Annotated in this window: 57 protein-coding genes, 2 tRNA genes and 1 pseudogene (2 of these 60 running past the window's edge); 42 read left to right on the top strand and 18 right to left on the bottom strand. The window is 68.9% G+C overall.

Annotated features, from left to right (window positions below):
* The 10 genes from Q8X39_RS10110 to Q8X39_RS10065 form a co-directional block, all read left to right on the top strand.
* Positions 1-718 carry the 3' end of a GspE/PulE family protein gene (locus tag Q8X39_RS10110; protein WP_305749534.1) on the top strand. Its footprint begins 2,249 nt before the window's first position, so the window shows 718 of its 2,967 coding nt (coding positions 2,250-2,967); its start codon lies off the left edge, out of view; it ends in the stop codon at positions 716-718.
* 428 nt (positions 719-1,146) lie between these two features.
* Positions 1,147-1,587: a bactofilin family protein gene (locus tag Q8X39_RS10105; RefSeq protein WP_305749533.1), complete on the top strand. Its 441-nt coding sequence runs from the start codon at positions 1,147-1,149 to the stop codon at positions 1,585-1,587.
* Positions 1,584-2,282 (top strand): hypothetical protein, encoded by a 699-nt coding sequence (locus Q8X39_RS10100; protein ID WP_305749532.1) that lies wholly within the window; start codon positions 1,584-1,586, stop codon positions 2,280-2,282. The genes Q8X39_RS10105 and Q8X39_RS10100 overlap by 4 nt, the downstream gene beginning before the upstream one ends.
* Positions 2,283-2,340: 58 nt before the next feature.
* Positions 2,341-4,584, top strand: coding sequence for a hypothetical protein (locus Q8X39_RS10095; RefSeq protein WP_305749531.1), 2,244 nt, complete (start codon positions 2,341-2,343; stop codon positions 4,582-4,584).
* A gap of 65 nt (positions 4,585-4,649) precedes the next feature.
* On the top strand, positions 4,650-5,186 hold the full coding sequence (locus Q8X39_RS10090; protein WP_305749530.1) for a GTP-binding protein: 537 nt from the start codon (positions 4,650-4,652) through the stop codon (positions 5,184-5,186).
* Between the two features lie 77 nt (positions 5,187-5,263).
* The gene (locus Q8X39_RS10085) at positions 5,264-5,902 is read left to right on the top strand and encodes a hypothetical protein (protein ID WP_305749529.1); all 639 of its coding nucleotides are present in this window, start codon (positions 5,264-5,266) and stop codon (positions 5,900-5,902) included.
* 70 nt (positions 5,903-5,972) lie between these two features.
* On the top strand, positions 5,973-6,335 hold the full coding sequence (locus Q8X39_RS10080; protein ID WP_130480888.1) for a roadblock/LC7 domain-containing protein: 363 nt from the start codon (positions 5,973-5,975) through the stop codon (positions 6,333-6,335).
* A gap of 10 nt (positions 6,336-6,345) precedes the next feature.
* Positions 6,346-6,846 (top strand): PAS domain-containing protein, encoded by a 501-nt coding sequence (locus Q8X39_RS10075; RefSeq protein WP_305749528.1) that lies wholly within the window; start codon positions 6,346-6,348, stop codon positions 6,844-6,846.
* Positions 6,843-7,592, top strand: a complete 750-nt coding sequence (locus tag Q8X39_RS10070; protein WP_305749527.1) for a phosphate/phosphite/phosphonate ABC transporter substrate-binding protein — start codon at positions 6,843-6,845, stop codon at positions 7,590-7,592. Before Q8X39_RS10075 ends, Q8X39_RS10070 begins: the two co-directional genes overlap by 4 nt.
* Positions 7,593-7,667: 75 nt before the next feature.
* Positions 7,668-8,837, top strand: coding sequence for a FimV/HubP family polar landmark protein (locus Q8X39_RS10065; RefSeq protein ID WP_305749526.1), 1,170 nt, complete (start codon positions 7,668-7,670; stop codon positions 8,835-8,837).
* Between the two features lie 110 nt (positions 8,838-8,947).
* Here the strand turns inward: Q8X39_RS10065 and Q8X39_RS10060 are convergent, their stop codons facing one another.
* The 4 genes from Q8X39_RS10060 to cysM form a co-directional block, all read right to left on the bottom strand.
* Entirely contained in the window at positions 8,948-9,805 is an 858-nt protein-coding gene (locus tag Q8X39_RS10060; RefSeq protein WP_305749525.1) for a hypothetical protein, read from the bottom strand.
* Positions 9,795-11,033 (bottom strand): ammonium transporter, encoded by a 1,239-nt coding sequence (locus Q8X39_RS10055; protein WP_305749524.1) that lies wholly within the window; start codon positions 11,031-11,033, stop codon positions 9,795-9,797. Before Q8X39_RS10055 ends, Q8X39_RS10060 begins: the two co-directional genes overlap by 11 nt.
* Before the next feature lie 364 nt (positions 11,034-11,397).
* Positions 11,398-11,958: an NUDIX hydrolase gene (locus Q8X39_RS10050; RefSeq protein WP_305749523.1), complete on the bottom strand. Its 561-nt coding sequence runs from the start codon at positions 11,956-11,958 to the stop codon at positions 11,398-11,400.
* Positions 11,959-12,000: 42 nt separating this feature from the next.
* Complete coding sequence (cysM, locus tag Q8X39_RS10045; RefSeq protein ID WP_305749597.1) at positions 12,001-12,906, bottom strand: cysteine synthase CysM; 906 nt, start codon at positions 12,904-12,906, stop codon at positions 12,001-12,003.
* A 164-nt stretch (positions 12,907-13,070) separates the two neighbouring features.
* On the opposite strand from cysM, the gene Q8X39_RS10040 reads away from it, so the two are divergent.
* The 3 genes from Q8X39_RS10040 (at position 13,071) to Q8X39_RS10030 (ending at position 15,210) form a co-directional block, all read left to right on the top strand.
* Positions 13,071-13,155: transfer RNA gene (locus Q8X39_RS10040), tRNA-Leu, on the top strand.
* A 98-nt stretch (positions 13,156-13,253) separates the two neighbouring features.
* Positions 13,254-13,856 carry a rhomboid family intramembrane serine protease gene (locus Q8X39_RS10035; protein WP_305749522.1) on the top strand — a complete coding sequence of 201 codons (603 nt, stop codon included), beginning with the start codon at positions 13,254-13,256 and terminating at the stop codon, positions 13,854-13,856.
* Between the two features lie 145 nt (positions 13,857-14,001).
* Positions 14,002-15,210: a S1C family serine protease gene (locus tag Q8X39_RS10030; RefSeq protein ID WP_305749521.1), complete on the top strand. Its 1,209-nt coding sequence runs from the start codon at positions 14,002-14,004 to the stop codon at positions 15,208-15,210.
* A gap of 26 nt (positions 15,211-15,236) precedes the next feature.
* On the opposite strand, the gene Q8X39_RS10025 is transcribed toward Q8X39_RS10030, so the two are convergent.
* Positions 15,237-16,172 carry an SDR family oxidoreductase gene (locus Q8X39_RS10025; RefSeq protein ID WP_305749520.1) on the bottom strand — a complete coding sequence of 312 codons (936 nt, stop codon included), beginning with the start codon at positions 16,170-16,172 and terminating at the stop codon, positions 15,237-15,239.
* An 84-nt stretch (positions 16,173-16,256) separates the two neighbouring features.
* On the opposite strand from Q8X39_RS10025, the gene Q8X39_RS10020 reads away from it, so the two are divergent.
* A complete protein-coding gene (locus tag Q8X39_RS10020; protein WP_305749519.1) occupies positions 16,257-17,291 on the top strand; it encodes a CDP-6-deoxy-delta-3,4-glucoseen reductase in 1,035 nt (344 codons plus the stop codon).
* A gap of 97 nt (positions 17,292-17,388) precedes the next feature.
* Here Q8X39_RS10020 and rpsT read toward each other — a convergent pair whose 3' ends face one another.
* Positions 17,389-17,691: a 30S ribosomal protein S20 gene (gene rpsT / locus Q8X39_RS10015; RefSeq protein ID WP_130482991.1), complete on the bottom strand. Its 303-nt coding sequence runs from the start codon at positions 17,689-17,691 to the stop codon at positions 17,389-17,391.
* Positions 17,692-17,850: 159 nt separating this feature from the next.
* Between rpsT and murJ the strand changes: the two genes are divergently transcribed.
* From murJ to Q8X39_RS09970, 9 genes are all read left to right on the top strand, one after another.
* A complete protein-coding gene (murJ, locus tag Q8X39_RS10010) occupies positions 17,851-19,413 on the top strand; it encodes a murein biosynthesis integral membrane protein MurJ (protein ID WP_305749518.1) in 1,563 nt (520 codons plus the stop codon).
* Positions 19,414-19,507: 94 nt separating this feature from the next.
* Positions 19,508-20,389, top strand: a complete 882-nt coding sequence (locus Q8X39_RS10005) for a SirB1 family protein (protein WP_305749517.1) — start codon at positions 19,508-19,510, stop codon at positions 20,387-20,389.
* A 127-nt stretch (positions 20,390-20,516) separates the two neighbouring features.
* On the top strand, positions 20,517-21,578 hold the full coding sequence (locus Q8X39_RS10000; protein WP_305749516.1) for an AI-2E family transporter: 1,062 nt from the start codon (positions 20,517-20,519) through the stop codon (positions 21,576-21,578).
* 37 nt (positions 21,579-21,615) lie between these two features.
* Positions 21,616-22,320, top strand: coding sequence for an HdaA/DnaA family protein (locus tag Q8X39_RS09995; RefSeq protein ID WP_305749515.1), 705 nt, complete (start codon positions 21,616-21,618; stop codon positions 22,318-22,320).
* Positions 22,317-23,027 carry an HAD family hydrolase gene (locus Q8X39_RS09990; RefSeq protein ID WP_305749514.1) on the top strand — a complete coding sequence of 237 codons (711 nt, stop codon included), beginning with the start codon at positions 22,317-22,319 and terminating at the stop codon, positions 23,025-23,027. Before Q8X39_RS09995 ends, Q8X39_RS09990 begins: the two co-directional genes overlap by 4 nt.
* A complete protein-coding gene (pcnB, locus tag Q8X39_RS09985) occupies positions 23,024-24,574 on the top strand; it encodes a polynucleotide adenylyltransferase PcnB (RefSeq protein WP_305749513.1) in 1,551 nt (516 codons plus the stop codon). The genes Q8X39_RS09990 and pcnB overlap by 4 nt, the downstream gene beginning before the upstream one ends.
* Positions 24,575-24,591: 17 nt before the next feature.
* Positions 24,592-25,089 carry a 2-amino-4-hydroxy-6-hydroxymethyldihydropteridine diphosphokinase gene (gene folK, locus Q8X39_RS09980; protein WP_369538101.1) on the top strand — a complete coding sequence of 166 codons (498 nt, stop codon included), beginning with the start codon at positions 24,592-24,594 and terminating at the stop codon, positions 25,087-25,089.
* 261 nt (positions 25,090-25,350) lie between these two features.
* The gene (locus Q8X39_RS09975; RefSeq protein ID WP_305749511.1) at positions 25,351-25,998 is read left to right on the top strand and encodes a DUF47 domain-containing protein; all 648 of its coding nucleotides are present in this window, start codon (positions 25,351-25,353) and stop codon (positions 25,996-25,998) included.
* Between the two features lie 14 nt (positions 25,999-26,012).
* Positions 26,013-27,023 carry an inorganic phosphate transporter gene (locus Q8X39_RS09970; protein WP_305749510.1) on the top strand — a complete coding sequence of 337 codons (1,011 nt, stop codon included), beginning with the start codon at positions 26,013-26,015 and terminating at the stop codon, positions 27,021-27,023.
* Between the two features lie 58 nt (positions 27,024-27,081).
* Here Q8X39_RS09970 and Q8X39_RS09965 read toward each other — a convergent pair whose 3' ends face one another.
* The gene (locus tag Q8X39_RS09965; RefSeq protein ID WP_305749509.1) at positions 27,082-27,546 is read right to left on the bottom strand and encodes a hypothetical protein; all 465 of its coding nucleotides are present in this window, start codon (positions 27,544-27,546) and stop codon (positions 27,082-27,084) included.
* Positions 27,547-27,911: 365 nt separating this feature from the next.
* Here Q8X39_RS09965 and rpsP point away from each other — a divergent pair, with 365 nt between their 5' ends.
* From rpsP to Q8X39_RS09935, 6 genes are all read left to right on the top strand, one after another.
* A complete protein-coding gene (gene rpsP, locus Q8X39_RS09960) occupies positions 27,912-28,175 on the top strand; it encodes a 30S ribosomal protein S16 (RefSeq protein ID WP_305749508.1) in 264 nt (87 codons plus the stop codon).
* Positions 28,176-28,231: 56 nt separating this feature from the next.
* Positions 28,232-28,816 carry a ribosome maturation factor RimM gene (gene rimM, locus Q8X39_RS09955; protein WP_305749507.1) on the top strand — a complete coding sequence of 195 codons (585 nt, stop codon included), beginning with the start codon at positions 28,232-28,234 and terminating at the stop codon, positions 28,814-28,816.
* A 34-nt stretch (positions 28,817-28,850) separates the two neighbouring features.
* On the top strand, positions 28,851-29,600 hold the full coding sequence (gene trmD, locus Q8X39_RS09950; protein ID WP_305749506.1) for a tRNA (guanosine(37)-N1)-methyltransferase TrmD: 750 nt from the start codon (positions 28,851-28,853) through the stop codon (positions 29,598-29,600).
* 133 nt (positions 29,601-29,733) lie between these two features.
* Positions 29,734-30,087, top strand: coding sequence for a 50S ribosomal protein L19 (rplS, locus tag Q8X39_RS09945; protein ID WP_305749505.1), 354 nt, complete (start codon positions 29,734-29,736; stop codon positions 30,085-30,087).
* A 129-nt stretch (positions 30,088-30,216) separates the two neighbouring features.
* Positions 30,217-30,933, top strand: a complete 717-nt coding sequence (locus tag Q8X39_RS09940) for an NUDIX hydrolase (RefSeq protein ID WP_305749504.1) — start codon at positions 30,217-30,219, stop codon at positions 30,931-30,933.
* A gap of 67 nt (positions 30,934-31,000) precedes the next feature.
* Positions 31,001-31,993, top strand: a complete 993-nt coding sequence (locus tag Q8X39_RS09935) for a CobD/CbiB family protein (protein WP_305749503.1) — start codon at positions 31,001-31,003, stop codon at positions 31,991-31,993.
* Positions 31,994-32,006: 13 nt separating this feature from the next.
* Here the strand turns inward: Q8X39_RS09935 and Q8X39_RS09930 are convergent, their stop codons facing one another.
* Together Q8X39_RS09930 and Q8X39_RS09925 are read right to left on the bottom strand one after the other, a co-directional pair.
* Positions 32,007-32,729 carry a DUF599 domain-containing protein gene (locus Q8X39_RS09930; RefSeq protein ID WP_305749502.1) on the bottom strand — a complete coding sequence of 241 codons (723 nt, stop codon included), beginning with the start codon at positions 32,727-32,729 and terminating at the stop codon, positions 32,007-32,009.
* Positions 32,730-32,774: 45 nt separating this feature from the next.
* Entirely contained in the window at positions 32,775-33,491 is a 717-nt protein-coding gene (locus tag Q8X39_RS09925) for a pirin family protein (RefSeq protein WP_305749501.1), read from the bottom strand.
* A 217-nt stretch (positions 33,492-33,708) separates the two neighbouring features.
* Between Q8X39_RS09925 and Q8X39_RS09920 the strand changes: the two genes are divergently transcribed.
* The 8 genes from Q8X39_RS09920 (at position 33,709) to Q8X39_RS09885 (ending at position 44,182) form a co-directional block, all read left to right on the top strand.
* On the top strand, positions 33,709-34,683 hold the full coding sequence (locus Q8X39_RS09920) for a LysR family transcriptional regulator (RefSeq protein ID WP_407067997.1): 975 nt from the start codon (positions 33,709-33,711) through the stop codon (positions 34,681-34,683).
* Positions 34,680-35,591, top strand: a complete 912-nt coding sequence (gene gluQRS, locus Q8X39_RS09915; protein WP_305749499.1) for a tRNA glutamyl-Q(34) synthetase GluQRS — start codon at positions 34,680-34,682, stop codon at positions 35,589-35,591. Before Q8X39_RS09920 ends, gluQRS begins: the two co-directional genes overlap by 4 nt.
* 103 nt (positions 35,592-35,694) lie before the next feature.
* A complete protein-coding gene (locus Q8X39_RS09910) occupies positions 35,695-36,051 on the top strand; it encodes an FKBP-type peptidyl-prolyl cis-trans isomerase (RefSeq protein WP_305749498.1) in 357 nt (118 codons plus the stop codon).
* A 314-nt stretch (positions 36,052-36,365) separates the two neighbouring features.
* The gene (locus Q8X39_RS09905) at positions 36,366-37,577 is read left to right on the top strand and encodes a tyrosine-type recombinase/integrase (protein WP_305749497.1); all 1,212 of its coding nucleotides are present in this window, start codon (positions 36,366-36,368) and stop codon (positions 37,575-37,577) included.
* 430 nt (positions 37,578-38,007) lie between these two features.
* Positions 38,008-40,479, top strand: a complete 2,472-nt coding sequence (locus Q8X39_RS09900) for an RHS repeat domain-containing protein (protein WP_305749496.1) — start codon at positions 38,008-38,010, stop codon at positions 40,477-40,479.
* A complete protein-coding gene (locus tag Q8X39_RS09895) occupies positions 40,476-42,827 on the top strand; it encodes an RHS repeat-associated core domain-containing protein (protein ID WP_305749495.1) in 2,352 nt (783 codons plus the stop codon). Before Q8X39_RS09900 ends, Q8X39_RS09895 begins: the two co-directional genes overlap by 4 nt.
* Positions 42,824-43,072, top strand: a complete 249-nt coding sequence (locus Q8X39_RS09890; protein WP_305749494.1) for a hypothetical protein — start codon at positions 42,824-42,826, stop codon at positions 43,070-43,072. The genes Q8X39_RS09895 and Q8X39_RS09890 overlap by 4 nt, the downstream gene beginning before the upstream one ends.
* 39 nt (positions 43,073-43,111) lie before the next feature.
* On the top strand, positions 43,112-44,182 hold the full coding sequence (locus Q8X39_RS09885) for a gluzincin family metallopeptidase (protein ID WP_305749599.1): 1,071 nt from the start codon (positions 43,112-43,114) through the stop codon (positions 44,180-44,182).
* Between the two features lie 111 nt (positions 44,183-44,293).
* Here the strand turns inward: Q8X39_RS09885 and Q8X39_RS09880 are convergent.
* Positions 44,294-44,470 (bottom strand): annotated as a pseudogene (locus Q8X39_RS09880) (IS5/IS1182 family transposase); the annotation flags it as partial.
* Between the two features lie 241 nt (positions 44,471-44,711).
* On the opposite strand from Q8X39_RS09880, the gene Q8X39_RS09875 reads away from it, so the two are divergent.
* The 3 genes from Q8X39_RS09875 (at position 44,712) to Q8X39_RS09865 (ending at position 47,263) form a co-directional block, all read left to right on the top strand.
* Positions 44,712-45,641: a ParB/RepB/Spo0J family partition protein gene (locus tag Q8X39_RS09875; protein ID WP_305749493.1), complete on the top strand. Its 930-nt coding sequence runs from the start codon at positions 44,712-44,714 to the stop codon at positions 45,639-45,641.
* Positions 45,642-45,725: 84 nt separating this feature from the next.
* On the top strand, positions 45,726-46,250 hold the full coding sequence (locus tag Q8X39_RS09870; protein ID WP_305749492.1) for a hypothetical protein: 525 nt from the start codon (positions 45,726-45,728) through the stop codon (positions 46,248-46,250).
* A gap of 11 nt (positions 46,251-46,261) precedes the next feature.
* Entirely contained in the window at positions 46,262-47,263 is a 1,002-nt protein-coding gene (locus tag Q8X39_RS09865) for a relaxase/mobilization nuclease domain-containing protein (protein ID WP_305749491.1), read from the top strand.
* On the opposite strand, the gene Q8X39_RS09860 is transcribed toward Q8X39_RS09865, so the two are convergent.
* From Q8X39_RS09860 to Q8X39_RS09835, 6 genes are all read right to left on the bottom strand, one after another.
* Entirely contained in the window at positions 47,239-48,132 is an 894-nt protein-coding gene (locus Q8X39_RS09860; RefSeq protein ID WP_305749490.1) for a nucleotidyl transferase AbiEii/AbiGii toxin family protein, read from the bottom strand. The genes Q8X39_RS09865 and Q8X39_RS09860 overlap by 25 nt on opposite strands.
* Positions 48,125-48,757, bottom strand: coding sequence for a type IV toxin-antitoxin system AbiEi family antitoxin domain-containing protein (locus Q8X39_RS09855; RefSeq protein WP_305749489.1), 633 nt, complete (start codon positions 48,755-48,757; stop codon positions 48,125-48,127). The genes Q8X39_RS09860 and Q8X39_RS09855 overlap by 8 nt, the downstream gene beginning before the upstream one ends.
* Before the next feature lie 364 nt (positions 48,758-49,121).
* Positions 49,122-49,212, bottom strand: a tRNA-Ser gene (locus tag Q8X39_RS09850).
* Positions 49,213-49,332: 120 nt separating this feature from the next.
* Positions 49,333-50,628, bottom strand: a complete 1,296-nt coding sequence (serS, locus tag Q8X39_RS09845) for a serine--tRNA ligase (RefSeq protein WP_305749488.1) — start codon at positions 50,626-50,628, stop codon at positions 49,333-49,335.
* A 116-nt stretch (positions 50,629-50,744) separates the two neighbouring features.
* Positions 50,745-51,731, bottom strand: a complete 987-nt coding sequence (gene ispH / locus Q8X39_RS09840; RefSeq protein WP_305749487.1) for a 4-hydroxy-3-methylbut-2-enyl diphosphate reductase — start codon at positions 51,729-51,731, stop codon at positions 50,745-50,747.
* Complete coding sequence (locus tag Q8X39_RS09835; protein ID WP_305749486.1) at positions 51,731-52,183, bottom strand: FKBP-type peptidyl-prolyl cis-trans isomerase; 453 nt, start codon at positions 52,181-52,183, stop codon at positions 51,731-51,733. The genes ispH and Q8X39_RS09835 overlap by 1 nt, the downstream gene beginning before the upstream one ends.
* Before the next feature lie 74 nt (positions 52,184-52,257).
* On the opposite strand from Q8X39_RS09835, the gene radC reads away from it, so the two are divergent.
* Positions 52,258-52,926 (top strand): RadC family protein, encoded by a 669-nt coding sequence (gene radC, locus Q8X39_RS09830; protein WP_305749485.1) that lies wholly within the window; start codon positions 52,258-52,260, stop codon positions 52,924-52,926.
* 10 nt (positions 52,927-52,936) lie between these two features.
* Entirely contained in the window at positions 52,937-53,665 is a 729-nt protein-coding gene (locus Q8X39_RS09825; RefSeq protein WP_305749484.1) for a Smr/MutS family protein, read from the top strand.
* A gap of 11 nt (positions 53,666-53,676) precedes the next feature.
* Here the strand turns inward: Q8X39_RS09825 and Q8X39_RS09820 are convergent, their stop codons facing one another.
* Together Q8X39_RS09820 and Q8X39_RS09815 are read right to left on the bottom strand one after the other, a co-directional pair.
* Positions 53,677-54,132, bottom strand: coding sequence for a group II truncated hemoglobin (locus Q8X39_RS09820; RefSeq protein WP_305749483.1), 456 nt, complete (start codon positions 54,130-54,132; stop codon positions 53,677-53,679).
* Positions 54,133-54,144: 12 nt separating this feature from the next.
* Positions 54,145-54,751, bottom strand: partial view of a MinD/ParA family protein gene (locus Q8X39_RS09815; protein WP_305749482.1) — the 3' portion only. 230 nt of this gene lie beyond the right edge of the window; the window shows 607 of its 837 coding nt (coding positions 231-837); its start codon lies beyond the right edge, outside the window — the gene reads right to left on this strand; it ends in the stop codon at positions 54,145-54,147.

Genomic DNA, 54,751 nt, shown 5'->3' with positions numbered 1-54,751 from the left:
GGAGGAGCGCATCGAGCGCCTGCAGCCCGGCCTGCGCCAGATGGAGGTGCGCGCCGAGGAAGGCCAGAGCATGGAGGTGGCGCTGCGCTCGCTGATGAACACCGATGCCGACGTGATCATGGTCGGCCAGATCGGCGACGCGGCCACCGCCCGGCTGGCGGTCGATGCCGCCTTGCGTGGCCGGCTCGTCATCGCCGGCATGACCGCACGCAGCGCCGGTGACGCGGTGATGCGCCTGATCGACCAGGGCGTGCCGGCCTGGGATCTGGCCGACGCGCTGCTGGGTGTCCACAGCCAGCGCCTGTTGCGCCGCCTGTGCAACGCCTGCCGCATGAGCCGCACGGCCAAGGACAGCGAGGTCGACGACTGGGTCGACGGCTACTTCCACGGCGGTGCGGTCGAGGATGCCCAGGCCGACCGCGAGGCCCTGCTCAAGGGCTGGGTCGAGCGCCACGGCCGCGACGGGCGGCTGCGCCGCTACCAGAGCCAGGGCTGCGAGCGCTGCGGCCACACCGGCGTGCGTGGGCGCATCGCGGTGCACGAGCTGCTCACGCTCAGCCGCGACCTGCGCCGCCTGGTGCGGGCCGGTGCGCCGGGCTGGAACCTGCAGCGACAGGCCGCGCACGAGGGCCTGCACAGCCTGCGCCAGGACGCGCTGGACAAGATGGTCGCGGGCCAGATCTCGCTGGACGAGGTGCGCAGCCTGGTCGAGATCTGAGCCTGCTGGCGCGGCCCCGGCCGCTCCCCTCGACGCGTTCTCCTGCGTCCTCCCGCAACCCGCCGCTGGCGGGTTTCTTTTTGCCGGTTCGGGGGCCGCGGCGTGGTGCGGAAGACGCGCCCGGCTTGATCCGGAATGGCTCAGTCGATGAGCCTGCCCGGCTGGAAAGGATCGTTCGGTGAGCCTGGCCGCACGGCAGCCGTGACTTATTTCCGGCCGACCGGCTGGATCGCGGGAAGGCCGTCGCAATCGGCATTTTTTGGGGTGCGGGCTCACCCCCGTTCAAGGGGTTCGGGGCCTTCCTGCCACGGTTCGCAGGGGGGTGCGTGGCTACCATGATTTCCATTCCAGGACGCGATTGAACAGATCGGTCCGACCCCGCCAGATCCGCCTTTCAGGCCCCGTCCACATCCAGAACGGAACCCCGCATGAGCACCAATCGTCAGCCCGTCCCCGCACCCGCACAAGGTGTGCGTTCCATGCTGTTCGGCGGCAAGCAGAAGAAGGGCGATCCGCTGCAGGAGCGCATCGACTGCCTGATCGGCCCGGGCACCAGCATCGAGGGCGACCTCGTGTTCACCGGCGGCCTGCGCATCGACGGCGCGATCCGCGGTGACGTGACCGTCTCCGACGTCAAGGCCGGCACGCTGGTGATCGGCGACGGCGGTCGCATCGAGGGCGACGTGCGGGTCTCGCACGTGATCGTCTACGGCGAGATCGTCGGCACCATCTACGCGACCGGCCTGGTCGACCTGCGCGCCAACGCCCGCATCGCCGGCGACGTTCACTACGACGCGCTGGAAATGCAGGCCGGCGCCGAGATCACCGGTCACCTGGTGAAGAACAAGCAGGCCGGAGCCGCCGCGTGAGCCTCGACGCCGCACGCCAGGCCGCACCGGCCGCTGCCGTGGCCGCCCTCGACGGGCTGGTCCTGCACCCGGTCTTCTCGCGCCACCGTCCCGGCAGCCTCGATCCGCTGGACCAGGGCGACGCACGCGAGCAGTGGCGTCACCTGGGTGCGGCGATCGGGCGTGACCCGCTCGACCTCGAGTCCCATGTGCAGCGCGTGCGGCTGGCCTGTGCCGCGCCGCTGACGGACTTCGCCTTCGGCGCGCTGGTCGACCTGTTCATGGCGCTCGGCCCGCGTGGCCGCTCGCTGCGGGCCCGCTTGCTGGAGCAGGCCGAGGCCTGGCTGGCGCCGGAGGACGCGCACTTCCTGCATGCCCACCTCGACGCCGGCCTGAGCCGCGCGGTGGCGCTGCCGTCGGCACCGGGGGCGCTGTTCCACCCGGCCGTCGTCGGCGTCGCCCGCATGGTCGATCACCTGCGCGTCGCGGCGGCCCAGCTGTCGGCACGCGAACAGGCCATCTCGCTGCTGGAGCACGGCGACCTCGATGGTGCGCGTGACCTGCTCGAACAGGCCCTGCTCGACGAGCCCGGCGATGCCGACGTGCGCGACGAGCTGCTGGGCATCTACCGGCACAGCCGGGATGACGCGGCGAAGACCGCGATGGCCGAGCGCCTCCAGGCGCGCCACGGCCAGCTGCCGGCGGGTTGGGCCTGAGCGCCGCGGCGCCCGAGCCCTGTCGCCTTCTGATCACCCTTAGCCGAGTCCGGACCCCGTGGATCACCTCAAGCCGCCTTCCCGCCTGAACGTGGTGCTGCTGTCGCTGCCACCGCGGACCCAGGCGGTGCTGGACTACTTCTTCTCCAGCACCGGCCGCAGCAGTTTCGCGGTCACCGACCCCGAGCAGGCCCACGCCGCCATCTTCGACGTGGACACGCTGGCCTCGCGCCAGCACTGGGATGCCTACCACGCCGGCACCGGCCGGCCCGGCATCGCCATGTCGATCCAGCCGCAAGAACTGCCGGGCACGGTCTGGGTGCGCAAGCCGATCACGCCGGCCGCGCTGCTGCATGCGGCGGCCGAGCTGAGCGCGCAGCGCTGGCATCCGGTGCGGCCGCCGGCCGAGGCCGCAGCGCCGATGGTTCCGCCCGCAGCCGCGCCGGTGGCCCCGCCCGTGGCGGTCATCGTCGAAGCGCCCGCGCCGGCGCCGATCCCGGTGGTGGTGCCTGTCGTGCCGGTCTTGCCGGTCGAGCCCATCGTGCCCATCGTGCCCATCGTGCCCATCGTGCAGAGCGCAGCGGCCCTGGCGCCTGCTGCAGGACCCGTGCCGGTGGCCGTTGCGGCGTCCGCTGCGGTGCCGGCTACCGCGCCCGTCCTGATCCCGGTGCCCGCCCCGGCCGCCGTGCCGGAGCGGGTCGCCTTCGACACGCCGGCCGAAACGCTTCTCGAAGCATCAGCCGAATCGTCTGCCGCAGCGCTGGCCGAGGCACCGGCCCCGATGCCGCAGCCGATGCCGCAGCCGCGTGGCGAGTTTCGCGCCCCGCAGCGGGTGCCGCCGGAAACACGTCCGGCCGGCATCGGCGGCTTCCTCAAGCGCCTGTTCGGTGCCGCCCCGGCGCCGGTGGCGCAGCCGGCCCAGGCGGCGGCCCGTCCGGCCGTGGCTCGCACCACCTTCCCCGCCAGCCCGGCGGCTCGCCTCGCGCCGGTGTCGCCGCTGGGCAAGGCCGCGATGGCATCGACCACGGCCGCCGCGGCCGCCGCTGCGCCGGCCGAGGCCGCTTCCGCGCCGACGGCTGCTGTTTCGGCACCCGAGCCGGTCGTGCTGGGCGTGGCGCCGGTTGCAGCGGCCCGCCCGGTGGTCGTGCCGCTGAACAAGACCCACGTGCGCAAGCGCGGCCGCAAGGGCCCAACACGCTGGGTCGACCCGAACGGCGTGGTGGTCCACGGTCCGCGTGACGGCGCGGCACCGTCGGCGCAGGACGGTGGGGGCGCCCATGACGCCCATGACGCCCACGACGCGCAGGACGATGACCAGGACGGTGACGAGGGCGACGACGTCGACGCCAGTGAGGCCCCCGACACCGCCGAGTCCCCGGCCGAGACCACCGCGCGTGCCGCCACGCCGGCCGCCAACGACGCGGATGCGGCCAGCGGCCTGGACGCCGCCGACGTCATCACGCTCGAAGCCGAGCCGGTCGTGCGCATCGAGCCCTATGGCGGCGAGACCGGCACGCCGGCCGCCAATGCCGAGCCCGAGGCCGCAACGGCGTCCGATGGCGACGCCGCCAGCCGCCCGGCGGTGGTCTGGCGCGGCCTGTCCAGCCCGGCCGACCAGGCCGACGAGGCGCTCTACTGCGGCAGCCGCGCCGACGCGACGATCGAGCAGCTGCAGGCCGACCGCACGCTGCGCCACGACCCGTCGCACACGCTGGTCGCCGCGCTGACCGAGGCCTACCTGATCGGCCGCAAGTGGCAGGTGCCGACGCAGTTCGAATGCAGCGCCGGCCGCGTCATCGTGGACAGCCCGCGCAACCGCGTGCTGCTGGCCTTCGACGACCACCAGCTTCCGGAGATCCTGGCCCGCGGGCCGGACAAGCGCATCAAGACGCTGGCGCTGAACCGCCACGAACAGGCCGCGCTGCAACTGCGCGAGGGCGAGGCCTGGCAGCCGCTGGACCGTCTGCTCTGGCGCGCCGGCCTGCTGCAGGCACAGGGCCGGCTGCCGGTGGGCGTGGACCTCCATCGCCCGGTCTACCTCAAGCACTGGCCCAACCTGACGCGCATCCAGCGCACGCCGCATGCGATGCGGGTGGCGGCGCTGTGGACCTCGCGCGGCGCCGGTCTGGTCGAGACGGCCGAGCTGCTGAAGATCCCGCAGCGACACGTCTTCGCCTTCTACAGCGCCGCCGCGGCCGCCGACCTGGTGACCGACGACGGCAGCGCGGTCAAGCGCGCCCAGCGACGCGGTGCCCGCAACCGCGGCCTGCTGACCCGGTTGCTGGGCTGGCTGCAGGCCTGAGGCCGCAGCCGCCCCGACGCATTCATCCCGACATCGCCACGCAGGCGCGCAGGTTCCAGGACACCATGGCTCACAAAGACCACAAGATCATCTTCACCGGCCCGGTGGGCGCGGGCAAGACCACGGCGATCGCATCGATCAGCGACATCGAGCCGATCCGCACCGACGAGCAGGCCTCGGACATGACGACGCGGCGCAAGCCGGCGACGACCGTGGCGATGGACTACGGAATGATCCGGCTCGGCCCGACCGAGAAGGTCCACCTGTACGGCACGCCCGGCCAGGAGCGCTTCGACTTCATGTGGGAGATCCTGACGCAGGGCGGCATCGGCCTGGTCCTGCTGCTGGACAACACCCGCCCGACGCCGTTCGAGGACATGAAGTTCTACGTCAAGGCCTTCCATGACTTCATCTCCAGCACGCGTCTGGTCATCGGCATCACGCAGATGGACACGCGCTCCTCGCCGACGCTGGACGACTACGTCCGGCAGATGAAGGAGCTGGACATCGACGCGCCGATCTTCGAGGTCGACGCGCGCCGCCGCGAGGACGTGTCCTCGCTGATCCAGGCGATGCTGCTGTCGATCGATCCGGTCATCTGAACCGGATCGCCCGACCCAGCGTCCCACCCGCCAACCGCGCGCCGCCAGACGCGCACCCAGCGAGACCACGCGCCACCATGGATCACTACAACCTCACCGGCGAGTACTACCTGCATCCGACGCCAGCCGGCGCGTACTACGCCGCCAGCCGCCCGGACCGCGACCCGGCCCGCACCTTCCTGCAGCGCCTGCTGCGCGAGCCGGCCACGCCGCGCCTGAGCGCCGCGCTGATCGCGCAGTGGACCGGCCTGAACGAGCACGACGCGCTGGAGTTCATCTACCGCATGCAGTCCTCGGGCTTCATCCAGGGCCTGCCGGTGCAGGTCGAGGTGCCGCCCGAGCGCATCGAGGCGCTGCTGCCGCCGGTGCTGGCGCAGCTGTCCGACGAGGGCAAGGCCATCCTGGCCGAGAAGCGCGGCCTCTACCTGGGCACCGCCGGCTTCGCGCATGAACAGTCCGAGGAACTCGCCGCGCTGGGCGCCGACCTGGCCACGGTGCAGGAACGCCATGCCCAGCTGCTGCACGGGAACATGCGGCTGCGCGGCGACGGCTGGGGCTTCATGAATGCCGGCGGCTACAGCGAGCTGGGCTTCTGGCCGCTGTACTTCGGCGACGACTACTTCATCCTGGTGGTGGGCGGGCAGCCCCGCTTCAACCAGGAGGCCTACACCACGCTGATCTGGACCCTCGGCGTGCGCTACGGCGGCGCGGCCTGACCGGCCGGCGACGTCCTGATCCACCCGATCCCACCGATCCACACCACCCGATCCATCCATAGGAACTCCCATGCGCGCTGAACTGCTGAACTCCATCCTGAGCGAACTCAACGGCTCGACCGCCGACATCGAGGCCTCGGCCGTGCTCTCGACCGACGGCCTGATGATGGCCTCCATGCTGCCCGCCGGCATGGACGAGGACCGCGTCGGCGCGATGAGCGCGGCCATGCTGTCGCTCGGTGACCGGACCTCGCGCGAGCTGGCCCGTGGCGAGCTGGAGCAGGTGCTGGTCAAGGGCCATCGCGGCTACGTGCTGATGACCCATGCCGGCAACGACGCCGTGCTGACCGCGCTGTGCAAGCCCAATGCCCGTCTTGGCCTGATCTTCCTGGACGTCAAGCGCGCCGCCGACTCGATCAGCAAGGTCATCTGAGGCGTTTCACATGACCGATTTCCAAGAGGCCTGGCTCGTGCCCGGCGCGTCCGAGCGCCGCGAGCATCGGCTGCGCTACCACGACGGCTTCGAGCGCACGGTCTGTACCGTGGACCACGAGGTGCCCTTTCCGGACGGCAAGCTGATCGTCTCGCGCACCGACACCGCCGGCCACATCACGCATGCGAACCCCGCGTTCATCGAGCTGTCGGGCTACACGCGCGAGGAACTCATCGGCCAGCCGCACTGCATCCTGCGTCATCCCGACATGCCGGCCGCCGCCTACCGTGACCTGTGGGACACGGTGCAGCGCGGCCAGACCTGGCAAGGCCACGTGAAGAACCTCCGCAAGGACGGCGCCCATTACTGGGTGCTGGCCACCGTGATCCCCAACATCCGCGGCGGCGTGGTGGTGGGCTACACCTCCGTGCGACGCAAGCCGTCGCGCAGCCAGGTCGATGCCTGCACCGAGCAGTACGCGCGGATGCGAGCCGAGGAGCTCGCCACATGACCCTGCAGCTGACCGTCAGCCCCGACTTCTCGCCCGATCACATCGCCGGCTGGTACGTCTTCAACACCTGGCTGCAACGCCGGCTGGGCGAGCGCATCCACCTGGAGCTGTTCGAGAACTTCGACGCCCAGCGCGCCGCCATCGAGGCCGATCGCATCGACCTGATCTACGCCAATCCCTACGACGCCGCGATGCTGGTGCGCCAGAAGGGCTTCGTTGCCCTGGCCGCGCCGCGCAACCTGCCCGACGAGGTCGTCATTGCCGTGCCGGTGGACGCCAGCGCGCAGCAGGTCGAGGACCTGAAGCCCGGCACGCGCCTGGCCGTCACCAGCGACCCGGTGGTCAACCTGATCGGCATGATCACGCTGGCCAGCGCCGACCTGAACGCGTCCACCACGCTCACGCAGATGGTCGGCTCCTACGTGCTGGTGGCCAAGCTGCTGCTGCAGGGCAAGGCCGATGCCGGCTTCTTCCTGTCGCGGGCCTGGCACAGCCTCAGCCCGGTGGTGCGCCGCCAGCTGCGCCCGCTGGTCACCAGCGACATCGGCGACGTCCGGCACGTGCTGCTGGCCGGCCCGCGTGCGGCCCACCTGCTGGCGCCGCTGCGCGAGCTGCTGCCGACGATGGACGAGCCCGGCGCGGATGGCCGTGCGGTGCTCGAGGCGCTGGGCCTGGAAGGCTTCATGGCCCAGGACGCCGAGGCCACCGAGTTCATGATCGACCTGATGGACACGCTGAAGGTCTGAGCGACCGGCCCCGGCCGTCGCCCGATGACCCGACCTGTCCCCGATGCCCAACCTGCGAACCTGCGGAAGCCCACCATGACGTCTCCGACCCTCCGACCGCTGGCCGCGCTGCTGCTGGTGGCCTATGCCGGCTGGACCGCGGTGCCGCTGCCGGCGCTGGCGCAAGCCGCGAAGACGGCGAATGCCGCGAATGCCGCGAGTGCCACAACGGCCACGGCGGCCACGGCGGCCCCGGCCGGCACGCCCGTGGCCGATGCCGCTTCCTCCGCCGCCGGCAGCCGCATCACGGTGCAGAACGACACGCTGTGGGCCATCGCCGGCAACGTCGCGCCGGGTGCGGTGCCCAGCCGCCCGCAGGTCATGGTCGCGATCCTGCGCGCCAACCCGGACGCCTTCCAGGGCGGCAACATGCACCGGCTGCGCAAGGGCGTGACGCTGCAGATTCCCGGCCCCGACGCGCTGCGCGCCGAGCCGGCCGGCCGTGCTGCCGCGCTGGTCGACATCCACCTGGACGCGCTGGCCAGCGGCAAGGCGTTGCCGGGCCTGCCGGCGCTCGCTTCCGCCCCGGTTCCGGCACCCGTTCCTGCACCGGTCCCTGCACCGGTCCCTGCTCCGGCTCCAGTGGCCCCGTCGCCAGCGCCCGTTCCGGCACCCGTTCCGGCGCCGGTCCCCGCGTCCAGCCCGGCCCCGGTGGCCGAGCCGGCTTCGGCGGTCGAGCCGGTGGCCTCGGCGGCACCGGCCGTTCCCGCCAGCGCAGCCGCCCCGAAGCCCGCGCCGGTCGTGGCGACCGATGGTTTCTCGCGCTGGCTGCCCTACGGCATGGCCATCGCGCTGGTCGGCCTGGCCGCTGGCCTGTGGTGGGGCATGCGCCCGCGCCGCATCAACGAGGACGCGCTGCCGTCGACCTTTGTCGACGAGCAGGGCGTGACGCGCCGCCGCCGCCCGAAGGTGCTCGACATCTCGAACGCGGCGGCCGACCTGGCGCGCACCGTCGAGACGCTCGAACCCGCCGCCCGGCTGGTGCGCGGCAAGGACGGCGAGATCACCTCGGCCAGCGTGGCCGCCCCGGTCCCCGAAGGCGTGGCCCAGCTGCGTGACCAGGCCGCCCTGAAGCTGGACCTGGCCCGCGCGCTGATGGAGGTCGGCAAGCGTGACGCGGCCCGGCCCTGGCTGGCGGCCGTCGCCCGCGAAGGCAACCTCGAACAGCAGGCTGATGCGGTCGAGCTGGCGGCCCGCCTGGGCTGATCGACCCCAGCTGCGGCCCCCGGCTGCGACCCCCCAGCAACAAGCCCCCGACGGGTGACCGTCGGGGGCTTCTGCGTTTCAGTCCGCCGGCAGGCGCCGGCGGCGATCGTTCAGAGGAACTGGCGCGGCGAGTGGCGGCGCGCGGCGGGGATCTGCTCGGCCTCGCGCACCGCGCGGGTCAGGACCTGGTCGGCATCGACCGGGCCGATCGCCTCGCACAGCGCGACATAGAACAGGTGCACCAGCTCACCCAGCTCGACCGTGCCGAGCGGGAGGCGCCAGGCGCCGGGCTCGGCATGGCGCTGCCAGGCGGCGCGCACCTGGCCACGCGCCTGCGCGGCCAGGCGCGAGCCGTCCAGGCCGGCGACGGCGCTGTCACGCAGGTCGTGCAGATCGCCGGGATGGCGCTGGCGCACGTCCGACAGCGCGGCGGCGATCAGGGCCTCGAAGACCAGCACGGCCGGCGGCGCGTCGGGCAAGGCCGGAGCGGCCGGTGGTTCGGGCGGGGCGACCGGCGCGATCGGCTGGGGTGCCGGCATCGGTTGCGGCATCGCGGTCTGCATCTGGGCGGCCATCGCTGCGGCGGCCGGTGCCCAGGCCGTCGCACCGGCACCCGTCGCAGCCGGCCAGGCCGGTGCAGCGGGGGGCCATGACGGTGCCGGCGCACGCACCGGGGCCGCCGTGGCCGGGCGCAGCGACTGCATCACCGGCCAGGGGTCCAGCGGCAGCTCGTCGTCGGACAGGCTGAGGGCGCGGTAGAACTGTTCGTACAGGCGCTTGCAGGTTGGTGCGTCCAGGCCGTGGCGGGCGGCCACGCGGTCGACCGCCGAGATGATCTCGCGCGCGGTGTGACCGTGCAGGCTGTCCTGCAGCAGCCACAGCGCGGCCATCAGCGCGTCCTCGCCCAGCACGGGCGTGAAGGTGGCCAGCGCGGCGCGGCGGCGGTGGGCGGCGGGATCAAGCGACATCGCGGGCCTCCATGCGTGCGCCCATGCTCAGCTGGCCAGGCGAGTCCTGGAACTCGGGATAGGCGATCTCGTGGTGCTCGGTGTGGTCCAGGCCGCGCTGCTCGTTGAGCGTGGGCGCGCGCAGGCCGGCCAGGCGGTCGATCAGCTTGAAGGCCGCCCAGGCGGTCGGGAAGGCCCACAGGAAGGCCATGGCCGCGCCCAGCAGCTGCACCAGCACGCGTTGCGGGTTGAACAGGTCGCCCTCGAAGAACAGGCCGGCGGCGATCAGGCCCCAGACGCCACCGATGCCGTGCACCGCGATCGCGTCGACCGCGTCGTCGACCCGCCACTGGCGGATCTTCTCGGCGCCCCAGGTGCACAGCACGCCGCCGATGGCGGCCGCCGCGATGGCGGTGGCCGGATTCATCGTGCTGGCGCCGCCGGTGATCGACACCAGTCCGCACAGGCTGCCGTTGATCGAGGCGCTCATCAGCACCGGCTTGCCGCCGAGCTTCATGAAGGCCAGCGCGCCCAGGCCGCCGGCGCAGGCGCCCAGGTAGGTGTTGAGCAGGACCATGCCGAGGTTGGCGCTGTCCAGGCCGCTGATGCTGCCGCCGTTGAAGCCGAACCAGCCCAGCCACAGGATGAAGCCGCCGAGGGCGACCATCGGCAGGTTGTGGCCGGGGATGTCGCGCACCTCGCCCTGCTTGCTGTAGCGGCCCAGGCGCGGACCGACCACCATCAGGCCGGCCAGCGAGCACCAGGCGCCCACCGAATGCACCGCGCCGTCGCCCGCGAAGTCGACGAAGCCGAGCTGCTTGAGCCAGCCATCCGGGTTCCAGGCCCAGTGGGCATAGACCGGGTAGATGACCAGGGCCATCACGACCGCAAAGGCCAGGTAGGAGCCGTAGCGCATGCGCTCGGCGACCGCGCCCGAGACGATGGTCACGGCGGTGGTGCAGAACATCATCTGGTAGAGCAGGCTGACGGCGGGCAGGCTGTCGAGCTGCAGCGGCGCAAAGCCGCTGATGCCGTAGAAGCCGCCGGCGCTGGTGCCGAAGGCAAGGCCGTAGCCCAGCAGCCAGAAGCACAGGCCGATGAAGCAGGTGCCGAGGTAGATCTTCATGATCACGTTGATCGAGTTCTTGGCGCGCGCGAAGCCGCCCTCGACCAGCGCGAAGCCGGCTTGCATGAAGAACACCAAAGCGGTGCACAAGCCCACCCAGGCGAGGTTGATGAGGTCGTTCATGGTGTCGTTGACGTGTGGTGATCGGGTACCGCGCAGACAACCGGGGGGCGTCTGCCGGCGCTGCGACCACGGTAGGCAGCGCGGTCGATCGACGTCAACGCAGCGGCGCGCCGGTCCACCCCTCGATTGCAGGGGAGGGCGGCGCGGAAGTGGCTGCAGTTGCCACTTCCGTCGCGGTGCATCGGTGCGCCTGTCGCCTGCCCGCGTCAGGTGCGGGCTCAGTGCCTGAGCCAGTCCGGCTCTGCTGCGGGGCCGTGCGTGGCTTGTCCATGGTGGTGCATCAATGCGCACCGATGTCGTGCAACGGTGGGCGATGCTGGGCGATACGAGAGCAACAGGTGGCTCATCGACTGAGCCATCTGGCCTATTCCAGCCAGCGCGGCTCGATGCCCTGTCCGCGCAGCCACTGCGCCAGCGCCTGTCCGGTGCCGGCCGGCCAGCACAGCAGGTCGGCCGGTGCGACGAGCCGGTAGTCGACCAGCTCGGGCGACAGCCGCACCTCGCCATGGGCCAGCGCGTGGTAGGTGATCAGCACCTGGTTCATGCGCTGGAAGTCGTGCACGCCGACCAGCGTCAGGGCCTCGACCTGCAGCGAGGTCTCCTCCGCGATCTCGCGGCGGATGCCTTCCTCGGGCGACTCGCCGGCCTCCATGAAGCCGGTGATGAGGCCGTGGAAGGGCCGGGTCCAGGCCGCGTTGCGGGCCAGCAGGATGCGGCCTTCGCGGTCGGTGCACTGGACGATCGCGGCCAGCACGGGCGTCGGGTTGTTCCAGTGCGTGAAGTCGCAGGCGCTGCAACGCAAGCGGTGGGTCGGGCCGCCGTCCTCCAGCTCGGCGCGCCATTCGAGCGCATGGGCGCAGCGCGGGCAGTGGCGCCAGCCTTCGGGCCAGCCGCGTGGGCGCTCGTCGCTGGCGGTCTCGCTCATGGGGGCGTCACCTTGCCGGCGTCACCGTGCGGGCGGCACCGATCAGGCCGGGAACACGCCGGTCGACAGGTAGCGGTCGCCGCGGTCGCAGACGATGAACACGATGGTCGCGTTCTCGAGCCGCTCGGCCAGCTGCAGCGCGACCCAGCAGGCACCGGCCGCGGAGATGCCGCCGAACAGGCCTTCCTCGCGTGCCAGGCGGCGCGCCATGTCCTCGGCATCGGACTGGCCGACCAGCACCAGCTCGTCGACGCCGGCCGGGTCGTAGATGCGCGGCAGGTACTCGGTCGGCCACTTGCGGATGCCGGGGATGCGCGAGCCTTCGGCCGGCTGCGCGCCGACGATGCGCACCGCCGGGTTGCGCGCCTTCAGGTAGCGCGACACGCCGGTGATCGTGCCGGTGGTGCCCATCGCCGAGACGAAGTGGGTGACGCGGCCCTGGGTGTCGTCCCAGATCTCCGGACCGGTGGTCTCGTAGTGGATGCGCGGGTTGTCGGCATTGGCGAACTGGTCGAGCACGCGGCCCTTGCCTTCGCGGGCCATCTGGTCGGCCAGGTCACGGGCGTACTCCATGCCGCCGGACTTGGGCGTCAGCACCAGCTCGGCGCCGAACGCCTTCATGGTCTGGGCCCGTTCGATCGAGAGGTCCTCCGGCATGATCAGCACCATGCGGTAGCCCTTGATCGCCGCGGCCATCGCCAGCGCGATGCCGGTGTTGCCGGAGGTCGCCTCGATCAGCGTGTCGCCGGGCTTGATGTCGCCGCGCTCCTCAGCGCGCCGGATCATGCTGATGGCCGGGCGGTCCTTGACCGAGCCGGCCGGGTTGTTGCCCTCGAGCTTGCCGAGGATCACGTTGCCCCGGGCATCGTTGGCGGCACCGGGCACGCGCTGCAGGCGGACCAGCGGCGTGCGACCGATGACGTCCTCGATGGTCGGGTAGGCAGGAATCGGTCGAATCTGGCTCATGGCATCTCCTGGCGAAATTGTCGCAGCAGGTCGCCAGCGGCGGGCGTGGTCGATGCCATGGTCGGACGCCTTGCAGGCCGGCAGCCCCTGGTACGCAGGGGGGTGCATGCCATAATCCTCGTCGTTTTGACGCATCGATCGACGCAGCCGGAGTGGCGAAATCGGTAGACGCAGGGGACTCAAAATCCCCCGCCGCAAGGTGTGCCGGTTCGAGTCCGGCCTCCGGCACCAGCCTGCGGTCGATGCCGTCCGGGCCCTGCTGCAGGGCTTCGGCAGAACCACCCCCCGTGCCGCCTCGTGCGGCTTTGTTTTTCCAGCCACCCGTCGAGATGCCCCAGCTTCCACCCGTGACCAAGGCGCTGCTGCTCATCTGCACGGCCGTGTTCTGCGTCCAGTTGCTGATGGGGCCCTGGCTGGAAGGCTGGTTCGCGCTGTGGCCGGTGGCCAGCGGGCACTTCATGCCCTGGCAGCTGTTCACCTATGCCTTCCTGCATGGCGAGCCGCTGCACCTGTTCTTCAACATGTTCGGCCTGTACATGTTCGGCGCCGAGATCGAGATGATCTGGGGCCGTCGGCGCTACATGCAGTACCTCGCGGCCAGCTCGATCGCGGGTGGCCTGACGCAGCTGGTGTTCACCGCCGCGATCGGCCAGTTCGGCCCGACGCTGGGCGCCTCGGGTGCGCTGTTCGGCCTGCTGCTGGCCTTCGGGATGATGTTTCCGGAGCGCACCATCATGCCGCTGTTCCCGCCCATCCCGATGAAGGCCAAGATCTTCGTCGCGGTGTTCGGCGGCCTCGAACTGTTGTCGGGCGTCTTCAGTCCCTACGGCGGCGTGGCGCATTTCGCGCACCTCGGCGGCATGCTCGGCGGCTGGCTGCTGATCCGCTTCTGGCGCGGTCAGCCGCCGTTCCCGCCGCGTCGCCGGCGCTGATCACCTGCTGATCCGGCGTTGATCTGGCGGGTCGCGCCGCTCCCCGCGCCCCGTTCCACCCGATGAAAAGTCCCCTGATCAGCAGGGGGCTCGGGTCCGGTTCATGCTTGGGTATCCAGGCATCAGATCCTGGCAGGGGTGCACCATGAGGCTGGTTGTCTGCTCCGATCCGTTGAGCCGCTGGTGGCGTTCGCAGATGTCGCTGCAGGCCATTGCGCCGGTGGCGTGGCGCTGGGTCTGGTGGGCCACCGTCGCGCTGTCGCTCGGTTCCGCCCTGTGGACGCCGGCCGAGGCGGCGACGCCTGCCGGCACCCTTGCGGCGAATCCAGCCGTCGACACGCGCCCGGTCTCCGCCCTGTCCGAGGACGAGCGTCGCGCCATGGGGGCGGCACTCCAGCGCGCCAGCGACGCCTCGATCGGCGTGCTCGTCCGTGTGGTCGAGGGATCGACCTCGGCCGAGACGCTCGGGACGGTGCGCAAGGGCACCGGCGTGGTGATCGGCAACGACGGCGTGGTGCTCACCATCGGCTACCTGATCCTCGAGGCCGAGCAGGTCGACCTGGTGCTGGACGACGGTCGCGTCCTGCCAGCCCGGCCGCTGGCCTATGACGTCGCGACCGGCTTCGGGCTGGTGCAGTCGTTGCTGCCGCTGCCGCTGCAGCCGGTGCCGCTGGGCGACTCGTCGGCCATCGGTCCGGACGAGACCCTGATGTTCGTCAGCGGGGGCGCCGGTGGGGCGGTCAGCCCGGCCCGGTTGATGGCGCGCGGCCAGTTCGCCGGCTACTGGGAATACCTGATCGACGGCGCGCTCTTCACGGCGCCAGCCCGGCCGGACCACAGCGGCGCAGGGCTCTACAACCGGCACGGTGAGCTGGTCGGCATCGGCTCGCTGGTGCTCAGCGACGCCCGCGCCAACCTGCGCCAGCCCGGCGTCTGGATGCGCCGGGACAGCGCCGACGACGGCCCGTCGATCGGGCGCGTGCCGGGCAACCTGTTCGTGCCGATCAACCTGTTCAAGCCCATCGTCGACGAGTTGCGCCAGCGCGGCCGTTCACAGGCGAGCGAACGCGCCTGGCTGGGCCTGAGCTGCGCCGAGTCCGACGGCCGGCTGACGGTGCTGCGGGTCAGCCGCGGCAGCCCGGCCGAGCTGGCCGGCGTGCGCGAAGGGGACCGCATCCTGCGCATCGACGGTGCCGGCGTGGACGACCTGCCGGCCTTCTACCGGCGACTCTGGCAGGGTGGCGAACCGGAGCGCGATGTGCAGATCGAGGTCAACCGCGGCGGCGAGGTGGTGCGTCTGGTGCTGCACACGGTCGATCGGCAGATGACCCTCAAGCGCGCCACGGGCATCTGATCCGGCGCGGATCCCTGCCGTGCGCCTCAGGCGATCAGGCCGGTGCGCACGTGCGGGTGGCGCAGGACGAGCCGCAGTTCCGTCTTGAGCCGTCGGTTGTCGAGCTGGCGGGATTCGGACATGAAGCTCAGCAGCATCGGCGAGAGCTGCTCGCGCGCCTGCTCGCGGCTGATGCGTGGCGGGCGCGGCAGGCCGCACAGGTCGGCGGCGAGGTCGAAGTACGCCCCCATCTTCAGCGCCGAGTCGTCGCAGGCGTGGTAGATGCGCTGCGGTGCGCCACGCCAGAGCGCGGCCAGGCAGGCCCGCGCGAGGTCGTCGGCATGGATGTGGTTGGTGTGCACGTCGTCCTCGTCACGCAACACCGGCGTGCCGCGCAGCAGTCGCTCGCGCGGGTGGCCGCCGGGGCGGTCGAGCGCGTAGATGCCGGGAATGCGCAGCACCGAGGCGACCACGCCCTGGCGCAACGCCCAGGCGCGGATCGATCGTTCGGCCACGACCCGGCGCTGGCCGCGCGCGCTGGCCGGTGCGGTGGCGCGGGTCTCGTCGAAGCGGGCGCCGCCGGCGTCGCCGTAGACGCCGGTCGTGCTGGCGTAGACCAGGCGCTGGACGATCGTGCTGCGTGACAGCGCGCGCAGCAGCGCGAGCGTGCGTGGGTCGCCATCGCCCTGGCCGGGAGGCGGTGCGAGGTGCAGCACGCGCGGGGCCAACGCCGCGAGCCGGCGCAGGCTGGCGGGCTCGTCCAGGTTGCCGATCAGCGGCGTGATCCCAAGACCGCGCAGCTCGTCGCGGCGGGCGGCTTGCGAGGTCAGCGCATAGAGGCGCGGGCCGGCGTCGCCGTGGCGGCCGAGGCGCGCCACGCGCAGGCCGACATCGCCACAGCCGACGATCAGCAGCCGGCTGCGGCGCAGGCGGCGGGGCAGGGCGCCAAGCGGCGCGCGGGCAGGGGAGTTCGGACGGTTCATCGGCTCGGGGTCGTGGGAGGTCGGTCGAGGGGCGCGGGGCACAATTCCGCCTTTGTCGACGACCTGTCAGCCGAGGATAACGAGATGAATCTGACCGTGACCGTGCAGCCCGCCGGCCGCAGTTTCGAGGTGATGCGCGACGAGGCCATCCTGCCCGCCGCGATCCGCCAGGGCATCGGTCTGCCCTACGGCTGCAAGGACGGTGCCTGCGGTTCGTGCAAGAGCCGCCTGCTCGAAGGACGCGTCATCCACGGTGCCCACCAGCTCAAGGCGCTGAGCGTTGCCGAAGAGGAGGCCGGCTACGTCCTGACCTGCTGCGCGACGCCGCAGACCGACTGCGCGATCGAGCAGCGCCAGGTCACGGCGGTCGGCCAGTTCCCGATCATCAAGATGCCCGCGCGGGTGTCGACGCTGCAGCGCGTCGCGCCCGACGTGATGGTGGTGACGTTGCAGCTGCCCGCCAACCAGGTGTTCCGGTATCACGCCGGCCAGTACGTCGAGTTCATCCTGCGCGACGGCTCGCGGCGCAGCTACTCGATGGCCAATGCGCCGGACGACCTGCCCACATCGATGGAACTGCACATCCGCCACATGCCCGGCGGCAAGTTCACCGATCACGTCTTCGGTGCGATGAAGGAGAAGGAGATCCTGCGGCTCGAAGGCCCGTACGGCAGCTTCTTCCTGCGCGAGGACAGCGACCGCCCGATCGTCCTGCTGGCCTCGGGCACCGGCTTCGCACCGATCAAGGCGCTGATCGAGCACATGCGCGCCAAGGGCATCGACCACCGCCCGGCGACGCTCTACTGGGGCGCGCGTCGGCCAGCCGACCTCTACCTGCACGCCTGGGCCGAGCAGGCCGCTGCCGAACTGCCGTGGCTGCGCTACGTGCCCGTGCTGTCGGATGCGGTCAGCGAGGACGACTGGCGCGGCCGGACCGGCTTCGTGCACAGGGCCGTGATGGCCGACCTGCCGGACCTGTCGGGCCACGAGGTCTATGCCTGCGGCGTGCCGATCATGGTCGAGTCTGCCCGGCGCGACTTCGTCGCCCAGGCCGGCCTTCCGGAAGAGGCGTTTTACGCCGACGCCTTCACCAGCGAGGCCGACAAGCACGCGGCCTGATCGGGCCTGAACGCAAGAAGGGCCTGCATCGGCAGGCCCTCCAAACGACAAAAGGCCCGCCGAAGCGGGCCTTCTGAGACGTCCACCCGGAATGGCTTCAGGCCGCGGGGGCCAGGGCCTTGACCTTGGCGGACAGGCGGCTCTTCAGGCGAGCGGCCTTGTTCTTGTGGAAGATGCCCTTGTCGGCGATCGAGTCGATCACGCCCTGGGCCGTCTTGAAGGTGTCGCCAGCCTTGGCCTTGTCGCCGGTGGCAACGGCCTTCAGCACGCTCTTGACTGCGGTGCGGAAACGCGAACGCAGGGCGGTGTTGGCTGCATTGAGCTTGACGTCCTGACGGGCGCGCTTGCGGCCCGACGCGATGCGGACCGTCTTTTTCTTGGCTTTGGAAGCGGTGGCCATGGTGTTTTGGAGTCCGGGTGGAAAGCCTCAAAGTATAGCACTGGCAATCGGGGGCGTCCATGCCCAGCCAGCGATGCCGGCCTGCGGACGGCGGGGCGACGCCGATAATCCGCCGCTTCGCCGCGCCAGCGGCCTCCTGACGAACCCTGACTGCCGCCCATGAGCCTGCTGCGCTCCGCTTCCGTCGTCTCGGCCTTCACGCTGCTGTCGCGCATCACCGGACTGGTCCGCGAGCAGCTCATCGCCGCCGCCTTCGGGGCCAGCAGCTCGACCGACGCCTACCAGGTTGCCTTCCGCATTCCGAACCTGCTGCGCCGCCTGTTCGCCGAAGGCGCGTTCTCGCAGGCCTTCGTGCCGATCCTGGCCGCCAGCCGGACGACCCAGGGCGACGCCGCCACGCATGCGCTGGTCGACGCGGTCGCCACCGTGCTGGCCTGGGTGCTGGTGGCGGTCTGTGCCGCGGGCGTGCTGGGCGCGCAGGTGCTGGTCTGGCTGATGGCCTCCGGGCTGTCCGACGCGGCCCAGGGCGAGGCGGTCGTCATGACGCGCTGGATGTTTCCCTACATCGGCTGCATGTCGATGGTGGCCTTGTCGGCCGGCATCCTCAACACCTGGAAGCGCTTCGCGGTGCCGGCCGCCACGCCGGTGCTGCTCAACCTCAGCGTGATCGGCGCGGCCTGGTGGCTGGCGCCGGTCTTCGAGCGCGCCGGCTGGCCGCCGGTCGAGGCGCTGGCTGTGGGCGTGATGATCGGCGGTGTGCTGCAGCTGGCGGTGCAGGTGCCGGCGCTGCATCGCGTCGGCCTGCTGCCGAAGATCGGCGCGAGCGTGGCGGCCATGCGCGCGGCCTGGCGCCACGACGGCGTGCACCGCATCCTGCGCCAGATGGCGCCGGCGCTGCTGGGCGTGTCGGTGGCGCAGCTGTCGCTGCTGGTCAACACGCAGATCGCCTCCCACCTGCCGGCCGGCTCGGTGTCGTGGCTGACCTACGCCGACCGGCTGATGGAGTTCCCGACCGCGCTGCTGGGCGTCGCGCTGGGCGTGGTGTTGCTGCCGCAGCTGTCGGCGGCCCAGGCTGGCGGCGACACCGAGCGCTATTCGGCGCTGCTCGACTGGGGCCTGCGCCTGGTGCTGATGCTGGCGCTGCCCTGCGCGCTGGCGCTGCTGGTGTTCGCCGAACCGCTGGTGACGGTGCTTTATCACTACGGCCGCTTCCAGGCCATCGACGTGCAGCAGACCGTCACCGCGCTGATGGGCTACGGCGCTGGCTTGCTGGGCCTGATCGCCATCAAGGTGCTGGCCCCCGGCTTCTATGCGCGGCAGGACATCCGCACGCCGGTGCGCATCGCCATCACGGTGCTGGCGCTGACGCAGCTGTTCAACCTCGCGCTGGTGCCGCTGCTGGGTCATGCCGGCCTGGCGCTGTCGATCGGGCTGGCGGCGATGGTCAACGCGACCTGGCTGCTGGTCGGCCTGCGTCGGCGCGGCAGCTATGTGCCGCTGGACGGCTGGCGCGGCTTCCTGCTGCGGGTGCTCGCCGGCTGCACGGCGATGACGGCGCTGCTGGTCTACGCCGCGCGGCACTGGGACTGGGTCGCGCTCGGTTCGACGCCCGGCCTGCGCGTCGCCTTGCTGGCCGGCGTGCTGGCGGCCGCCGCGCTGTGTTATTTCGGTGCGCTGCGACTGGCCGGCGTCGACCTGCGCCAGTTCGCACGGCGCGCCTGAGTCCCTTCCACACGACCTGATCGGGCGATGAGCCCGGTCTCCGTGGGGTGACTCAAAACCCATGCGGAAGTGCGGGCGTCGATACACTTGGCCGATGCTCTGGACCGCGCCCACGCCCCTCGACTACTTCGCCTCGCTGGTGGCGGATGACGACCAGTTCGCGCTGACCGAGGCGGCCGCATCGCTGGCCCAGGACGAGGATCCGACGCTCGACATCCAGGCCGTGCTGGCGACGCTCGATGCCCATGCGCAGGCCGTGCTCAAGCGACTGGCCCGCGACGCCGAGCCGCTGGAGCGGGTCCGTGCGCTGCACCAGTACCTCTACGTCGACATGGGGCTGGGCGGCAACGTCAACGACTTCTACAGCCCGTCCAACAGCTGGCTGCACGAGGTGCTGCGCACGCGCCGCGGCATCCCGATCTCGCTGGCGGTGATCTACCTGGAGCTGGCCGGACAGATCGGCCTGGACGCGCGCGGCGTGTCCTTCCCGGGCCATTTCCTGATCCGGCTGCGGCTGCCGCTGGGCGACGCGCTGATCGACCCGCTCAATGGCCAGTCGATGTCGCGCCAGGAGCTGGAGACGCTGGTCGAGCCCTACGCGCAGCGCAGCCGCGAGCACCGTGATTGGGGCCTCGAAGGTGCGGGCATGCCCTCGGACTGGCTGATGCCCTTCATCGAGCCGGCCGAGCCGCGCGAGATCGTCTCGCGCATGCTGCGCAACCTCGAGTCGCTGCACCGCGCGGCCGAGGACTGGGGTCGGCTGCTCAAGGTCCAGCAGCGCCTGGTCACGCTGCTGCCCGACGACTGGAGCTGGCGCCGCGAGCGCGGCCAGACGCTCGCCCGGCTGGGCCAGAACGCCGCCGCGATCGAGGACCTGGCCTGCTACCTGCGCCACCAGCGCGGCGGACGTGACCGGGCCCATGTGCAGGCGCAGCTGGAGGCGCTGCGCGAATCCGGTCCGCCGCGCTGGCATTGAGCTCGGTCCGATCGTTGCGCACGACGTCGCCACGCCGGCGTCGCGGGGTGGCGGCCACTTTTCCTAGAATCGCTGGCTTTTGCCGCACCGCGGCAAGTCCACCGCGCGTCGACCCGAACCCTCCGACATGACCCTGCATCCCGCTCAACGCATGGCCCTGGCCTGGCTGGCCCTGGCGCTGGGCTGCCTGGGTCTGGTCTGGCTGCTGTCGCCGGTGCTCATGCCCTTCGTGACGGCGGCGGTGCTGGCCTACGTGCTCGCGCCGGCGGTCGACCGGCTGGCGCGGCGGCGCTGGCCGCGTCTGCTGGCGGTGATCGCCGTCGAGCTGGTCGCCCTGCTGCTGGTGCTGGGCGTGCTGCTGCTGATCGTGCCCATCCTGTCGCGCGAACTGCCGCTGCTGCGCGAGCAGATTCCGCTGCTGGCCGCGCGCATCAACGAGAGCGTCGTGCCGCTGCTGCGCGGCTGGGGCATCCAGGTCAGCCTGGACATCGCCAGCGTCAAGGCGTTTGTCTTCAAGTACCTCAACGCCAACGTCGACGACAGCCTGGCCGCGCTGGTCAGTTCGGCCCGCATCGGCGGCAGCTTCGTGCTGGCGCTGCTGGGCAACCTGGTTCTGCTGCCGGTCGTGCTGTTCTACCTGCTGCTGGACTGGCCGCGCCTGGTCGACTGGCTGCGCGAGCTGGTGCCGCCGCGTCAGCTCGATCGCGTCTGGGGCTTCCTGACCGAATGCGACGAGGTGCTGGGCCAGTACCTGCGCGGCCAGCTGCTGGTGATGGGCGCGCTGGCGGCCTACTACACCGTGACGCTGGCGCTGGCCGGCTTCGACCTGGCGCTGCCGATCGGCGTCTTCACCGGCCTGGGCATCTTCGTGCCCTACCTTGGCTTCGGCCTCGGCGCGCTGCTGGCGCTGCTGGCCGCGCTGCTGCAGTTCGCCAACCTCTACGGGCTGCTGGCGGTGCTGCTGGTGTACGGGGTCGGGCAGCTCATCGAGAGCTTCATCCTGACGCCGCGCCTGGTGGGCGAGCGCATCGGCCTGCACCCGATCGCGGTGATCTTCGCGTTGCTGGCCTTCGGTCACCTGTTCGGCTTCGTTGGCGTACTGATCGCGCTGCCGGCGGGCGCGCTGACGCTGGTCGCCCTGCGGCGCGTGCGCAGCGCCTACCTGGCCAGCGCGCTGTACCTTCGTTGATGACCCCGCTGACCCTGCGCTGAGCCTGCCCGTCGCCATGGCCGAAACCCACTCCCCGCCGCCGATGCGCCAGGTCCCGCTGGCCCTGGTGCCCGAGCCCGCCTGGCGGCTCGACACCTTCGTGCCCGGCGCCAACACCCAGTGGCCGCAGGTCCAGGCCGCGCTGCTGGCGCCGCAGCCCGCGACGCCGCTGTACCTGTGGGGGCCGGCCGGTTGTGGCAAGAGCCACCTGCTGCGCGCGGCCGCCTCGCTGGCGCAGGAACGCGGCCTGAGCGTCGCCGCGCACGACCTGCGCTCGCCGCTGCCGTGGGACTTCGACGAGCAGTGCGGCCTTCTGCTGCTCGACGACTGCGACCGCTACGACACCGAACGCCAGCGCGCGGCCTTCGCGCTGTTCGTCCAGGCCAGCACCTTCGGCGTGCCGGTGCTGGCCGCCGGCCGACTGCCGCCGGTCGACCTGACGCTGCGCGAGGACCTGCGCACGCGGCTGGGCTGGGGCCTGGTCTACGAGCTGGTGCCGCCCAGCGAGGACCAGGTCCGCGCACTGCTGCGCCGCGAGGGCGACCGCCGCGGCGTGCTGCTCAACGACGACGTGATCGACTACCTGCTCAAGCGCTGCGCGCGCGACCTGAGCCACCTGATGCACCTGCTCGACCGCATCGACCGCCACGCGCTGTCGACGCAGCGCGCCGTCACGCTGCCGCTGCTGCGCCAGGTGCTCAACGAACCGGAGACCGCGTGAACCCCGCCCCCCCCGCCTTGCCCACGCCGGCCGAGCGACGCCACCTCTGCCTGTTCGACCTCGACGGCACCTTGTTGCCGATCGACTCGGACCATGCCTTCGGCGAGTTCATGGTGGCCATCGGCTGGGCCGACGGCGACGAGTTCCGGCGTCGCAACGACGAGTTCTACGCCCACTACCAGGCTGGCACGCTGGACCTGCCGACCTACATCGACTTCGCCACCTCGGCCTGGCGGCACCGCCCGCTGGCCGAGGCCGAGGCGGCCCATGCGCGCTACATGGCCGAGGTCATCGAGCCGCAGATGCTGCCGGCGGCGCGCGACCTGGTGCGCTACCACCAGCAGCGCGGCGACCTCGTTGCCATCGTCACCGCCACGAACGCCTTCGTGACCACGCCGATCGCCCGCGCCTTCGGCGTCGAGCACCTGCTGGCGGTCGATCTGGAGCGCGGCGCTTCGGGCGATTGGCTCGGCCGCATCCGTGGTACACCCACTTTCCGCGAGGGCAAGGTCGTGCGCGTGCACGACTGGCTCGCCGCGCAGGGCCTGACGCCGGGCGACTTCGCCAGCGTCAGCGTCTACAGCGATTCCCCCAACGACCTCGCGCTGCTCGAGATCGCCACCGACCCGGTGGCCACCAACCCGAGTCCCGCGCTCGAAGCCATCGCCGTCACACGCGGCTGGCGCATCCTGCGGCTCTTTCCATGATCAAGAACCTCATCCAGAAGCTGCTCGGCAAGAGCGAACGCGAGCAGCAGCGCCCCGCTGCGGCCGGCCTGCCGACGGGCCGGCGTGTCGAGGTCGGTCGCGACGAGCACCGGATCGACCCGAGCCTGATCGACCCGCGTGCCACCAAGGTCGTCACGACCCTGCAGGACGCCGGCTACGAGGCCTACATCGTCGGCGGTGCGGTGCGTGACCTGCTGCTGGGCCACCGGCCCAAGGACTTCGACGTCGCCACCAACGCGACGCCCGAGCAGGTCAAGTCGCAGTTCAAGCGCGCCTTCATCATCGGCCGCCGCTTCCGCATCGTTCACGTCGTGCACGGCCGTGGCCGCGAGCACGAGGTGATCGAGGTCTCGACCTTTCGCGCGCTGGTCGACGCCAGCGCGGCCGAGGCGGTCGGCGGCAACGAGAAGACCTCGCGCGCCGAGCTGCAGGGCAAGAGCCACGCGGTCGACGCCAGCGGTCGCGTGCTGCGCGACAACGTCTGGGGCTCGCAGGTCGAGGACGCCGCGCGGCGCGACTTCACCGTCAACGCGCTTTACTACGACCCGCGCCGCGAGGTGGTGGTCGACTACCACGACGGCATCGCCGACGCCCGCCGGCGCGTGCTGCGCATGATCGGCGACCCGGAATCGCGCTACCGCGAGGACCCCGTGCGCATCGTCCGCGTGGTGCGCTTTGCCGCCAAGCTGGGCTTCGAGATCGAGCCCGCGACCCGCACGCCGATCCTGCGCATGGCCGACCTGCTGGCCAACGTGCCGGCCTCACGGCTGTTCGACGAGATGATCAAGCTGCTGCAGACCGGCCACGCGCTGGCCAGCCTGGAAGAGCTGCGCAAGCAGGGCCTGCACCGCGGCGTCTTCCCGATCCTCGACGCGGTGCTGGACGATGCCCACCGCCACGACGGCCACGAGAAGTTCATCCACATGGCGCTTGCCGACACCGACCGCCGCGTCGGCGAGGGCAAGCCGGTGGCACCCAGCTTCATGCTGGCCTGCATGCTCTGGCACGAGGTCGTCAAGCGCGCCGACGCGCTGCGCCACCGCGGCGAATCGCCGCTGCCGGCGCTGCAGCAGGCCACGGATGCGGTCTTCGACGCCCGCATCGGTGACATCTCCGGGCGCGGCAAGCTGGCCGCCGACATGCGCGAGATCTGGCTGATGCAACCGCGCTTCGAGCGACGCACGCCCTCGACCGCCGCCGGCCTGGTCGCCCAGCCGCGCTTCCGCGCCGGCTTCGACTTCCTGCGCCTGCGGGCCGATGCCGGCGAGGTCGATGAGTCCTTGGCCGCCTGGTGGGAGGACTACTCGCTGGCCGACGACACCGAGCGGGGCGATCTGCTCGACCAGGCCCGCCAGGAAGATCTGGCGCGGCGCAACGGCGCCGGCGTGGCCGCCGGTCCGGGCGCGGCTGCCGCCCCCGGCGCGCCGGCCCGCAAGCGCCGTCGCCGCCGCAAGCCCGCCGGTGCCAGCGGTGTGGACGGCGCGGCGGCGGACGCCCCTGCGCCGCCGGCCGGCCCGGACGCCTGAGGCGCGTCCCCCTCGTGGTGGGTGCGCCGCTGCGCTGCCACGTCGCGCTGGGTGCCAACCTGGGCGACCTGTACGCCACGCTCGACGCCGCCTGCGCCGCGCTGCGCGAGCTGCCCGGTGCCCGCTGGGTGGCCGAGTCGGCACGCTACCGCAGCGCGCCGATCGACTCGTCCGGCCCGGAATACCTCAACTCGGTCGTCGCGCTCGAGGTGCTCGATGACGCTCCGCGCGCGCCCTGGGTGCTGCTGGCCGCGCTGCAGGCCATCGAGCAGCGCCACGGTCGCGAGCGGCCCTACCGCAACGCGCCGCGCACGCTCGACCTCGACCTGCTGCTGTGGGGCGATCGCGTCATCGACGACCCGGTCCTGACCTTGCCGCACCCGCGCCTGCACCTGCGCGCCTTCGTGCTGCGGCCGCTGCTGGACCTCGCGCCCGAACTGGTCCTGCCCGGCCTCGGGCTGGCGCGTGACCACCTGGCGGCGGTTTCCGACCAGGCCATCGAGCGGCTGGACTGATCGGCTGGACTGATCGGCTGGACTGATCGGCTGGACTGGCCGGCGATCTGCCGTCGCTGGCGTCCACCCTTGTCACGATCCCTTCATGTCGCCGACACGCCATCGTCACGATGACGTCACGCAACACCGTGTCTCGCCGGTTCCGGTGCTGGAACAGCGCCCGGATACACTCCCGGCCGTCACAAAATTGACTTGTTCGTGAACGTTTCCACCGGCGCTCCGTCGGAACGGGGCGGCGCGGGCCGGAACCACGGAGCGTCCATGCTGTTCGGCAAACTGCTGCCCCGAGAGGGCAACTTCTTCGAGATGTTCAACGAGCACGGTCGGGCCATCGTCTCGGGCGCGCGGTCCTTCCAGGCCATGCTCAACGACTACGGCGACCCGATCCTGCGCGAGAAATACGCCTCCGAGGTCGACGGTGCCGAGCATGCCGCCGACAAGATCACGGCCGAGGTCAACCGCCTGCTGCACAAGACCTTCATCACGCCGATCGACCGCGAGCAGATCCACTCGCTGATCAACGCGATGGACGACATCCTCGACCTGCTGCAGGACACCACCGAGACGCTGTCGCTCTATGACGTGCGCCGCATCACCGACGAGGTGATCCGCCTGGGTGACATCTCCGCCAAGTGCTGCGAGCGTGTGGCGCATGCGGTCAGCCTGCTTCCGCAGCTGTCCAAGAACGGCGTGGCCGAGGCCACGATCAAGACCTGCGAGGAGATCGACCGGCTCGAATCGGACGCCGACCGTGTCATGCGCTCGGCCATGTCCAAGCTGTTCCGCGAGGAGCAGGACATCCGCGAGCTGATCAAGCTCAAGGCGATCTACGAGCAGCTCGAATCGATCTCCGACAAGTGCGAGGACGTCGCCAACCTGATCGAGGGCATCGTCCTCGAGAACTCCTGATCGGCGGGCCTGCCATGGATGCCGTCCAGACCGGTTTCTGGGTTGTCGCGATGCTGGTGCTGCTGGCCATCGCCTTCGACTTCATGAACGGCTTCCACGACGCCGCGAACTCCATCGCGACCGTCGTGTCCACGGGGGTGCTGAAGCCCCAGCAGGCGGTGCTGTTCGCGGCGTTCTTCAACGTCGTCGCCATCATGGTGTTCCAGCTCAAGGTCGCCGCGACCGTCGGCAAGGGCATCGTCGAGCCGGGCATCGTCGACCAGCACGTCGTGTTCGGCGCGCTGGTCGGGGCGATCGCCTGGAACATCGTGACCTGGTGGTACGGCATCCCGTCGAGCTCGTCGCATGCGCTGATCGGCGGCATCGTCGGTGCGGTGGTTGCCAAGGCCGGCGCGACCGCGCTGATCGGTGCGGGCATCTGGAAGACGGTGCTGTTCATCTTCGTGTCGCCCACGCTCGGCTTCCTGCTCGGATCGCTGCTGATGGTGGCGGTGTCGTGGCTGTTCCGGCGCATGTCGCCCAAGCGCATCGACAAGTGGTTCCGCCGCCTGCAGCTGGTTTCGGCCGGCCTGTACAGCCTGGGCCACGGCGGCAACGACGCGCAGAAGACCATCGGCATCATCTGGATGCTGCTGCTGGCGACCGGCTATGCCTCGGCCAGCGACAAGATGCCGCCCTCGTGGGTGATCTGGTCGTGCTACCTGGCGATCGGCGCGGGCACGATGTTCGGCGGCTGGCGCATCGTCAAGACCATGGGCCAGAAGATCACCAAGCTCAAGCCGGTCGGTGGCTTCTGCGCGGAAACCGGCGGCGCGATGACGCTGTTCATCGCCACCGCGATGGGGATCCCGGTGTCGACCACCCACACGATCACCGGCGCGATCGTCGGCGTCGGTTCGACCCAGCGAGCCTCGGCGGTGCGCTGGGGCGTGGCGGGCAACATCGTCTGGGCCTGGATCTTCACGATCCCCGCATCCGCCGCGGTGGCGTCGGCCGCCTACCTGGTCAGTTTCAAGTTCTTCTGAACCCGGCGCGCGCGCCGCGTGTCAACGGCAAAGGCCGGCACCGGTGTGCCGGCCTTGTTCATTTCTGGTTGCCGTCGACCTGCGCGGCGGCGGTTGCCTCGTCGCGCTGCAACTCGAAGTAGCGCTGCAGGCTGAAGCTGATCACCGACAGCATCGCGGTCGCGCCGATCAGCAGCGCCGCGACGACGCCCAGCACCGCCGGCCAGCCGGTCGGACCGCAGGCCGGCGCGTCGGCGTTGTGGGTCGCGTTCCAGGCTTCGTCACCGCGCAGTCCGTGAAAGATCGCCGTGCCCATCGCGGCGGCGATGGACAGGCCGCCCAGCGGCATCAGCACCCAGGCGAATTGATCGTCCTGGCCCAGTTCCAGCACGCGCTGCGCCCCGAGCGCGCCCAGGAAGGTCAGCAAGGCATGCACCCAGCCCCAGGGATCGCTCAGGCCGTGCAGGTAGAAGCGATGCAGGCCGATCGGGCCGCCAACGAGGCTGATCCAGGTGGCGAGGGTCTTCGATTTGGTCGGTGTCATGGGCAGGCCTTGGCGTCAGGCGCCGTGTTCAGGGAAGGGCGGGGCGGCGTCTTGCATGGTGCAAGCAAGTCGGTGTCCCACCGCGAAGCGCAGCAGTTTATAATCTTGGGTTTTCCGGTGACGGCTGATCGGTTCGTGTCGTGCAGACATGGCCCACGCAGCACGTATCTGACGGGGCCGGAAACGAGACGCACGAACGCACGGGTGACGCGCGACGGGTAACCGCCCGCCGAGCCCGATCGATGATCTGCTGGCCCGCGTGTCTCCCGGTCGGGCGGATCACTCCATGTAGACCCTGCAGGCTGCCTGTGCAGCCCTTGTCGCTCCGAAGCCTGCAGCCGGTCACTGACAGTCTGGAATACATCATGGTCGTGATTCGACTCTCTCGCGGCGGCTCCAAGCGTCGCCCGTTCTACAACCTGGTCGCCGCCAACAGCGCCAACCGCCGTGACGGCCGCTTCCTGGAGCGCGTGGGCTTCTACAACCCGGTCGCGCCGGAAGGCACCGAATCGCTGCGCATCGCGCTGGACCGCGTCGACCACTGGGTTGCCCACGGCGCCCAGCTGTCGCCGACGGTCGCCCGCCTGGTCAAGGAAGCCAAGGCCAAGGCCGTTCCGGCTGCCGCCTGATCGCTGGACCCGGTTGTCGTCGCCCCGCCTTGTCCAACGCCGCACGCGCTGAACCCTTGACGCAGGACGACGACACCACCCGCCCGGACGACCTCGTCGAGGTCGCCCGGGTGATCGATGCCTGGGGCATCAAGGGCGCCTTCCGCGTCCAGACCTATGCGGTGGATCCCGAGGCGGTGTTTTCCTCCCGCCGCTGGTTCCTCGAGCCGCCCGAAGGCAAGCCGGCCCGCCGCGACGGCCCGCCGCTGCCCCGCCTGCTGAAGATCACGCAGGCCCGCGAACACGGCGAAGGCGTCGTCGCCAGTGCCCAGGAAGTGCCCGACCGCCATGCGGCCGAAGCCCTCAAGGGTGCCCGGATCTTCGTCTCGCGATCAAGCTTCCCGACCGCCCGCGAGGGCGAGTACTACTGGATCGACCTGATCGGCCTCGACGTCTTCAACCGTCAGGGCGAATCGCTGGGCACGGTCGCCGACCTGCTCGACACCGGTCCGCACAGCGTGCTGCGTCTGCGCTACCCGTCGGTCGATGACCAGGGTGAGCCCACCGACGGCGAGCGCCTGATTCCCTTTGTGGCCGCCTATGTCGACGCCGTGGAGATCGCCAACCGGCGCATCCTGGTCGACTGGGGCCTGGACTACTGAGGCACGACGCCTCCCGGGCGCTGCGCCCATCGCCATGCGCTTCGACGTCCTGACGCTGTTCCCCGAACTCTTCGAGCCTTTCCTGCGCAACGGCGTGACCCGCCGTGCCTACGATAGCCGCCAGGTCGACGTGCGGCTGTGGCAGCTGCGCGACTTCGCCGACGACAACTACCGCCGCGTCGATGACCGTCCCTACGGCGGTGGGCCGGGCATGGTGATGCTGGTCGAGCCGCTCGAGCGTGCGCTCGCCGCCGTCCAGGCCGACCAGCCCGAGCGCTTGCCCGTCATCCACTTCAGCCCGGCGGGCGCGCCGATGACCCAGTCGCGCGTGCGCCAGCTCGCCGCCGGGCCCGGCGCGGTGCTGCTGTGTGGTCGCTACGAGGGCATCGACCACCGCTTCATCTCGCGCCATGTTGACGAGGAGATCAGCCTCGGTGACTTCGTGCTGTCCGGCGGCGAACTGCCGGCGCTGGCGCTGCTGGATGCCGTCACGCGGCTGCAGCCGGGCGTCCTCAACGACGCGGCCTCGCACCAGCAGGACAGCTTCTCCGACGGCCTGCTTGACTGCCCGCACTACAGCCGCCCGGAGAAGCTCGGCGACGAGCCAGCCGACGCCGTGCCCGAGGTGCTGATGTCGGGCCACCACGGTCGCATCGCCCGCTGGCGCCGCGAGCAGCAGCTGCTCGTGACGGCCCGCCGTCGCCCCGATCTGATCGCGGCCGCGCGCGCCGCTGGTCAACTGAGCGCGACCGACGAGCGCTGGCTGCGCGAGAACGCGTTATAATTTTTGGCTTTGATCCTCTGCCGAGCTTTCCGCCCCGATCCCGGGACGTGCCGCTCGAAGGTTGGCGGGTACCGGCTGTCGGTGCCGGCAAGCTGCGGCCCCATGTGTCGGCATGATCGTCTGGAGTGAACCCATGGACCTGATCCGCCAACTCGAGCAAGAAGAGATTGCTCGCCTGAACAAGAGCATCCCCGACTTCGCCCCCGGCGACACGGTGATCGTCAGCGTCAACGTCGTCGAAGGCAACCGCAAGCGCGTGCAGGCCTACGAAGGCGTCGTGATCGCTCGCCGCAACCGCGGCCTGAACAGCAACTTCATCGTCCGCAAGGTGTCGAGCGGCGAAGGTGTCGAGCGGACCTTCCAGCTCTACAGCCCGCTGATCTCCACGATCGAGGTCAAGCGCCGCGGCGACGTCCGCCGTGCCAAGCTGTACTACCTGCGCCAGCGCAGCGGCAAGTCGGCGCGCATCAAGGAAAAGCTGGCCTGAGCCAGCCCCGGTCCACGCGACCGGGCGTGCCGATCGGCGTGGAAAGTGGACGTGCGGACCGCACGTCGCCTCCGCTCCCAGCAAGACCGCCTTCGGGCGGTTTTGTCGTTCTGGGCCTAAGCTGTCGGCATGTCTTCTCCGCCTTCTGGACTGATCCGCGATCCGCGCGGCATTCCCATCATCGGCACCGATGCGCACCTGCCGCCCGTGCCTGCCGACCGCCTGACGATCCCCGCCCTGCGCCAGCGTCTGGCCTCTCCGCCGGCCTGGACGCCTGCCTACGCGGGCGATGCCGCCCGGCTCGGCACGACGCGCGAACCGTCCCATGCTGCCGTGCTGGTGCCGCTGGTTGACCGTCCCGACGGGCTGCACGTGCTGCTGACCCGTCGCACCGATCACCTCAAGGACCACGCGGGCCAGATCAGCTTCCCGGGCGGGCGCACCGAACCCGGTGAACACGACGCGGCCATCACCGCGCTGCGCGAGGCCGAGGAAGAGGTCGGCCTGCGCGCCGAGCATGTCGAACTGATCGGCCGCATGCCGGTCTACCGCACCGTGACGTCCTTCATCGTGACGCCGGTGGTGGCGCTCGTGCATCCGCCATTCGAACTGCGCATCGATCCGCAGGAAGTGGCCGAGGCCTTCGAGGTGCCCCTGGCCTTCCTGATGACGCCGGCCCATCACCGCCGCCATCGCCATGAAGCGGACGGCATCTCGCGCCAGTTCCTGTCGATGCCCTGGCTGCGAACGGACCCGCTCGACCCTCAGGCTCCGCCACGCGAGTACTTCATCTGGGGTGCGACCGCCGCGATGCTGCGCAACTTCTACCACCTGCTGTCGGCCTGACCGCCGCCCCGTCGCTCGCCGCGGGGTCGCGGCTTGAGCCACCAGAGGCCGCCGGTATCATGGCCGGATGAGTTTCCTCGCGGTCCTGCTCGCCCTCGTGATCGAACAACTGCGACCGTTGCCGCAGGGCAATCCGGTCCATGAAGGGCTGGTGGCCTGGTCCCGCTGGACCGGGCGCAACTTCGATGCTGGACGCGAGCACCACGCCTGGGTCGTCTGGGCCGTGACGGTGTTCGCGCCGGCGCTGCTGGTCTTTGCGGTGCACTGGGGGCTGTCCGAGTTCAGCCTGCTCCTGACACTCGCCTGGGACCTGCTGGTGCTCTATGTGACGCTCGGCTTTCGCCAGTTCAGCCACTACTTCACCGACATCCGCGACGCGCTCGAGGCCGGCCAGGAAGACCGCGCCCGCGAGCTGCTTCAGGCCTGGCGCCACCTCGATGCCAGCGAGCTGCCGCGCACCGAGCTGCTGCGCCACGTTATCGAGCATGCGCTGGTGGCGGCCCACCGCCATGTCTTCGGCGTGTTCTTCTGGTTCGTGCTGGGTTCGGCCCTGGGCCTGGGCCCGATGGGTGCGGTCGTCTACCGCATGTCGGCTTTCTGCGCCCGGTACTGGGCCTACAAGAGCCGCGTGCTGGGTGCGCCGACCAACGAGCGGCTGGCGCTGCGTTCGCAGCAGGCCTTTTCCGTCATCGACCACGTGCCGACGCGGCTGACGGCGGCAGGTTTTGCCATCGTCGGCAACTTCGAGGATGCGGTCGACTGCTGGCGTCGCCACGCCGGACTGTGGAAGCAGTCCAACGACGGCGTGCTGCTGGCGGCCGCCGCCGGTGCGGTCGGCCTGTCGCTGGGCGGCGCCCACGCGCCCGGTGCCGGCACCCAGGCTGCCGAGACCGCGCGCACGCTGGAAGCCGGTGCCGAGGACGTGGCGGCGGAGGGCAGCACGCCCGGCGCGACGCCGCAGTTCTCGCACCTGCGTTCGGTCGTCGGCCTGGTCTGGCGCTCGGTCGTGCTGTGGATGCTGCTGCTGGCGCTGATGTCGCTCGCCAACCTGCTCGGCTGAGGCCCTGACCGCCTCAGCGCGACGCTGCGGCTTCCTTGAGCAGCGCGCGGATGTCGGAGTGGAACTCGCGCTGGTAGAGCACCCAGATCACGCCCGCGCTGCCCAGCGCGAACGCCGCTGGTGAGATGAACCACAGGACCGCCGCGAAGCTCATGTAGATCGCGCGCAGGCCGTTGTTGAAGGTGTCGGCCGCCAGCGCGACGATGCGTCCGGCGTGGTGGGCGAAGCTGCGGCGCATCTCGTCGTCAGCCTGGTAGGTCTCGCGCTCGGCCGCCGAGGCGATCACCAGCGCCACGAAGCCGTACTGGCGCATCGCCCAGGTGAAGCGAAAGAAGGCGCTGACGAAGATGCCGGTCAGCAGCAGCAGCTTGAGCTCGAACACCAGCGCGGTCGTGCGTGCCGCGAAGGGCAGGTCGCGCACCAGGTCACTGGCCTTGTCGGAGGTTCCCATCGCCGCGATCAGGCCACCGATGATGAAGATCGTCGTCGAGGCGAAGAAGGCGGGCGAGCTGGAAAGGTTCTGCAACACCACGCCGTCGAAGACGCGGTTCTCGCGCACGGCGGTCTGGTACATCCAGCGATGCCGGAAGGCGTTCGAGGCCGCCAGCAGTGAGCCGTCGATGCCGGCGCGACGCCGGGCGAACAGCACGTAGCCGATCCAGCAACAGAAGAACCAGATCAAGGCCAGCCAGTCGGCCAGCGGCAGGAAGGTCAGGAGATCGGTGAGGCCGCGCATGTGGTCACTTTAGCAAGCGCCGCTCCCGGCCTGGCCGGCGTGACCTCAGGGCGCCAGGTCGAAGACCAGAACCTCGGCATCGCGACCGCCGGACAGCGAGATCGAAGTCTCGCGGTCGATCGCCAGCGCATCCCCGGCCTGGAGCAAGTGCCCGCTCACCTGCAGTTCGCCACGGGCCAGGAAGACGTAGCCCTTGCGCTTCGCGTCGAGGGCCAGCTCGGTCGACTCGTCGCCGTCGAACAGGCCGATCCACAGCCGCGCATCGGCATGCAGGCCGACCACGCCGTCGCCGGACCCATCGGCGCTGCTGGCCGGCGCGGCGGCCAGGCGCAATCGGCCCTGGCGCTCGGCGACCGGGAAATCGCGCTGCTCGTAGCCGGGCTCATGGCCCGTGCGGTCGGGCAGCAGCCAGATCTGCAGGAAGTGCGTGCTCGCCTGCGGTGCGTGGTTGAACTCGCTGTGCCGCACGCCGGCGCCGGCGGTCATGCGCTGGACCTCGCCGGGGCGGATCGACGTGCCGTTGCCCATGCTGTCGCGGTGCGCCAGCTCGCCCGACAGCACGTAACTGACGATCTCCATGTCGCGGTGGCCGTGGGTGCCGAAGCCGGTGCCCGGCGCGATGCGGTCCTCGTTGAGCACGCGCAGGTTGCCCCAACCCATGCGGGCCGGGTCGAAGTAGTCGGCGAACGAGAAACTGTGCTGGCTGCGCAGCCAGCCGTGATCGGCCAGGCCGCGTTGTTCCGATCGATGCAGGGCGAACATGGGACTCTCCGTTGGATGGCTCGATCATGGCCAGTTGCGCCCCGTCCAGGTCTGAGCCGGCGTGATGGCATCATTCAAGCGGCTTGAAGTGAGCCCCGGCTCGCCCGCTCCGACGACCCATCGGTCGTCACCCGTTCCACCTGCCACGACCCCGATCGCAGCCGCAGTGACCGCGCCCCAACGCCGACTCGCCCTCACCCCCGAAGCCCTCGAGATGATGGACACCATCGCCCGCACCGGCAGCTTTGCCGCGGCCGCGCGCGAACTGGGCAAGGTGCCGTCGGCGCTGACCTACAGCGTGCGCCAGCTCGAGGAGGCGCTCGACGCGCTGCTGTTCGACCGCCGCTCGCGCCAGGCCCAGCTGACACCCGCCGGCCACGAGTTGCTGCGCGAGGGCCGCCGCCTGCTGCAGCAGATCGACGCCGTCGCCAACCGGGTCCAGCGCGTGGCCACCGGCTGGGAGGCCGAGCTGGCCATCGCGGTCGACAACATCATCGCGCCGGCCGCGCTGTTCGACCTCATCGACGCCTTCTACGCCCAGACCATCGAGCCGATCCGGGATGCGCTGCCCGAGCGCGCACCGGCCCATGCCGGCGCGGTCCACCTGCCGCTGTCGACCTGTCCGCCGACCCGCCTGAAGCTGCGCAGCGAGGTGCTCGCCGGCACCTGGGAGGCGCTGGTGACCGGCCAGGCCGACCTCGCCATCGGCGTCGCGCCGAAAGCGTCGGCGCTGGACGACATCCAGACCGCACCGCTGGGCGAGCTGCACATGGTGCTGGCCGTCGCGCCGCATCACCCGCTCGCGCGCGAGCAGCAGCCGGTGAGCTGGGAGACCATCGCGCGCCATCGCATCGTCGCCATCGCCGACACCGCGCAGCGCTTCGAGCCGGTCACCGTCGGCGTGCAGGCCGGCCAGGACGTGCTGACCGTGCCATCGCTGGCCGCCAAGGTCGAAGCCCAGCTGCGGGGCCTGGGTTGCGGTCGCCTGCCGGAGAACCTGGTGCGCCGCCATGCCGAGGCCGGTCGTCTGGTCGTGCTGGAGACCGAGGACAGCGCCCGCGAGATCCAGCTCCACTACGCCTGGCGACGCAGCGCGGCGCAGGGCCGTGGCCTGACCTGGTGGCTGGCCCAGCTCGAACGACCGACGACGCGCAAGGCGCTGCTCGAACAGCACGCCGGCCTGGTCCTGTGAACCGCCCGGACCGGCCGGTGCACGGCCGCTTCGCGCCGTCGCCGACCGGTCCGCTGCATGCCGGATCGCTGGTGGCCGCGCTGGCCTCATGGCTGGACGCCCGCAGCCGCGGCGGCAGCTGGCGTGTCCGCATCGAGGACGTCGACCGACCGCGCTGCAGCGAGGCCGCCGCCGAGGACATCCTGCGACAGCTCGACCGCTGCGGCCTGGTCGGCGACGAGCCACCGTGGTGGCAGTCCCGCCGCGGTGCGGCCTATGCAGGCGCGCTGGAACAGCTGGTGGCCGCCGGCCTGGCCTATCCCTGCGCCTGCACTCGCAAGGACATCGAGGCGGCTGCCGCGCAGGCCGGCTGGGTCCATGAACGACATGGCGAACGGCCCTATCCCGGCACCTGCCGACCGGAGCGCGGTGGCCTGGCCGGCCGTCCGGCGCGGGCCTGGCGCCTGCACACCGGTCGGGCCGGCGGCGGCGTCGAGATCGCCTGGGACGACCGCCGGCTCGGCCCGCAGCGGCAGGTGGTGGAAGAGGCGGTCGGCGACTTCGTGCTGCGGCGCGCCGACGGCCTCTGGGCCTACCAGCTGGCGGTGGTCGTGGACGACGCCGAGCAGGGCATCAGCGACGTCGTGCGCGGGGCCGACCTGACCGACAACACCGCCCGCCAGATCCTGCTGCAGCGCGCGCTCGGCCTGCCCACGCCGCGCTACCTGCACACGCCGCTGGTGCTGGCCGCCGATGGTGCCAAGCTGTCCAAGCAGAACGGGGCCGCGCCGCTGGATCTGGCGGACCCGGTGCAGGCCCTCCGGCGGGCGGCATCGGTGCTGGGGCTGGTTCTGCGTGACACGGACGGCGTCGCCGACACCCTGGCTGCCGCTTGCGAGGCCTGGCGCGCGCAACGCTGGCCGGACTGATCGCGTGGGTCCGCGAGCCGGTGTGAGCCCGGTTCGGCCGGACCGGGTGACAGCGAGGCACGGTGGCATCATCGCGCCCTCTTTTGCGAAGAAAGGCGCCTCCATGAACACCACCGCCAGTGGCCTGCAGTACGAAGACACCGTCGTCGGCAGCGGCAGCACCGCGACCGCCGGTCAGCAAGTGACCGTGCATTACACCGGCTGGCTGCACGACCCGACCCAGGCCAACGGCCGGGGCCGCAAGTTCGACTCCAGCAAGGACCGCGGCCAGCCCTTCCGCTTCCACCTCGGCGCCGGCATGGTGATCCGCGGCTGGGACGAGGGCGTTGCCGGCATGCAGGTCGGCGGCACCCGCGTGCTGTTGATCCCCGCCGAACTGGGTTACGGCGCCCGCGGCGCCGGCGGCGTCATCCCGCCGAACGCCACGCTGGTGTTCGAGGTCGAGTACCTGGGCAGCTGATCGGATCGCCCGGCCCCGCCCCTGGACGAGGGCGCGGCCCCACCGATGGCCAGGGCCCGCCGAAGGTGACTTCGGTGGGCCTTCTTCTTTCCTGGGCGGGCATGCGGACAAGAAAAAAGCCCAAGTGAATCAATCACTTGGGCTTTGTCTTGGCGGAGAAGGAGTCCGTGTTTTTGATATTCAAGGCGATCCCAGTACGTCCGGATTGAGCGGTTCTCATAGTGATGATTGGCTATCGATCGTCCCGTTCAATGTCAGGAAATCTGATCCATTCCAATATTTATGTTGGGTAGGATGTGGGGCAGGAGTCGCCTATGCCCAAGATCGCTGCTGCACTCAAGGCCACCCAAGTGGCCACGTTGACCGAGCCGGGACTGCACTCGGTCGGTGGCATGCCAGGACTCGCGTTGCAGGTCGCGCCCTCCGGTGCTCGCAGTTGGATCCTGCGCGTCAAGGTTGCCGGGCGTCGTCGGGACATGGGGTTAGGTGGCTACCCAGAAGTTTCCCTCGCACAAGCGCGGTTGCAGGCTCGACATGCACGAGAGGTCATCCGCGGCGGTGGTGATCCTATCGAGCAGAAGCAGGCCGAACGAAAAGCGCTCGCGTTGAAGCGCAGCAACGCGCTGACCTTCGAGCAATGCGCCTCGCGCTACATCGACGACAACAAGTCCGGCTGGAAGAACGCGAAGCACGTCCAGCAATGGACAAACACGCTGACCCAATACGCCTATCCCGTGATGGGCAAACTGCCGGTCAGCGACATCGATCTGCCCCAGGTGCTGGCGGTGCTCCAGCCCATCTGGCAAACGAGGACCGAGACCGCCACGCGACTGCGCAGCCGGATCGAACTGGTGCTGGCCTGGGCGACGGTGCGCAAGTACCGGTCGGGAGAGAACCCGGCGCGGTGGCGCGGACACCTCGACAAGCTTTTGCCTCGTCCGACCAAGGTCGCACAAGTCGAGCATCACGCTGCGTTGGCGGTCGATGATGTCCCAGCCTTCATGCGCACGCTTCGTACGCAGCCTGGCATCGGTGCCCGAGCGCTTGAGTTCGTGGTGCTGACTGCGGCGCGATCAGGCGAGGTCCGAGGCGCGCGCTGGTCAGAGATCGACCTCGACAAGCAAGTTTGGACGGTGCCTGCCGACCGCATGAAAGCAGGCAAGGAACACCGCGTGCCGCTGTCTGAAGCGGCGATCCTCCTCTTGAAATCGCTGCCAGGCCCTGACCACGACATCCTCGTCTTTCCGGGCCTGCAGCGCTTGCCCAACGGCCAGGCCAAGACGTTGTCCGACATGGCCTTGACGGCGCTGTTGAGACGCATGAAGGTGGCTGCGACGGCACATGGCATGAGATCGACCTTTCGGGACTGGGCTGGCGAGCGCACCACGCATGCACGAGAAGTGATCGAGCACGCCTTGGCGCATCTGCTGAAGGACAAGGCAGAGGCCAGTTATGCGCGGGGCGACCTGTTCGACAAACGCCGCCGATTGATGGAGGACTGGGCGCTGTTTCTGGCTGCGAATTGACCTGCATGTCATGACCGATCCATTCGTCGAATCGACCGAGGAGTCTTTCAGGCATGGGCAGTCACCCGCAAGGGCGATACCTGACGAAATACTGACAAAGAATAATCTTTTACAGTTATCAACCCGCAATCAAACAGTCAAGAAACCGTCATCTGGCTCAGATCGAGCTTGTGGTGATGCTGTACATATCCGTTCAGGGGCCGATTGTCCAGAGTAAAACCACTTCATCAATTTGGGGGAGTGCAGCGCGCCCCTCAAATGAAAGAATCATCCCAAGCAATATTCGTCAGTTCGAATTCAAGCGACTGTGGCCTGAAGGTGGCGCCACTCACATTTTTGATTTTTCGATCTGCTTGTTCGGGTTGGAATGGGTCATCAGACGGCGAGGCGGCTTCGAATGAGGCACAGAATTAAGGCAGAGGGAGGATAAATGGCTGCAAGAATCAGACGATCAATCGTTTCGATCGCGAGTTTGGCTGTTATAAGCCTAACTGCCGGCGCACAGAATGCACCAGCACGGTTCATCAGCGCGACCGCAAGCGGTGCTGACTGGAAGTGTGGTAGTTTTTCTGGAACTTATTCTGGTGTGAGCGAGGCTATTTCTGCCTTGATGGCTTATACGGCGAGTTGCCCATATCTTGCTTCGTTATACGTTGATACCTGCAGCGCTGTTCCCGCCAATGTGTCAGAGTCAGGGCGGTGTGACTACGCCTACAACAAAACCGCCGAAGGTGGTGGCGATCACGTCGGGGGTTCAGCAGCTTGGACATTTTGTGCGGCAAACAGTCTGTGGGTTGCCCAAGCGGGAGCCTGTGTTCAAATTGTTGATCGATACGCCGGCAAGCCGCAATCGTGCGAGCAGCCGCGCGGCGGAAACCCCATTTACCCACTCACGGCCACAAAGCGACAGACTGAAAGCCTGACCGCTGAGATTGGCGGCATTCGCCTTTCTGCGCAATATGACAGTAGGCGGAATTTTCCGGCAGAAGGTGGCGCGGAGTTGCCGGTGTCACGACCGGCACCTTCGTTCGGATCTCAATGGGATAGTAATCTACACAAGAGCTTGATCTTTCAAACAGGCCTGAATGGTGTCAAGCAGGGTATACAGGCGTCACGGGGTGGTGGCGTCTGGGTTGACTTTCTCCTTGATGCAAGCGGTCTTTATCGTGCCAGTACTGACGTGCGAGATCGGTTGGTGGCGACGCCTGATGGATGGCGCTACATTGACGCTGCCGCGCAATCGGTCGAGACGTATCGTGCAGATGGGCGGTTGGTTGACATCAAGTCTGCAGATGGAACAGTCCTAACCTATCTCTACAGTGATGTCGCGACGCCATTGACCGTGGCACCTGTGGCGGGCTTGATCATCGGTATTCAAGACCAGACGGGGCGGGTGCTGCAGTTCGCCTATGAGCAAGACGCGTCCACCGGTGTGCCTCGCATCAAGTCGATCACTGATCCCGATGGTCGAACCATCTTGGTTTCATACTTGGTTGGCGGAATGTTGAGTCAGTTCACCTGGCAAGATTCAACGTCCCGGCAATACGTCTACGAGTTGCCGGGCCTGCCTTGGGCATTGACAGGCATTCTTGATGAGAATGCATCGCGTCACAGCACTTACACGTACGATGTCGCGGGTCGTGCCATAGGAACCGAACTGGCCGGCGGGGTGAACCGCTTCACAGCCTCGTACGTCAGTGTTCCGACGTGGAATGTGTCAGAGACTTTCGATGCAACCGCCGGCGTTGTTTGGCGTGATCATGCTTGGGGACTCCCGGTTGCGCCGTCCATGACCACGCCCAATGGCAGCATCACGAACTACGGGGTAGAAATGGGGTTGGGGATTCCGCGCGTTGCCAGCCAAAGCCAACCCGCTGGGGCTGGGTGTGCAGCAGCGTCGAGCAGCACCTACTACGACACAGCTGGACTCGTTCGCGCGTCGGTGGATTTCAATGCTGTCAAGACATGCTTCGACAATGATTCAGGGCGGCGACTGGAAACTGCAAGAGTGGAGGGCTTGAATCACGCCACTGAGGCGTGTCAATACCCTGTCAGCGGCAATGTGATCCCCGCCGGGAATGTCAAGCGCAAGATCAGCACGCAGTGGCATCCCATCTGGAATCTGAAGACCCGCCTGGCCGAGCCGAAGAAGATCACGACCTGGGTTTACAACGGCCAGCCGGACCCGACCGCAGGCAATGTGGCGCTCAATTGCGCTCCGGCGACGGCTGTGCTGCCCGACGGCAATCCGATTGCCGTGCTGTGCAAACAGGTCGAACAAGCCACGACCGACGTCAATGGCAGTGCGGGCTTTGCCGCAACGCCTTCGGGCGCGGCACGCGTGACCAGCTACACCTACAACGCGTTCGGCCAAGTGCTCACCGCCCGGGACGCACTCGGCAACCTGACCACCTACGCGTACTACGCTGACTCGACGGTCGATCACACCCTGGGTGACTTGCAGAGCATCACCAACGCGGCCGGCCACATCACGCAGTTCACGGTATACGACCGCGCCGGTCGCCTCAAACGCAGCGTCGATCCCAATGGCGTGGTCACGAACATCACCTACACACCACGCGGATGGGTGAACTCGGTCGCGGTCAGTCCTCCGACGGGTGCCGGCGCTGCGCAGACCACGTCCTACTTGTACGACGGGGTGGGGCAGCTCAAGGAAGCCACGCTGCCCGACGCCACCAAGATCACCTACAGCTATGACGCAGCGCATCGCCTCACGGGCATCAAGGACGGCGCAGGCAACACGATCACCTACACGCTGGACAACGCAGGCAATCGCACGGCAGAAGCGCTCAAGGACCCGGCTGGCGTCCTGGCGCGCAATGTGACCCGGGTCTATGACGCCCTGGGCCGTGTTCAGAGCGTGACCGGAGTCCAGCCGTGAAGCGCGTTACCCACACCCTCGCCCTGTTGCTGGGCGCCTCAGGCTCGATGTTGTCCTCGCTCGTCCTGGCGCAGAGCCCGGCACCGGGCGTGATGACCTCCACCTTCGGCTACGACCCGATGGGCAATCGCCACACCGTGGTCGATCCACTGGGGCTGACCACACAGACGCAATACGACGCTCTGGGAAGGCCAGTGCAGGTGACACAGCCTTTGCCCGCCACCGGCGTGGCACGTCCGGTGGTGCGTCCGAGCTGGGACCTGGCGGATCAGCCGGCTGGGCTCACGGACCCTCGCAACCTGGTGACCAGCTACACCGCCAACGGCCTGGGCGATCGCACCAGTCAGGTCAGTCCCGACACAGGGACAACCAGTGCCACCTTTGATGCAGCCGGCAACCTCAAGACCCGCACCGATGCCCGTGGCAAGCAGGTCCTCTATACCTACGACGCACTCAATCGGCTCACCAAGATCGACTACCCGACCGGGGTGGACACCGTCTTCGAGTACGACGGCGGCACCGTCACGCCCAAGCCTGCCAACAGCATCGGCCGTCTGACCAAGATCACCGATGAGAGCGGCAACACGGCCTACACGTACGACGGTCTGGGTCGGGTGGTTCGCAAGCTGCAGACGGTCCTGGTCACCGGACAGGCCACAGCGCGTACTTTCGATGTCCGGTACGGCTGGGGAAGTGCGGGTGCCGACAACGGGCACCTCAAAACCGTCACGCTGCCCAGCGGGGCGCGCGTGAACCTGAGCTACGACCTGACCGGTCGCGTCAGCGGGCTGACGCTCAACCCGGTCAATGCCAACGGGGTCGGCACCAACGCCACCGTCACGACGTCGATCCTGACGACGATCGCGTACGACGCGATGGGCAATGCCAAGGGTTGGACCTGGGGCACGGGGCCGGTGACCTATGCGCGGACCTGGGACAGCTATGGCCGGCCCAAGACCTATCCCTTGGGCAATCCGATCGGGACAGGTACGGCGGCAGGGCTGTTGCGCACCGTCGGTTATGACGATGCCGGTCGGATCACCGCGTACAGCCACACCCGAAGTGGCGTGGCTCAGGCCGCGTTCGACCAGGCCTTCGTGTACGACGGGCTGGGCCGGCTCACGCGCTCGAACCAAGGCACGACCAGCTATTCGTACAGCTACGACGCCAACGGCAATCGCACCGAGTTCTTCGTGTCGGCCACACGTTTCGCCAACCAGGTCAGCGCGACCAGCAACCGGCTGACGAGCGTCCAGCGCGTGAACTCCACGGGCTCGCTGGTAACCGATGTCCCGACCTATGACAACGCTGGCAACATCACCGGGAACGGCTCGGCAGGCGGTGCTGTCTACAGCGATCGTGGCCGCCTCAGCCAGGCCATCATCCCAACCAGCGCGACCACGACCACGCCGGTGAACTACTGGTACAACGGGCTGGAGCAGCGGGTGCGCAAGAGCGGCGTCACGACCCTTGTGACCACCGGGGCGGTGCACTACGCCTACGACGAGGACGGGCACATCCTCGGGGAGTACGACGCCTCAGGCATCCCGATCTACGAGGTGGTCTGGCTGGGTGACCAGCCGGTGGCGGTGGTCAAGCAGACCCGCACCGGCAGCGGCGCGACCTTGAACGTGGCCACCCGCATCGACTACGTCTACGCCGATCACCTGAACACGCCCCGCATCGTGACCCGTAGCAGCGACCACGCCATCGTCTGGCGCTGGGACAGCTTCGAGAGCTTCGGTGTCACGCCGGTCAACGAGAACCCAAATGCGCTGGGTGTCTACACCTTCAACCTCCGGTTCCCTGGGCAGGTGTACGATCGGGAAACCACAGGGTTCTACAACCACCATCGTGACTATGCGGCTTGGTTGGGGCGATATATGCAGTCAGATCCCATCGGGCTCGGTGGTGGCATCAACACATATGCATATGTCGAGGGCAATCCGCTGGGCTACACGGATCCCGACGGGCTGTTTCGAACTCAGAATGGTCACTACACGCCGTTCAGGCCTCGTCCTCGATTCCCGAATCCAAGTCAGCCTCGTCCCGCGCACGATACAGGGAATCCTTGGATGGATGCTGCCGGCTACTTCAACGATGAAGGCGAGTTCGTTTGCTTGCGATGGAAGTGTGAGGGGGCTGAAATGTGCTTCCCGGACGCATATGACCATAGAGGCCGGTCTAGGAGATCGACCGACTTCATCCCGGCACAAACGAATCCGAACAGTGCCCCAGAGGGCTGCGTGTGCGATGACCCACGCTTCATGCCAAAGGGAACACCGAGTCTCTGGGATGAGAAGGACTGGGCAGATCTTTACGGCAAATGGAGAAACAGGCCGAGATGAAGGTTGACAAGTTCGGAGCTGGGCTGATTGGTGCAATTCTGCTTCTCGTCGGCTTGGCAGTCCTCTTTACAGACCTAGATCCCTTGGTGCTTTGCTTCAAGCAATGCGACATCCCGAGGGCATTGGCTGGTCTACTTGGGCCGGGTTTACTCAAAATCCTGACCGGAGGGTTCTTCGTCGTGTTGGCTGCACTGTTTCTTGTACCGCTGATCAGCCGGATCAAGGGTAGCAAACGCCTTGACTGATGCCCCGGTGCTCAACGTGCGACGGCGCCACGTGTCGGCATGATCTCGTTTCGTGATTTGTTCGGTCGAAAGCGAGCTTCGCCAGACGCAAAGGCGGACTCGGCACAGGACTCTGAACCACCTCCCTCAGAGGTAGTTATCGAGGGTGCTTCCAGCTTCGCTGCTGGCGAGCACAGTGAGCGCCACGAGGGCTATCCGGTGATGGCCTGGGAGGATGTTTGCGACTGGTTGTCACGCATCGAGTCGGCAGCGCATCAGAGCGCAGCGTGGCGGGAAGCCAAGCGAGTATGGTTGCTGCATATGCGTTGCGCTCTTGGCCCGAGCTTCCGGCTGAGGGAATCGAAGAACGTTCTGCTGTTGTCCTCACTCGAACCGAAAGTGGCGGGCGCCGCGCTCGACTACATGGAGCGCACGCTCCAACGTGTGGCGAGCATGCTTGATGGCGTTGCGCGCATGCCGGCGGCGGGGCAAGAAGTAATGATCATCTTCGACGATTATGAGAGCTACTACCGATATGTCTCGTACTATTATCCAAACGCCGGGGAGTACGCATTTAGCGGTGGCATGCATATTGATGCCGGTTGCAGCCACTATGTGACCATCAAGGCCGATCTTCGGCTGATCGAGCCGGTCATCGCTCATGAAATGACCCATGGTTGCCTCGGTCACTTACCGCTGCCGGCTTGGTTAAATGAAGGCCTAGCGGTGAACGTTGAGCGCCGCCTCTGTCGTACACCGCCGACCCATACGCCGCAACAACTGCATGCGAGGCACTTGGCCTTCTGGAGGCCGCGAGACATTCAAGATTTCTGGTCAGGTCGTTCGTTCCTGCGGCCTGATGATGGCAACCTACTCTCCTACGATCTTGCGCGCCTGATCGTCGAGCAGTTGAGCCGCCCGTGGGAGCCGTTCAAGCAGTTCGTCTTGGCTGCCGATGGTGCTGATGCAGGTTCTGCCGCGGCGCGGCAATACCTCGGCGTCGATCTCGGTGAGGTGGTGTGTGTGCTTCTTGAACAACCCTCGCCAGCGGTGCCGTGGGGACCCGATCCTGGGCAATGGCAAGGCGAACCGGAACGAGGGCGGTTCGCGGGCAAGTCCTGGCGTGCATGACCACGCCCGTGGCCACGCTGCGGGCGTAAAGCGTTCCCACAACGCTACCCGGCCACTTGCGTGGCCGCTGACGGGCCTGGCGAGATCGCTCTCGCAAAGACATTGCGGCCGGCTCGCCCGGCCACCCGTGAGGTGGGCTTCGTACATGGCCGAGAACAGGGAATCCATCTTGGTCAGGGCCTCGTTGGCCGTGACACGGATCCGACGCAAAGGATGGTTGGCCGGCATGAAGTCGTCGAGCCGACGCATCGTGAACAAGCCTTCGGTGTAGGTGTCGGGCCCGCGCAAATAGGGTTCTTCCGTGATCGTCGCGCAAGGCGCATCGGGACTGTCAGTGGCTGTACTTCAGCTGCCTTCCAGAGCGGCGTGGAAATGACTTCCCGCGACGGGCGGTGTAAGTGATTGAAACCGACGTGGAATGCTCTGAACTCACCTGACCTCTCGTGGAGCGTCCTGGCTCAAACAATGAGCCACATCAGCATGTTGCGGAGTGCTTTCCTGATCGCACAACGATCGGCACGATCCGCCCATGCGCCAGGGAGATGCTCAGGTCGATGCCCAACTTGATCTGCTGGGTAGCGAGCTCACGCCAGGCACTTCACGGACCTCAGGCGTCAACGCAAGAAGGTCCGCTCGGAGATCGCGTCCGAACGCGCCATGCCTTGTTCCGATCGAGCTGATCGACGAGGACCCTGCCAGCCCCCGCTTCGACTTCGTCGAAGCCGACCTTGACGCGCTGGCCGCCGACATCGTCCTGCGCGGGCTCCTCGTGCCCCTGGTCATCCACCCTGCCAATCCCCAAGGCCGCTACCTGCTGCACTTCGGCGCCCGTCGACTGCGTGCTGCGCGGCAGGCCGGTCTGACCGAAGTCCCCGTGGTCGTTCGCCTCGATCGCACCGATCGTTACGCGCAGGTCGCCGAGAACCTCAAGCGTGCCAACCTCACACCGATCGACCTGGCCCGGTTCATCCGTGGGCAGATCGATGCCGGTGACACGCAGGCTGAGGTCTCCCGACGGCTGGGCATGAACCTCACGACGGTAGCTCACCACCTGACCTTGCTCGACCTGCCGCCCGTGCTCGATGCTGCCCTCAAGTCCGGCCGCTGCACCTCACCGCGAACGCTGCATGAACTGAGCAAGCTGCACGCGCACCGACCAGAGCAGGTGCAGTCATTGGTCGATGCCGCTGAGCCCATCACGCGCGAGGCGGTGGCCGCGCTCCGAGAAGCGCCGGAGTCAATCCGATTGACACATCGGGCATCTGGCTCACGGCCCGTCCATCAGGCTCACGCAGCTTGCGATCGCCTCGAGCGCTTGCTGCCTCGCATCAAGCCGTCGGGCGATGCAGACGAGATCGTCGATCTGCGGCGTCGCCTATTGGCGCTGGCAGATTTGCTGCCCATGGGGTCTGACGGTCAGACCCCTGACACCGAACCAGGCCGAGGAATCGAGCCATGAATAGGGTGTTTGGAAGGCTAGGGCAGGATAGGCGTCCCGCCAGCATTTGGATGCCACGCGGCCTGGCCGACGTGGGCGGTGGTCATGGCCAGCGCCTCGCGTGACCGCGTCATGGTTGACCTGCGCGGCATCGGTGATGCCGTTCGGTCAGCGGCTGTGGATCGTGGCGTCACGGTGGCGGCCCTCGCACGGGCTTCGATCGTGGAGGCCATCGGCCCTCGAACTGACGTTGAACGTCCGGGTCATGAGATCGCCATAGGCCCCCGCCGACGCATCACCAAGCTGACCCTGCGACTACCCATCGCCGATGCCGAGCGACTGACGTTCATGGCCGGGCACTTGGGGCTGTCATATGGGGATGTCGTGGCGCGCCTGGTGCGCGAAGCCCCGCTGCCTCAACCCGTGGCCGAACGGGAGGCGGACCGAGCAGCCCTGCTGGCCTCCAACGATGCGATGGCCGCCTTGTCGGTCGACCTCCATGCGTTCCTGCGCCTCGTCCATCTGGCGAAGCGGGAAGAGGCCGAGCCGTTCGCCCAGCGACTTCGAAAGATGGATGTGGCGATGCAGGCCCACCTCGACCGGGCGTCGAAGGTCCTGTCGGGACTTTGAAGGAGAAGGCCATGACCAGCGCGAATCGTGTCGATGGCGTGCTCGTCCTGTGGGGCGACCGCCTCTTCTATGCCGGCAATCGCCGCACATCGGCTGCGCCAGGAGGGCCACGAACGGCCAGCCTGCACGACCGCGCGGCCTGGGTGCGCAAGCGGCTGGCGGCCACCGTCAAGTCACGCGCCCCGCAAGTCATGGTCAAGGTCACCGGTGGAGGTCGCGGCATGGGCCCCATCGCGGCCCACCTGCGCTACATCAGCAAGAGTGGACAGCTGCCGATCGAAGACGATCGGGGTGTCGTGCGCGAGGGCCAGGAAGCCCTGCAGGACGTGGTGAGCCAATGGCGCCTGGGTGGCACGCGCATCCCCGATCGCAGCGAGCGGCGCGAGGCGTTCAACATCATGCTGTCGATGCCCGAGGGCACGAACACGACCTACCTGAAGCAGGCGGTGCGAGAGTTTGCCGCCGACGAGCTGGCCAGACACCGCTACGTCATGGTCCTGCATACCCACCAGGCCAATCCGCATGTGCACCTGAGCGTGCGGGCCGAAGGGCGCGACGGCAAACGCTTGAACCCGCGCAAGGAGGATCTGCGCCGCTGGCGCGAGGTGTTCGCGGAGAAGCTGCGCGGCTGGGGCATCGAGGCCGAGGCCTCGTCTCGGGTCACGCGCGGGAGTCGGCACCACAACGAGCGGCTGTGGCAGATCAAGGCCCGCGAGCGCGGGGAAGGCGGCGCCTCGCCATCGGAAGGCGACAACGTGAAGCTCACGCCCAGCCGTCGACAGGTGGCTCTGGCCTGGGTCGAGATCGCGAACGCGCTGGCGACCTCGGACGACGCGGGGGACCGTGAACTGGCGCGCCTGGTCGTGGGCTATGCGCGGCATTTGCCGGGGGTTCGGTCCAAATCGCCGGAGCAGGCCGCACAGCGCACGTTGCCAGGGGTGTCGAGGGGTGGCGATCGTGCACCAGCGCCCTCGACGGGACGGACACCTCAAGGACCGGACTGGGAGCGCTGACGAGCGTCCGGGTCAAAGAGGTCGCTCAGACGATCCCTCAAGCTCGTCACGACGTCGACCAGGCTCGGCGCTTCCTTCGACAGGTTGCGCGCGAAGGCGCTCCACTGCTGTTGCTTGCTCGGGTCCGCTGAGAACACATCGCTCAGCCCGACGGGCACTTGATCCGGTACCGGTGTGCCGCGTCGCTGGAAGGTGGCCTGGACGGCCTGCTGCAAGCAGAGGGGATCGAACTCGAACGTGGCCAGCAACATCCACAGATCGAAGTAGTCCTTCATGCGGCTGTTGGCGAGGCCGAGCACGACCATGGCATGCAGCTTCTCGGCAACCACGGTCTCTCGGGGATAGGCGCGCAGACGCGGTGCCGGCAGGTCCAGCAGCACCGGCAGGTCGATGAGATCGAGGCCCGGCTCCACCGCATCACCAAAGCCGATGTCGATGACCACGGTGACGCGCGCACCTGCCAGGTTGGCCGTAGTGCGCAACCGCGAGCCGCCGTAGTCGTTGTCTTCGCGGATTGGCCCGATCGACAGGGCGTCGAGATTGAAGCTCAGTCCATCGTCGACCGGGATCGCCATGACCTCACGGAACACCGCCAGCAGCGCGTCGTCGGCCGGGTCGCCGAAGCCGAGCAGGTCCAGGTCGCGGGTGGCGCGATGGGGCTCTTCAAACCAGGTCGTCAGCAGCATCGCGCCCTTGAGCACGAAGCGATCACGGTGGGGCGACAGGCTGAGTCGGTGCAGCAGGCGTTCGAGCGTGTAGCGGGTCAGCAGCAGGTCCAGCGGCTCGCCTCGAGCATTGGCCAGGTTCAGCAGGCGTTGGCGCACCGAGGCGCCGACCTGGCGCGTGCCCTTCGAAGGCATTTCAGGCATCGCTGGTCAGCGCCATCAGATAGGGCTGCATCGCGCGCCAGACACCACCGGTCTGCGCGGCGTTGGCGATCTCGGACGGGGTCACCTTGCGTTGCCGCAGGGCCTGTCGCAGCCCTTCGACGGCGATCAGTTCTCCGACGCTGCGGCGATATCGGAACAGATCTGCCAGCGTCTTCGCCACACCGAAGATGGGCACCACGATGCCGGCGATCTGCGCCGATTCGACGTCGCGCCCCAGTTCCTCGTCCGAGTAACGGGCCACGCGCAGCGGCGGGTAGGTCACCCGTGGGCGCCAGTCCTTGCGGCCGATGGCGATCCAGACCTGGGCTGGCATCTGGTCGGTCAAGCCGTGGAACGCCAGGGCGGAACTCAGGCAGATCACGCCACGCGGCACAAGGCGAGACGCCTCGGCGAGGGACTGATGCACGTCGAGCGAGGCATCGGGCAGTTGATAGAGGCCCCGTGCCAGCCGAACCAGTTCGCCGGCTTGCTCCATGCGACTGACCGTGGTGGCCGTGATGCCCTCGGCCTTCAGTTCCGACAGGCGCGCCAGCCCACGCTGACGCAGCAGGGCATGGACCCGGTCGCGTTGGGTCAGCAGAGTAGAACTTGAGCCTGATGGCACGGTGCGTATCCTCGGTTCATCAATGAAATGATCCGATGATTTATACCATCATTGGAAGTTGTCAGAAAGGATGCCTTCGACGAGATGAACCACGCCGACGGTCTGGATCGGGCCGGCCTCTCCGGTGGCCAGCCCGATCCGACGAGCGTCGATCCACCAACCATCGCATCAAGGGTACGCTGCGCCAGGCGGTGCCTGCCCTTGACTCGCTGGTTGGCGGAAGCTCCGACGGCGGGCGGCGCCCTGGGGGTCGACGCTTCTTCCGGAGCTCGGATTCAGCGATTTCCGGATGATGGGTAGGAAGTTGGGTGATTGGACAAGGCAAGAAAAAAGCCCAAGTGAATCAATCACTTGGGCTTCATCTTGGCGGAGAAGGAGGGATTCGAACCCTCGATACGGGGGTACCGTATACCGGATTTCGAGTCCGGCGCATTCGACCACTCTGCCACCTCTCCTGGTGTCTGCTGACGCGATCGTGGTGCGCGGGGCGCCTTGATCGGCTCCTTGCGAGGGGTCTGTCCCGCAAAGAGGCCGGAGTATAGACGACGAAATCCGAGGCGATCAAGCCTCGCCGATCAGGCGGCGAGCCGTTCCTGGCCGCCGAGGTAGGGGCGCAACGCCGCCGGGATGGTGATGCTGCCGTCGGCGTTCTGGTGGTTCTCCAGCACGGCGACCAGGGCGCGGCCGACAGCCAGGCCCGAGCCGTTGAGCGTGTGCACGAACTCGTTCTTGCCCTGCGCGTTCTTGTAGCGCGTCTGCATGCGGCGGGCCTGGAAGGCCTCGCAGTTGCTGCACGAGCTGATCTCGCGGTACGTGCCCTGGGCCGGCAGCCAGACCTCAAGGTCATAGGTGCGCGCCGCGCCGAAGCCCATGTCGCCGGTCGACAGCAGCATGACGCGGTAGGGCAGTTCCAGTTTCTGCAGGATCGCCTCGGCATGGCCGACCATCTGTTCGAGCGCCGCGTCGCTCTGCTCGGCGGTGGTGATCTGGACCATCTCGACCTTGTCGAACTGGTGCTGGCGGATCATGCCGCGCGTGTCGCGGCCGGCCGAGCCGGCTTCCGAGCGGAAGCAGGGGCTGTGCGCGGTCAGCCTGATCGGCAGTGCGTCGGCCGCCAGGACCTGCTCGCGCACGCTGTTGGTCAGCGAGATCTCCGAGGTCGAGATCAGGTACTGCTCGGGCTGGCTCTCGTCGCCGCCGCGCGAGACCCAGAACATGTCTTCCTTGAACTTGGGCAGCTGGCCGGTGCCTTCGAGGACCTCGCGGTTGACGATGTAGGGCGTGTAGCACTCGGTGTAGCCGTGCTCGCCCGACTGCACGTCCAGCATGAACTGGGCAAGTGCGCGGTGCAGGCGCGCGACCGGGCCCTTGAGGAACGAGAAGCGCGAGCCGGCCAGCCTGGTGCCGGTCTCGAAGTCCAGGCCCAGCGGCGCGCCCAGGTCGACATGGTCCTTGACCGCGAAGTCGTAGGTGCGCGGCGTGCCGACGCGGCGCACTTCCTGGTTCGCGCCCTCGTCGCTGCCGACCGGCACACCGGCCTGCGGCAGGTTGGGCACATGCATCAGCATGTCGGCCAGCTCGGCCTGGATCTGGTCGAGCCGCTCGGCGCCGGCCTTCAGCTCGTCGGCCAGTCCGCCGACCTCGGCCATCAGCGCACTGGCGTCGCCGCCCTTGCCCTTGACGGCGCCGATCTGCTTGCTGAGCGCGTTGCGGCGGGCCTGCAGTTCTTCGGTGCGGGTCTGGATGGTCTTGCGCTCGGTCTCCAGCGCGCGGAAGCGCTCGGCGTCGAGGAAGGGCTGGGGGTTCTTGCGCGTGGCCAGGCGTTCGAGCACGGCGTCGAGGTCGCGGCGCAGCAGGGTGATGTCGAGCATGGGAGGCTTTCTGGATCAGGTCGGCACGGACGCGCCATCGGCGTCGGTCCGTGCCCGCACATCGGGGTCGGCCGGTCGGGCCGAGGGGCGTTCGTTCGGAGGCGTCGGACGGATCGTCAGGATCGGGACGCCGCGGCTGCCGCCATCGACTTGTCGCCCAGGCCCAGCGGCAGCGGGAACTCGATGGTCTCCTCGACACCGGGCATGGTCCGCACGCTGGTCGCGCCGAGTTCGCGCAGGCGCTCGATGACCTGCTGCACCAGCAGCTCGGGCGCCGAGGCACCGGCGGTCAGGCCGACGCGCTGGCGGCCCTCGAACCACTCGGGCTGCAGCTCGCTGGCGTTGTCGACCATGTAGGCCGCCAGCTCGCGGCGCTCGGCGACCTCGCGCAGGCGGTTGCTGTTCGAGCTGGTCGGGCTGCCGACGACGATCAGCACGTCGACCTCGGCCGTCAGCAGCTTGACCGCGTCCTGACGGTTCTGGGTGGCGTAGCAGATGTCCTGCTTCTTGGGCTCGCGCACCAGCGGGAAACGCGCCTTGACCGCCGCGAGGATGGCCGAGGCATCGTCCACGCTCAGGGTGGTCTGCGTGACCACGGCCAGCCGCTCGGGCTGGCGGACCTGAACACGCTCGACGTCCTCGACGTCCTCGACCAGGTAGATGCCGTCGTCGAGCTGGCCCATCGTGCCTTCGACTTCCGGGTGGCCCTTGTGGCCGATCATGATGAATTCGTAGCCCTCGCGGCGCAGCTTGGCGACCTCGACGTGGACCTTGGTGACCAGCGGGCAGGTCGCGTCGAAGATCTGGAAGCCGCGCTCGGCCGCCTCCTGGCGCACCGCCTGGCTCACGCCGTGGGCGCTGAAGACCAGCGTGGCACCGGCCGGGACGTCGGCGAGGTCCTCGATGAAGATCGCGCCCTTGGCCTTCAGGTCGGCGACCACGAAGGTGTTGTGCACGATCTCGTGGCGCACATAGATCGGCGCGCCGTAGCGGACCAGGGCCCGCTCGACGATCTCGATGGCGCGGTCGACACCGGCGCAGAAGCCGCGCGGCTGCGCCAGCACCACCTCCTGCAACGCCACGTTGTGCACGGACTGGCCCATCACAGCACCCCGATCAGCCGGACCTCGAAGGTCACGGCCTGGCCGGCCAGCGGGTGGTTGAAGTCGAACAGCGCCCAATCGTCCTCGGGCGGACTGACCTCGCGCACGACGCCGGCATAGCTGCCCTGGCCATCGGGCGTGGGGAACTGCACGACGTCGCCGACGTGGTACTCGGCATCCGGATCGCCCAGTTCGCGCAGCAGCGCCAGCTTGACCCGCTGCAGCAGCTCGGGGTTGCGCTGGCCGAAGGCGACGCCCGGCGCCAGCGTCAGCGTGGTGTGGGTGCCTTCTTCCAGGCCCAGCAGCTGGGCCTCGATGGCCGGCGCGAGTTCGCCGGTGCCCATCGACAGCGTGGCGGGCTTCTCGTCGAAGGTGTTGACGATGTCGGCCCCGTCGGGACCGGCCAATCGATAGTGCAGGGTGAGGAATGAACCCGGTTGGACCTGAGGCACGCGGTGATCCTGTGTTCGGTAGACTGACCCACGATTTTAGGTGCGCAGCCCGCGCCGACGGACCGGAAGCCCCGATGAAAGACCTGCCCGCCGCGCTGCGACCGCGCGAAAAACTCCTGGCGCTGGGGCCGGCCGCACTGGCCGATGCCGAGCTGCTGGCGCTGCTCCTGCGCACCGGCCTGAAGGGCACCGGCGTGCTCGAATGGGCCGGTGAGCTGCTGAAGCGCTTCGGCGGCCTGTCGGGCCTGCTGGGCACGGACGTGGCGGCGCTGCGCGAGGTCAAGGGGCTCGGTCCGGCCAAGCGAGCCGAGTTGCAGGCGGTGCTCGAACTGGCGCGCCGTGCGGTGCGCGCCGAGCTGGCGGTCCGGCCGGTCTTCGACAGCCCGGACAAGGTGCGCGAGTTCCTCCGCCTGCATCTCTCCGCCCGCCAGAGCGAGGTCTTCGCGGTGATGTTCCTCGACAGCGGCCACCGCCTGCTGTCCTACGAGCCCATGTTCCAGGGCAGCATCGCCCAGACCACGGTCTACCCGCGCGAGGTTGTCAAGCGGGCGCTGGCGCTCAATGCGGCCGCAGCCATCCTGGCTCACAACCACCCCTCCGGACTGGCCGAGCCGTCGCGTGCGGACGAGCTGCTGACGCGCCGACTGAGCGACGCGCTGGCGCTGGTCGACGTGCGCGTGCTCGACCATCTGGTGGTCGGCGGCGCCCAGGTCGTCAGCCTGGCCGAGCGGGGTCTGATGTGAGGGCCGCACCATGAGGTCCAGCCAGCGCGAGGGTCGCGGCTGGCGCGAGCTGGCCGACCTGAAGGGCCTGATGAAGGAGGCCCAGGCGCGCCGCGAGGCCGAGGAGCGTGCGGCCCAGCTGGCGCGCCAGCAGGCCGAGGCCCGCCAGCGCGAGCAGGCGCTGTTCCTGCACACGCTGCGCGAGACGCTCGGCACGGTCACGCCGCTGGCGCCGACCGGGCTGGCACAGATCGAGCGGGCGCGCCCCGCGCCCGAGCCGCTGCAGCGCGAGCTGGACGACCGCCAGGTGATGCGCGCCTCGCTGTCCGACGAGTTCGATCCCGAGTCGCTGATGGAGACCGACGACCAGCTGTCCTTCCGCCGCCTGGAGCTGGGTCCGGACGTGCTGAAGAAGCTGCGCCTGGGCCGCTGGACGGTGCAGGGCCAGATCGACCTGCACGGCCTGACGCGCGACCACGCCCGCGAGGCCCTGGCCGGCTTCCTCGTCGACGCCGGCAAGCGCGGCTGGCGCTGCGTGCGTGTGGTCCACGGCAAGGGCCTGGGCTCGCCCGGCCGCGAGCCGGTGCTCAAGGGCAAGGTGCGCAGCTGGCTGGTGCAGCGCCAGGAGGTGCTGGCCTTCACGCAGGCACGCGGGCCGGACGGCGGCGCGGGCGCGCTGATCGTGCTGCTGGCCGGAACGGTGAACAGGCCTCGCGCACAGCGGCGCCGGGCGGAGGCGGCCGCGCGCGAGGGGGAGTGAGGTGGCTGACCTCAGGACCCCTTGTTCCGCATCCAGTCCGCCGTGTTGAAGAAGCTCTCGTCCAGCCGCGCGATCAGCGCCGGGTCGAGCGCCGTGTCGGTCATCGCCTGGTGCATGCAGGCGAGCCACTGGTCGCGTTCGCGGATGCCGATCGGGAAGGGCAGGTGCCGGGCCCGCAGGCGTGGGTGGCCGTAGCGTTCGACGTAGTGCTGCGGCCCGCCCAGCCAGCCGCACAGGAACATGAAGAGCTTGTCGCGCGCGCTGTCCAGCGTGCTGCCGTGCACGGCGCGCAACTCGCGGTAGCCGGGCTCCAGGTCCATCAGGTCGTAGAAGCGGTCGACCAGCGCGCGGACCTGGGCCTCGCCGCCGACCCAGTCGAAGGCGGTGGCGGGCTTGGCCTCGGGGGGCGTGTGGGCCGGGTCCGTCCGGTCGGCGTGGTCGTTGCGGGGGTCGGTCGTGTCGGTCATCTGAAAGCAGGATCAGCGCGTGGCGAGGGCCGGGAGTTTGCCCGCCAGCTGCGCGATCGCCAGCGCCGCCGCGCAGCCCGGGTAGGTCGTCACCATCAGCTGGCGACGCTGCACCGACTGGCGCACCGAGTTGTCCGACGGGATCTCGCCGACGTAGTTCAGCCGCAGCTGCTGGCCCTCGGGCAGCTGCACGAAGCGGTCGATCACGGTCTGCAGTTGCTGGGCGACGCCGCGGCCTTCGCCCAGGCGCTGGGTCTGGTTGACGACCAGCTGGATCGCCTCGCGGCCCTGCTGCATGGCCAGCACCTTGATGGTCGCGTAGGCATCGGCCATGGCGGTGGGCTCTGGGGTGGCGACGACCAGCACCTCGTCGGCCAGCGAGACCGCGAACAGCACCACGTCCGAGATGCCCGCGCCGGTGTCGAGCAGGACCCGGTCGTAGCGCGGCCGGACCTTGGCCAGCACGAGTTGCAGCTGCTCGCGGACCTCGGGCGTGAGGTGCGAATACTCGACCAGGCCGGAGCCGGCCAGCAGCACGTGGAAGTCGCCCGGTGCCTCGACCAGCGCAGCCTCCAGCGCGACCTTGCCGGTGAAGACGTCGTGCAGCGTGGCGCGAGGC

It is taken from the genome of Leptothrix discophora (assembly GCF_030705305.1).
GTDB classification, from domain to species: domain Bacteria; phylum Pseudomonadota; class Gammaproteobacteria; order Burkholderiales; family Burkholderiaceae_C; genus Sphaerotilus; species Sphaerotilus discophorus.
This window is presented reverse-complemented; position numbering and strand designations above follow the sequence as displayed.

Excerpts from the sequence above, each read along its gene's own strand:
- Q8X39_RS10000 (WP_305749516.1), top strand. The coding sequence starts at position 20,517 with ATGACCCTGCATCCCGCTCAACGCATGGCCCTGGCCTGGCTGGCCCTG.
- rplS (WP_305749505.1), top strand. The coding sequence starts at position 29,734 with ATGGACCTGATCCGCCAACTCGAGCAAGAAGAGATTGCTCGCCTGAAC.
- Q8X39_RS09905 (WP_305749497.1), top strand. The coding sequence starts at position 36,366 with ATGCCCAAGATCGCTGCTGCACTCAAGGCCACCCAAGTGGCCACGTTG.
- Q8X39_RS10020 (WP_305749519.1), top strand. The coding sequence starts at position 16,257 with ATGAATCTGACCGTGACCGTGCAGCCCGCCGGCCGCAGTTTCGAGGTG.
- Q8X39_RS09875 (WP_305749493.1), top strand. The coding sequence starts at position 44,712 with ATGCGCCAGGGAGATGCTCAGGTCGATGCCCAACTTGATCTGCTGGGT.
- Q8X39_RS10075 (WP_305749528.1), top strand. The coding sequence starts at position 6,346 with ATGACCGATTTCCAAGAGGCCTGGCTCGTGCCCGGCGCGTCCGAGCGC.
- Q8X39_RS09890 (WP_305749494.1), top strand. The coding sequence starts at position 42,824 with ATGAAGGTTGACAAGTTCGGAGCTGGGCTGATTGGTGCAATTCTGCTT.
- Q8X39_RS10070 (WP_305749527.1), top strand. The coding sequence starts at position 6,843 with ATGACCCTGCAGCTGACCGTCAGCCCCGACTTCTCGCCCGATCACATC.
- rpsP (WP_305749508.1), top strand. The coding sequence starts at position 27,912 with ATGGTCGTGATTCGACTCTCTCGCGGCGGCTCCAAGCGTCGCCCGTTC.
- Q8X39_RS09970 (WP_305749510.1), top strand. The coding sequence starts at position 26,013 with ATGGATGCCGTCCAGACCGGTTTCTGGGTTGTCGCGATGCTGGTGCTG.
- Q8X39_RS10085 (WP_305749529.1), top strand. The coding sequence starts at position 5,264 with ATGGATCACTACAACCTCACCGGCGAGTACTACCTGCATCCGACGCCA.
- trmD (WP_305749506.1), top strand. The coding sequence starts at position 28,851 with ATGCGCTTCGACGTCCTGACGCTGTTCCCCGAACTCTTCGAGCCTTTC.
- Q8X39_RS09900 (WP_305749496.1), top strand. The coding sequence starts at position 38,008 with ATGGCTGCAAGAATCAGACGATCAATCGTTTCGATCGCGAGTTTGGCT.
- pcnB (WP_305749513.1), top strand. The coding sequence starts at position 23,024 with ATGATCAAGAACCTCATCCAGAAGCTGCTCGGCAAGAGCGAACGCGAG.
- Q8X39_RS10105 (WP_305749533.1), top strand. The coding sequence starts at position 1,147 with ATGAGCACCAATCGTCAGCCCGTCCCCGCACCCGCACAAGGTGTGCGT.
- Q8X39_RS10080 (WP_130480888.1), top strand. The coding sequence starts at position 5,973 with ATGCGCGCTGAACTGCTGAACTCCATCCTGAGCGAACTCAACGGCTCG.
- Q8X39_RS09975 (WP_305749511.1), top strand. The coding sequence starts at position 25,351 with ATGCTGTTCGGCAAACTGCTGCCCCGAGAGGGCAACTTCTTCGAGATG.
- Q8X39_RS09965 (WP_305749509.1), bottom strand. The coding sequence starts at position 27,546 with ATGACACCGACCAAATCGAAGACCCTCGCCACCTGGATCAGCCTCGTT.
- Q8X39_RS09860 (WP_305749490.1), bottom strand. The coding sequence starts at position 48,132 with ATGCCTGAAATGCCTTCGAAGGGCACGCGCCAGGTCGGCGCCTCGGTG.
- Q8X39_RS10030 (WP_305749521.1), top strand. The coding sequence starts at position 14,002 with ATGAGGCTGGTTGTCTGCTCCGATCCGTTGAGCCGCTGGTGGCGTTCG.
- Q8X39_RS10025 (WP_305749520.1), bottom strand. The coding sequence starts at position 16,172 with ATGAACCGTCCGAACTCCCCTGCCCGCGCGCCGCTTGGCGCCCTGCCC.
- Q8X39_RS09820 (WP_305749483.1), bottom strand. The coding sequence starts at position 54,132 with ATGACCGACACGACCGACCCCCGCAACGACCACGCCGACCGGACGGAC.
- Q8X39_RS09825 (WP_305749484.1), top strand. The coding sequence starts at position 52,937 with ATGAGGTCCAGCCAGCGCGAGGGTCGCGGCTGGCGCGAGCTGGCCGAC.
- Q8X39_RS09925 (WP_305749501.1), bottom strand. The coding sequence starts at position 33,491 with ATGTTCGCCCTGCATCGATCGGAACAACGCGGCCTGGCCGATCACGGC.
- Q8X39_RS09930 (WP_305749502.1), bottom strand. The coding sequence starts at position 32,729 with ATGCGCGGCCTCACCGATCTCCTGACCTTCCTGCCGCTGGCCGACTGG.
- Q8X39_RS10055 (WP_305749524.1), bottom strand. The coding sequence starts at position 11,033 with ATGAACGACCTCATCAACCTCGCCTGGGTGGGCTTGTGCACCGCTTTG.
- Q8X39_RS10050 (WP_305749523.1), bottom strand. The coding sequence starts at position 11,958 with ATGAGCGAGACCGCCAGCGACGAGCGCCCACGCGGCTGGCCCGAAGGC.
- Q8X39_RS09885 (WP_305749599.1), top strand. The coding sequence starts at position 43,112 with ATGATCTCGTTTCGTGATTTGTTCGGTCGAAAGCGAGCTTCGCCAGAC.
- Q8X39_RS09995 (WP_305749515.1), top strand. The coding sequence starts at position 21,616 with ATGGCCGAAACCCACTCCCCGCCGCCGATGCGCCAGGTCCCGCTGGCC.
- Q8X39_RS09870 (WP_305749492.1), top strand. The coding sequence starts at position 45,726 with ATGGCCAGCGCCTCGCGTGACCGCGTCATGGTTGACCTGCGCGGCATC.
- Q8X39_RS10035 (WP_305749522.1), top strand. The coding sequence starts at position 13,254 with ATGCCCCAGCTTCCACCCGTGACCAAGGCGCTGCTGCTCATCTGCACG.
- murJ (WP_305749518.1), top strand. The coding sequence starts at position 17,851 with ATGAGCCTGCTGCGCTCCGCTTCCGTCGTCTCGGCCTTCACGCTGCTG.
- Q8X39_RS09865 (WP_305749491.1), top strand. The coding sequence starts at position 46,262 with ATGACCAGCGCGAATCGTGTCGATGGCGTGCTCGTCCTGTGGGGCGAC.
- Q8X39_RS10090 (WP_305749530.1), top strand. The coding sequence starts at position 4,650 with ATGGCTCACAAAGACCACAAGATCATCTTCACCGGCCCGGTGGGCGCG.
- Q8X39_RS10060 (WP_305749525.1), bottom strand. The coding sequence starts at position 9,805 with ATGTCGCTTGATCCCGCCGCCCACCGCCGCCGCGCCGCGCTGGCCACC.
- serS (WP_305749488.1), bottom strand. The coding sequence starts at position 50,628 with ATGCTCGACATCACCCTGCTGCGCCGCGACCTCGACGCCGTGCTCGAA.
- rpsT (WP_130482991.1), bottom strand. The coding sequence starts at position 17,691 with ATGGCCACCGCTTCCAAAGCCAAGAAAAAGACGGTCCGCATCGCGTCG.
- Q8X39_RS09940 (WP_305749504.1), top strand. The coding sequence starts at position 30,217 with ATGTCTTCTCCGCCTTCTGGACTGATCCGCGATCCGCGCGGCATTCCC.
- Q8X39_RS10005 (WP_305749517.1), top strand. The coding sequence starts at position 19,508 with ATGCTCTGGACCGCGCCCACGCCCCTCGACTACTTCGCCTCGCTGGTG.
- ispH (WP_305749487.1), bottom strand. The coding sequence starts at position 51,731 with ATGGGCCAGTCCGTGCACAACGTGGCGTTGCAGGAGGTGGTGCTGGCG.
- Q8X39_RS10065 (WP_305749526.1), top strand. The coding sequence starts at position 7,668 with ATGACGTCTCCGACCCTCCGACCGCTGGCCGCGCTGCTGCTGGTGGCC.
- radC (WP_305749485.1), top strand. The coding sequence starts at position 52,258 with ATGAAAGACCTGCCCGCCGCGCTGCGACCGCGCGAAAAACTCCTGGCG.
- Q8X39_RS09935 (WP_305749503.1), top strand. The coding sequence starts at position 31,001 with ATGAGTTTCCTCGCGGTCCTGCTCGCCCTCGTGATCGAACAACTGCGA.
- Q8X39_RS09920 (WP_407067997.1), top strand. The coding sequence starts at position 33,709 with ATGGACACCATCGCCCGCACCGGCAGCTTTGCCGCGGCCGCGCGCGAA.
- Q8X39_RS09910 (WP_305749498.1), top strand. The coding sequence starts at position 35,695 with ATGAACACCACCGCCAGTGGCCTGCAGTACGAAGACACCGTCGTCGGC.